This is a genomic window from Prevotella sp. P2-180 (assembly GCF_002251435.1).
GTDB lineage: Bacteria > Bacteroidota > Bacteroidia > Bacteroidales > Bacteroidaceae > Prevotella.
Genome location: NZ_NPJI01000076.1, coordinates 57,672 through 115,342, shown reverse-complemented (window position 1 = coordinate 115,342; position 57,671 = coordinate 57,672). Strand labels below are relative to the sequence as shown.

Genomic DNA, 57,671 nt, shown 5'->3' with positions numbered 1-57,671 from the left:
AATAGACACTGTAAAACTCTCAAAAATGGCAGAGGTGTCACGAACAACCTTGCTTGCCTATCTGCAACATCTTGATGCAGCCAAGATAATACGTCTTCTCTATTCCGATAATCACAGTGTGAAGCGGATGCAGAAACCCGACAAGGTTTATCTTGAGAACACCAATATGCAGTATGCGCTTGGTGGAATGGAAGTGAACATGGGGAATATCCGCGAGACATTCTTTGCTAACCAATTGTCGCATGCCCATACAGTGGAATACAGCAGTACGGCTGCCGACTTCCTTATTGACGGCAAATACACCTTTGAAGTAGGTGGAAGTGCCAAGGATGGACGGCAAACTGCCGAAGTGTCAAATGCTTGGATAGCTGCCGATGATGTAGAGCATGCCATTGGTAACAAACTCCCTCTGTGGCTTTTCGGTTTTTTATATTGATGGGCTTTCGACATTTAAATTTGTTTAAACAATGCTGTGTACTTAATTTTTCGATGTCCCTTTCTTCATGTATCGTTTGGCAACAGTTTTTGGTTAGCGTCCGTACGCTCTCTCCACAGGGTTTGTCGGTTGCGCCGAATTGATATAAAGGGTTCCCGGTAGCGAGGATGTCAAGCAGCCCGGGATTTGTCTTAGAGGCTAAGTGGTTTTTCATTATGGCTTCATTAAGTCATTCAGTGTTATTTCGTATTGTACTATACCACTATACATATGTCTTGCCCACACGTCTCCTTCCATATATTGCAAGAAATTCCGCTCTCCCACTATCGTAGAGTTCGTTGATTTCTCTAATCTCTTCGTTTCTGCCTATTAATGTGTCCATACTTCTTTTATTGCAATTTCGTCACAAAGATACAAAAAAGAATTGATTTGGCGGAATATATATACTGAAAACCGCCAAATTATAACAATATTTACCATTTCTGGCGGAATATACATATTAAATTCCGCCAAAGGGGTATGAGCGATGTGCCTAAATTTTCCATTCCACCAAATAAAACTGTATTTATTTATCGATTTTCTTATAATTATTTGGAGATTATTTTTTTTTATAGTAATTTTGCGGCATTATGGCTCGATTGTTATATATCATAGCGGGATGTAATGGGGCAGGAAAGACCACGGCTTCCATGACGATACTACCAAAAGCTCTTTTGGTAAGGGAATTCGTGAATGCTGATGAAATCGCCAAAGGATTGTCGCCATTCAACCCTGAAGGAGTGGCAATAGAGGCTGGAAGACTTATGCTTGAAAGGATAGATTGTCTGATTAGAAGAGGAGAGTCTTTTTCCATCGAGACTACACTTGCCACACGCTCATATATCAATCTTGTAAGACGTGCTCATACCGAAGGATACCAAGTGCATCTTATTTACTTTTGGTTGAAATCCCCAGAACTGGCTATGCAGCGAGTGGCTGAGCGAGTTGCCCATGGTGGCCACAACATTCCTCAGGATGTCATTATCAGAAGATATTCCGCTGGTATCTCCAACCTTTTCAATCTGTTTATGAATGAGGTTGACAGTTGGATGATATACGACAATAGTGATAATGCCAGAGTGGAAATTGCTGTTGGTTCAAAGGATGTATCATATATTACAGATTTTGCAAAATTTGAAACGATTAAAAGCTATGTCAGAAAAAGAACTTGAGATATTCCGTAATAAAGTGAGGGCAGGCCTTCTTGAGGCCGAGCGCAATATGCTGCATGAAAAGGCGGCGAGGGGAGAGACGTGTGTCTATCAAGACGACAACGGAAGGATATATCATGTTGCGGCAAAAGATGTGATTGCCGCCAATCCCCGGTTTCAATAATCATGCCTGATACAAGAAAATGTTGACATCATCCACTGTCAGAAGGCGATGGAATATCTGCCTGAAGAAATGCAGAACGTTATTTTATCCACGAAATAATTTTGTCGAGCACTTCTTGTGATATGGTCTCCTCGATTTGGTGATATTCCACTATCGAGCCGGTAGTGCAGTGCTGGAACAGGTGGTTGAGATCATCGTATGCTATAGTCTCGTGAATACAGTTGGTGAGCCCGTTTTCTAACACTTCGAGATTCTGTTTGTATTCCACCTGTGTGTCCTTCTTGCCGTTGAGTGCGAGTACGGGGCATTTGATGTTCGGGAGTGAGCTCTGGATGTCTATTGTTATGAAATGACGTATATATGGCGATGTGAGCAGTTTTTTGGCCTGTTCAATTATGGGCTTGAAGTTCTCCATATTTTCAGCGCCTTTGAGATATTCGTCAATGTCTTGTCCTGCCGCCACTTTGTCGAATATGTCGCTTATCGCGTCGCTGTATTTTTTCACCGTTTCTTCCTGCATGCCAATAGAGCGTAGGGATGCTATGCTCTGATTCAATGATGTCTGTTTTCCCGAAATGGCCATTCCTGCCAACGACACAATAAAGTCGGCCTTGCCTTCACTGGCGAGCATAAGTGCAATGGTGCCGCCCTCGCTGTGCCCGATTACTCCAACCGACTTGAATTTCCTGCGCAGGAAGTCGATTCCTGCTGCGGCGTCCTGTTTGAAGTCATTTGTGGTGAAGTTGGTGAATGTTATTCCCTTGTTTCCCCAACCTCTGTCATCATATCTCAAAGAGGCTATGCCTTTGCGTGCCAATGCATCGGCTATCACTGCAAATGGCTTATGCTCGAAGAGTTCCTCATCGCGGTTTTGCTGTCCGCTGCCAGTAACCATCACCACCACTTTGGTGTTTTTATCCCATCCTTCGGGCAGAGTAAGTGTACCATTGAGCGTTATGTCTCCATTTGAGAATGTCACTTCTTCTGTAGTGTATGGAAATGGCGGCACTGGAGTTTGCGGACGATTATTCTTTTGCTTTCCAGGCTTGAGAGTTAGTGGAAATGACATGCCGTTTTGAGTGAATGTGCCAGTGATGGCTTGCTCTTCCATTGTGCCCTCAAAGGTTGCTCCAATCATTCCGACTGTCACTTTAAGCTTTCCCTCGGGCGTGATGCTTTTTTCAGCCTTTATTCCCTTTGCTCCTTGTGATGGAGAGTCGATGGTGCAACCCTTGTCGGTGAAGTTAAACACCAAAGGCAGTTTCATGCCTTGAATATTCAGTTCGCCCGACCAAGATCCGTTCTGTGCATTTGCCAAAGATGTTGTCAAACATATAAATGTAGAGATTAAAAGTTTTTTTATTTTCATAATTATTGTGTATATTATTAGATAATATTCCATTTGTCGCAAGCCGATAGCTAAGCTTTTCAGAAATCGCCGTAAAGGTAAGTATAATTTTCCATTCCACCCAATAAAACCGTATTTATTTATCGATTTTCTTATAATTATTTGGCGATTATATTATTTTATTGTAATCTTTCTTTACTTTTGCCCAATTTATGTTAAATCCTGCTACAGCTTATTCTCATATATAAATAAAATAGGTGGCCTTTGCAGCCTAATCGCATAAATACAACTGGATTTACGTTACTTAATTGTTTTGCAAATATAATCATTTTTTTTGGATTACCGATAATATATATACCTCACTTTTTTTGTTTTTTAATGTAATGTATCTATATATTTTAAACCCTATTAACACTCTCGCGCAAAAATAAGTGTATTTCCAAAATACGAAACATTTCCAAATGTTTATGTTACAAATGTTTTGTTGAGATAAGAGATATGTTTGTAACTTTGCACCCGAAAACTCTGAATATAATATCTAGCTAAAAAATTACAATGAATCGAAAACTATTATTAGTAACTATCAGCCTGTTCTGTGCCGTGATGGGCATACATTCACAGGACAATGCCAAGTCGGAGGATACTGGAAATTATGGCACAACAAGAAGTATGTCAGAAGGTATCAACCATGCCCTCGAGGTGACTACAGCCGAAGCCAAGGAAAATATATGGGACTGGCAGATGCACTACAAGCTCGATGCCCCGTTGACAGTTGGCAAGAAGTATGAACTCAAGGCACGTGTCAAGGGGTCTGGTAACGGTACTCTGGCACTGTGGCCTATCGACACAGCTTCTTCCAACACTAACCAGTGGGGTGGAAGCAACGACGTACAGTATGAGAAAGACTACAAATTCACCACTTCATGGAATACGTTCACTTGGAACTTCTCTGCACGCTTTCCGCTCAACGAACTTGACTTTGTATTCGGACAGTATGGCGGAAGCATCTTCTTTGACGACGTGACATTGAAAGAAGTGGGAAGTGACAAGGAGCTTATTGTAAATGGTGACTTCGAGAGCACACTTACCGCCAACTGGGAAAAAATCTCATGGCAAGGTGGAGTGAGCTTTAAGGTAGTGAGCACATCGTATAAGGGCGACCTCCTGCAGGCCATCAAGGACGCCAAGGCAACTCTTGAGGAAAGTGCCGATTTGAAACGTGAAGAGGCCGTTGCCGCTCGCGCAGAACTCGAGAAGGCCATTGCCGACGCTGAGGCTTTTGTGGCAGAGAACGATGAAGACTATATTGCAGAGACCGAGAAACTGAAAAAAGCGACAGCCAATCTCTCCCAATGGATTGGTGTACCAGAATCCGCCGACCCTAATTTCCAAATATATCTATGCTTCGGACAGTCAAACATGGAGGGTAACGCCACTCCTGAGGCTCAAGACTACGAAAATGTGTCCGAACGCTTTAAGATGATGGCTGCCGTGGACTTCAGCAATCCAGTGAGAAAGCGTGGCGAGTGGTATACCGCAATCCCGCCTCTTTGCCGTCAAGGCACAGGACTTACACCAGCCGACTATTTCGGACGCACCATGGTGGAGAAGCAGGCCGATAATATTACCGTGGGAGTCATCAACGTGGCAGTGGGTGGAACGAGTATCAAGGGATTCATGGAAGAGTATGTAGCCGACTATGTGGCTGGTGAGCCCGACTGGTTCAAGAACTATATGGCTAACTACGACAACAATCCTTTCCGCCGGCTTGTTGAGACAGCTAAACGTGCACAGAATTATGGCATCATACGCGGTATACTCATGCACCAGGGCGAGACTGACGGAGGCATGGGAAACTGGACTGAGAATGTGAAGAAGGTATACGAGCGTCTGCTCAGTGAACTCAATCTTTCAGCAGATAATGTGCCATTGCTTGCCGGTGAGACAGTACAGACCGACCAAGGCGGATATTGCGGCGGATTCAATTCTGTCATTGCCACACTGCCTAATGTGATACCGACAGCCCATGTCATTTCGTCGAAGGGATGTCCGCAGAAGGGTGACGGACTACACTTTACTGCCGAGGGCTATCGCACCATTGGAAAACGTTATGCCGAGTGCATGCTCAAGTTGCTGACCAGTACTGGTATCGACGATGCCACTGCCGAAAGCCACAAAGTGGCCAAGGAAGAGTGGTTTGACGCTACAGGCCGTAAGGTGGATGCCAAGGCTAAAGGACTGCTTCTCAAACGTCTTACTATGACGAATGGGGCGGTATTAGTAGAGAAAACCATTAAATGAGACTTTTATTAACTTACAATCCATAATATGCTACAAAAAATGCAAATACTGAAAAATGCTTGCCTCGCACTGTTTTTGACAGTGGGAGCTACTACTGCCCTTGCACAACCACGACACATTGGTAACGTGGAAGAACCTACGGGCTACAAAGACACGTATAAGGACTATTTTACCGTAGGTGTAGCCCTTAACTTCCGTAATATCGCCTCTTCAGAACAGATGGCGATGGTGAAGAAGAACTTTAATAGCGTAACGGCAGAGAACGCCATGAAGCCAGGTGAGATTCATCCTAAGGAGGATGTGTGGAACTGGGCTGGTGCCGACAGCATTGCCAACTGGTGTCGTAGAAATGGTGTGAAGATGCGCGGCCACTGCTTAGCATGGCATAGCCAATTTGCCAACTGGATGTTTACCGACAAGAAAGGAAAGCCTGTCAGCAAGGAGGTGTTCTATGAGCGTCTGCGAGACCATATACACCAGGTGGTAACCCGTTATAAGGACATAGTGTATGCCTGGGACGTGCTTAACGAGGCCATTGCCGACGGCGACGGACGTCGTGCGCCATGGATGAAGGAAGAACCGAGCCCTTACCGCAAGACGAAGATGATGGACCTTTGCGGCGAGGAGTTCATCGTCAAGGTGTTCCAGTTTGCCCGCGAGGCCGACCCTAACGTAAAGCTCTTCTACAACGACTACAATGCAGCCCAACCAGCCAAGCGCGACCGTATATATAATATGGTGAAGAAAATGAAGGAACAAGGCGCACCAATCGATGGTATCGGAATGCAGGGCCACTACAACATCTATGGCCCTTCGATGGAAGACTTCGAGGCAGCCATTAAGAAATATTCGCAGATAGTAGGCGAGATACACATCACCGAGCTCGACCTCCGCACTAACGAGGAGATGGGTGGTCAGCTGCAGTTCAGCCGAGGTAAGTCTTATGATGTTCCCGAATATATCAAGACCCTTCATCAGTCTCAGTATGAGAACCTATTCCGCGTGTTGCGTCGCAACAAGGATGTCATCACCAATGTAACTTTCTGGAACCTCTCCGACGCCGACTCTTGGATTGGTGCAAACAACTATCCTCTGCCTATCGACAAGAACCTTAAATATAAAAAGGTATATTATGCTCTGAAGAACTTCAATCCAGCTCTCGACAATGCCGTGGTGAAGGAAGACTTCCGGCCGTCGCCATTGAACCAGCCTGGCCAGCAATATCCAATGGTCAACTCTCAGGGTTATGCCCGCTTCCGGGTTGTGGCTCCCGATGCCAAGTCGGTCATCGTAAGCCTCGGCCTTGGTGGTTCTGGCGGTACTGTGCTTCATAAGGATAAGGAAGGAGTATGGACAGGCACCACCGAAGGCCCGATGGATCCTGGTTTCCACTACTATCACTTAACTATCGATGGTGGTGTGGTTAACGACCCAGGCGCAAAGAACTACTATGGTTCAATTCGTTGGGAGAGCGGCATCGAGATACCATGTGCCGACCAGGACTTCTTCGCATACAAGAATGTTCCTCATGGACAAGTGGTTGAAGTAAACTTCCCGTCAAAGAACACTCCTGCCGATAATGCTCATTGGATTGGCGAGGGCGGTCCACGCGCCTTTGTCTATCTGCCTCCAACATACGACGGCAAGAAGAAGTTCCCTGTGCTCTACCTGCAGCACGGCTGGGGAGAGGACGAGACTGCATGGATGAACCAGGGACGTGCCAACCTCATCATGGATAACATGATAGCCGAAGGCAAGTGCGAGCCGTTCATCGTAGTTTGCACATACGGCCTGACCAACGAGTGCAAATGGGGACACATGCACGAGTTCGACTGGACAGTGTTCCAGCGTGTGCTCGTAGAAGACCTCATCCCATATATCGACGCAAACTTCAAGACCAAGGCCGACAAGCGCTACCGTGCCATGGCAGGACTGTCGATGGGTGGCATGGAGACTAAGATGTGTACTCTGAAATATCCCGAGGTATTCGACTACTGGTGTCTGCTCTCCGGCGGTACTTACACTCCCGAGGACATCAAGGACAAGAGCCAGGTGAAGACCATCTTCATCAGCTGTGGCTCAAAGGAGAATCCTGAAGGCGTGACCAAGGCCGTCGAGGCTCTGAAGGCTGCTGGCATCAATGCTGTAAGCTACGTCTCAGAAGGCACTGCCCACGAGTTCCTCACCTGGCGTCGCTCACTGAGGGAAATGGCTCCACTGCTGTTTAAGTAACTAAACGAAAAATTGAGAATAATGAGGATTAGAAACATGCTTTTGGCTGGCTTGACAGCTGCCACTGCCACTGTCCAAGCACAGAATCCGGTTGTGCAGACGTGGTTTACTTCAGATCCAGCACCAATGGTAGATGGTGACAGGATGTATATGTACACCGGACACGACGAGGACAATGCCGACTTCTTCTGGATGTACGAATGGCGTTGCTACTCCACGGCTGACATGGTGAACTGGACCGACCACGGCGGACTGATGTCGCTGGACACTTTCTCTTGGGCTGACGACCGCGCATGGGCTGCCCAGACCATCAAGCGCAACGGAAAATACTACTGGTACATCTGCGCCCACTCGAAAATCACCAACGGCATGGCTATCGGCGTTGCCGTTGCCGACTCGCCAACAGGTCCTTTCAAGGATGCCTTAGGGAAACCTCTCTTCGACAATGGTTCGTGGGACAATATAGACCCGACGGTGATGATAGATGATGACGGACAGGCATACATCTACTGGGGTAATCCACAATTATATTTTGCCAAGCTGAACAACGACATGGTATCGTTCAACGGCGAAGTGAAAAAGATACCGATGACTGAAGAAGGCTTTGGCGCTCCTTCAATGAAAGAAAGGGAGAAGGGCAAGAAATACAAGGACTGCTACACCGAAGGTCCGTGGATAACAAAACGCAACGGCAAGTACTGGCTGCTTTATGCTGCTGGCGGAGTGCCCGAGCATATCGCATATTCTGTGAGTGACAAACCCGAAGGGCCATGGAAATATATGGGGCCGATAATGCCTCTCGAAGACACAAAGTCGTTTACCAACCACTGCGGTGTGGCAGACTTCAAGGGACATAGCTACTTCTTCTACCATACAGGAAAATTGCCTCGCGGTGGAGGCTTCGGCCGCAGTTGTGCAGTCGAAGAGTTTAAGTACAATGCCGATGGTACATTCCCTATTATCCATCACACCGACAAAGGCGTTGACCCTATAGGAAAACTCTGTCCATTCCAGCGTGTGGAGGCTGAGACCATGGCCTTTTCACGTGGTGTGAAGTCTGAGCAGAACGCTGCCGATGGTGTATATATCACCGAAATCCACAATGACGATTATATAAAGGTACGCGAGGTGGACTTTAACAAGCAGCCCCGATTCTTCTCTGCTTCTCTGGCAAGTGGTATGCGCGGTGGAGTGATGGAACTTCATCTCGACAGTATCAAGGGCGAGAAGATTGCTGAGATAAAGATAGGTAATACAGGAGGATGGGAGAACTGGACATCTGTGAAGATTGAGATAGAGAAGACTGTCAGCGGCACCCGCGACCTCTACTTCGTGTTCAAGGGAGAAAAAGGCGTAAAGCTGATGAACTTCAACTGGTGGCAGTTTACCGATGGCTCTGAGATGAAATCTAACAAGGCAGGATTAATCCCATCAGAAACCAATCTCCCCGGTTGCTCTTCACCATCTCTCGATATGGAAAATCGTGCCCATTTCTCCATCTTTGCGCCAAAGACCAGCAGAATTGTCGTAGACGTGTGCGGAAAGAAATATCCGATGGAGAAAGATGCCAACGGACTGTGGACCTGTACTACTGACCCATTGGTGGTGGGCAATCACTATTATTTCCTCGAAGTCGATGGCTATAGGGTTTCCGACCCGAACACCTATACCATTTTCGGTTGCAGTCGCATGGCAAGCCAGATAGAAGTGGCAGAAGGAGAGGAAGGTGACTACTATCGTCCGCAGCAGGGTGTGGCAAAAGGTCAGGTGCGTTCTGTGGAGTATTTTTCTGAGACACAGAAGAAATGGCGTCGTGCCATGGTTTACACTCCTGCCGACTACGACAAGTCGAAGAAGAAGTATCCTGTGCTTTATCTTCAGCATGGCATGGCAGAAGACGAGACAGGATGGAGCACCCAAGGCCGCATGAACCATATCATGGACAACCTGATTGCTTCTGGTGAGTGCGAACCGATGATAGTCGTAATGGAGAGTGGCGATATCGAGGTAGGGTTTGCTCCACGTATGGGTGCAGGCAACCCAGAAGAGCAGCGCATGCAGTATGGAGCCTCTTTCTATACAGTACTCTTGGAAGACCTCATACCGATGGTAGAGCGCACCTTCCGTTGCAAGACCGGTAGAGAGAATCGTGCCATGGCAGGGCTCTCATGGGGAGGCTTTCAGACCTTCAATGTAGTCTTGCCTCATCTCGACAAGTTTGCCTATCTCGGTACATTCAGTGGGGCTCTCTTTGGTATTGACGTGAAGACCTGTTTTGATGGAGTGTTTGCCGATGCCGACAAATTCAACTCCCAGGTGAAGTATTTCTTCATGGGCTGTGGCAGTGAGGAGAACTTCGGAACTGAACAGATGACCACCCAGTTGAAGCAGATGGGAATAAATGTGGACTTCTATGTTTCTCCCGGCACTCATCACGAGTGGCTCACCTGGCGACGCTGTCTCAAACAATATCTACCTCATCTTTTTAGAAAAAATTGATTTATTATTATTCTTATAAACAGTCGGGAATCTATGATTTTCGACTGTTTTCATGTATCATATATGCTATTTTTTGTTGTTTTTGTATCTTTTTTGTTATATTTGATACATACGGTAAAGTATATGTTACAAATGCGTATATGAAATACAAATGAAAAGAATTACCTTTGCACCGATTTTTCTAATGAAAAGTTACAAACCTATTTATTAATAATTTTGCTACAATCTATGAGAATTGTGAAAAAGTTACAAAAGCCACTAATGCTATTGTTCTTGTTCTGTTTGCTTCCTTTAGGAGCATTGGCTCAGAGCTTAATCAAGGGAACAGTAAATGATGAAAATGGCGAACCAGTCATTGGTGCTACCATTAGAGTGCTTGGTTCAAATGCCAGTACAGTCACTGACTTGGACGGTCGTTTTCAAGTAAATGCAGCCCCCGATGCACAATTGTCCATATCCTATATAGGATTTGGAACACAGACTGTGAATGTTAAGGGGCAAAAGGACCTTACCGTAGTCATGAAGTCTGAAGACACGACTCTCAATGATGTCGTTGTCATCGGTTACGGTACAATGAAGAAAAAGCTCGTTACAGGTGCTACAGTACAGGTAAAGGGTGACGACATTGCAAAGCTCAACACAACCAACGCGCTTGAGGCAATGGCATCTTCATCTCCCGGTGTCCAGATCACACAGTCATCTTCACAGCCTGGTAAGGGATTCAGCGTTACTATCCGTGGTAAGGGTACTATCGGCAACTCTGCACCTCTTTATGTAATAGATGGTGTTCCCGGTGGTAACCTTGACGGAATCAACCCCGCCGACATCGAGAGCATCGACGTACTTAAGGATGCTGCTTCTGCTGCTATCTACGGTGCCCGTGGTGCTAACGGTGTTATCCTTGTTACAACAAAGCAGGGTAAGGTTGGTAAGATTGAACTTTCCTACAACGGTTCTATGGGTTGGTCAAATGCCTACAAGCGTCCGCAGCTTCTGAATGCCCAGCAGTATATGACAATCATGGACTAGTATAGCTTCAACACCTCTGGTCAGAAGTGTGATTTCTCTGCTTATATTCCGCAGAACGTTCTCGACAAGGTAGCCGAAGGTTGGACAGGTACCGACTGGTGGGGTGCATTTGAGAATGAGAATGCTATTCAGCAGAATCATTCCGTAACCCTTACTGGAGGTTCAGACCGCTCTAAGTTCGCTTTGTCTTACACCTACACCAGCAACGAAGGTATCATGGGTGCAGACGTAGCTTCATACTACAAGCGTAACACTATCCGTATCAATAGCGACCACGTTCTCCTTAAGGCTAAGGATTTCGATGTAATCACTATCGGTGAGAATATATCTATTGGTTACGACAGAAGCCATGACTTGGCCGAGGGTGGTATGTATTGGAGCTATATCCACAGCTTGCTTCAGACCAACCCGCTCGTTCCAATGTATGCCAACGTGGTAGATCCAAATGCAGCTCCCGGTGAATTGTACAACCATGAAAAATATGGTGCCGGTTGGAACGACTTTTGGTTCAACAACCCCTACGAAGGTCTCTCAAAGGGAGGTTTCAACTCTATGGCAGAGAGCCGCAACCTTAATGTAAATGCCACTGGTTTCGTTACCATCCAGCCTATCAAGGGTTTGAAGTGGCGCACACAGTTAAACTATAACTGGAATACTAGTGCTTACCGTAGCTTTGCAGAGCCTCGCTCTCCTTCATCTGGTTCAGGTACAGTTACTTCTTACAATGTTAGCCAAAGCTCAAACATGAGCACCAACTGGTCTGTTGAGAATACTCTGACATATAAGCTTCCTACAATAAATGAACACAATATTACTGTAATGGCAGGTCAGTCATTCCAAAGCACAGCTTGGGGCGCAAATCTCAGTGGCTCTAACTCTGTTAACTTCGGCTCACAGTTTGCTACTCTCAAGGGTTGGAATTCTGCATACCTGTCAAACTTCAGCACCGACCTTGCTAACGCCACACTTAGTGGAAGCCCTAATGATGAAGAGTATCTGGCTTCTTGGTTTGGTCGTATCTCTTGGGACTACAAGGAGAAGTATATGGCTACCGTGACAATGCGTTACGATGGTTCTTCTATCTTCAACAAGGGTAAGCGTTGGGGTTCGTTCCCATCTGTATCTGCAGGTTGGGTAATCTCTAACGAGAAATTCATGGAAAGCACCCAGAGCTGGTTGGACTTCTTGAAGATTCGTGCTTCTTGGGGTCAGAATGGTAACAACTCTATTGCAAAGTATCAGTATCTCGCTACAATCGCCCAGTCTGGTTCTGCTGGTGATAGCGGTTACAAGTTCAGCGACGACTATAGTTTCACCTTCACCGGTAAACCAAATGTTGGTGCTTACGCAAACATCGTACCAAATCCTGATGTAACATGGGAGACTTCAGAGCAGCTCGACCTCGGTTTCGACGCCCGCTTCCTCAACAGCCGCCTTGCTCTTAGCTTCGACTGGTATAAGAAGACCACAAAGGATTGGCTCATCGTTGCCCCACGTATTGCCATCGAGGGTACTAACCCTGCATACATCAACGGTGGTGACGTTCAGAACACCGGTGTTGAAATCGGTCTCTCTTGGAACGACAGAGTAGGCAAGGACTTCTCTTACAATGCAAGTGTAAATATCGCTACTAATAAGAATGAGGTAACACGTATTGCCAACGAGAACGGTTATATCAATGGTACAGGTGGCGTTCTCTCACAGGGAACAGAGTATATCTACCGTGCTCAAGTAGGTAAGCCAATCGGTTACTTCTTCGGTATGTCTTACAGTGGAATCTGGCAGAACCAGGAGCAGATCGACGCTGCACGCGCAGCAGGCAAGGCTGTTCTCGACAACGCCCAGCCTGGTGACTGCATTTGGGATGACTACAATGGTGATGGCGTTATCCAATATGCAGAAGGTGCTGCTTGCGACCGTCATGAGATAGGTAATCCAAACCCAGACGTAACTCTCGGTATCAACCTTGGTTTCAACTGGAAGGGACTTGACTTCTCAGTAAACGGAGCAGGAGCATTTGGTCAGCAGGTTATGCGTTCTTATCGTTCGTTCGCCGACTCTTGGTGGCACAACTACGACACCACTATCTTTGATCGTTGGCATGGCGAGGGCACATCAAACACTCAGCCACGTATCTCTGGTACAGGTCATAACAATACAGTATGGGTATCTACCCGCTATATGGAGAATGCCGACTACTTCAAGATTAAGGCAGTAACTCTCGGTTACGACTTTACTAAGGTATGGAAGAGCAGCCCATTCCAGCAGCTCCGTCTTTATGTACAGGCTCAGAACCTCTACACATTCACAGGCTACACTGGTCTCGATCCTGAGGTAGGTTCTGCAGGTGGTGCCGATGGTTGGGCTTCAGGTATTGACCTCGGTCTTTATCCTCCATCGCGTACATATCTCGTAGGTGTTAACATTAAATTTTAATACGTATAAAAGGTTATGAAGAAATATATTTTATCAGCATTAGCTGTTTGTTCAGCTGCAATATTTACATCCTGCGATGACATGTTGGACACCGATCCGCGTGTTACCGACGCTACTTCGGCTACCTTCCCGGGTAAGATCGCGGATGTTGAGGCTTTGAATACTGCCACCTATAGTATTATGAACACAATGGGCGGTGGTGACGCCGATACACAGAACCCATTCTATTGGTGGGAGCTTATGTCCGACAACTGCTTTGGCTCTGGAGGTCTGCAGGACAATAAGGTTAAGTCGTTGCATCATCTTGTTCAGATGAATTCCAACCAGTATGAGCAGCCATTTGTCCTCCTTTATGGTGGTATCAACCGTGCCAACAACCAGATTGAGACAATCGACAACGTTGACTGGACAGGTAATGAGGCAAAGCGCAACCAGCTTCTTGGTGAGGGTTACTTCATGCGTGGTCTCTACACACTTTGGCTCACACAGCTCTATGGCGATGTGCCATTGATCACTGCAACCTTGATTACTGAGGAGATGAAGGCTCAGGTAAGTGCAGAGGAAGTTATCTATCCTCAGATTCTCTCTGACTTCGTGTCTGCTCAGAATCTTATGAGTACTGAGAAGAGCTCTGGTCACGCCAACAAGTATGTTGCTGAGGCTTTCATGGCTCGTGCATATATGTTCTGGGCAGGTTTCTATAAGAAGGTTGCTGACCTTTCTACAGGTTCAGCTCCTGCTATCAACCTCGTTGAGCAGGAGGGTTGTACTGCAGCTTCTCTTTCTCAGGCCGACGTAGTTAATGCCCTTAGAGACGTGGTAAATTCAGGCGCTTACGAGCTTCTTGAAGACTATCGCTCACTCTGGCAGTACTCTAACAGCTATGTATGGGACGAGACTCAGAAGGCTATTGAGACAGGAACAGGTCATGCTTACAAGTTCATTGCCGACATGAAGCGTGAGCACTGTTTCGACCAGCCGGGCATGGGTAATGGCAACAAGGAGGAACTCTTCCAGATTCAGTTCATGAATGCTTCTAATTGGAATCTTGATCAAAAGGGTCCATACTCTTGTGCTCGTATGTATTGCAACTACCTCTCTGTATTCTGGGCTCTCCGCGTTAACGGACATAACGGTGACCGCGATCATACATATCCATTTACTCAGGGTTGGGGACAGGGTACTCCTTCAAACAATATCTGGGATGACTGGACAGTTGCCGAGAACGAAGGTGGCTACACCGACATCCGTAAGCTTGGTTCTTTGATTGATGGTGTTACCGAGAACAAGGAAATCGACTATGAGTTCGTTAAGGACTGCTGCGAGGCTTCCGGTTTTGGTGTAAAGAAGTACAATGGCGTTACTCTTGATGCTTTAACTGGTGATACACCTTGGTGGGACTTTGCAGGAGGTGAAAACTTCAAGGGTACACTTGAAAACCCGATGCAGGGTGACCATTTTGAGGACTTCTACCTCATGCGCTATGCTGACGTTCTCCTGATGCTCTCTGAGATGACAGGTGATGCCCAGTATATGAACCAGGTTCAGAAGCGTGCAGGTGTTCCTGAGACACCATATTCTCTGAAAGAACTCCAGAACCAGCGTCGTTGGGAGTTTGCATTCGAGGGTCTCCGCTTCAACGATATGCGTCGTTGGTCTGGTATTGATGGTGGTGAGTCATGCTATGCAGCCAAGGCTCTCCAGGCACAGGCTGGCAAGCAGATGGTTGTTAAGGGTAATGTAGCCAACAAGACTGCCATGAAGCACATGACTTGCTCTTGGTCAAAGCGTTATGCTGACACTAATGGTTTCTTGGCTAAGCCACAGTCACAGATTACTCTTATGAATGGTAACCTCATCCAGAACCCAGGTTGGGATGAAAACACCCCAGAAACAGAGAAACAGTATGTCGATCTCTATAATTAATTAAAATAAGAATTCAGAATATGAAAAAGATATTTTTGTTTTTTGCAGCAGTAAGCCTACTTTTCGCTTGCGATCCTACATCTGAGGATATAAGCAATGGCGGAAACATCACTGCAGAACAGCTTAAGGCTATGTCAACGGTAACAGTTGACAAGGATGCCAACGGCCAAAATGGAAATGTAATCACTTGCAACACCACTGCTCCTGTGAATGCGAAGTGGACTATTAGTGGTAAGGATTTCTTTAATAACTACGCCACTAAGAAGGTGAAGCTTGGTGAGCATACTGTCACTCTGACAGGACTCTGTGCCGACGGTACTGTTGTTACAGCTGACTTCCCAGTACAGTGTAATGTAATTACCAACCCGCTCGAAAGATTCTATATCTATGGTGCTCCGGGCAGTGGCCAGGAGCCATTCCAGCCAGGTGCATGGGATGCTGCAGCCATGCGTTTCAGTGACAATGAGGGTAAGCACCTTCCTTTCCTCTCCGACGAGGTGTATTGGGGCTTCAAGACCCTTATCTTCGACCTCTCTGACGTGAGTGAGGATTGCGCTGGACGTATCATGAATGGTTGGTGGAGTGCCCGCTATGATGGTGATACAGATGTTCATTGGACAAATGGTCTGTGGGAACTTCCTCTCACCGAGGCTATTGCCAAGGACTGTGCACGCGGTAATGGTGGCGCTGGTAGGGACCTCGACATCATGGTTACTTCCGGTAGCATGACTGTAAACGCTATCTACTATGAGGAATAATCATTCCTTGATGAAATAACTAAAAAAGGTTGGCTCATTTTTTGGGCCAACCATTTTTCATTGTATGAACAATTTGTATTATCTGAATGGTAAAGGACGTTTCTATGGCAAGTAAGAAAACAATAAATAAGGTATCTCTCTATGGAAGTGTTTTGGCTTTCATCGTATTTGTTGTATATATACTAAGTGTTAATCAGGATGTATTATATACGGCACACGACCATTCCGAATTTCTCTATGGCGATACATTCTTCAACCGCTTAATGTCACAACCATTCGGAGCAATACAATATGTAGGAGCTTGGCTGACACAGTTTTTCTATTACCCGGCTTTAGGTTCGGCAATGTTGGGAGCTATCTGGATACTTTTCTTTATTGTCGGCAAAAAAGCATTCCAACTGCAAGGAGGTTCCTGGGCATTGATGCTCTTGCCAGTGGCATGCCTTCTTACATCGGTAGTTGATTTAGGCTATTGGATTTATTTCCTTACAATACGAGGCTACTGGTTTTCACAGTCAGTAGGACTTCTCCTAATGTTGCTGTTGTTGTGGGCAGCACGTTCTACCACACCCCGTAAATGGCATTTCATCTGGTATCTTTCAGGTTTCTTCCTCTATCCCGTGTTAGGATGGTTTGCCTTGCTTTTCGTGCTCTGTTTGGCTTTGGCAGAAAAACCGTCATGGCGCGAGGTTATTTGTTTTCTCGTGCTTGTTTTTTCAGCAAGCATCTGGCATAATCTTGTATATTCAAATGTCAAGGCAGAGGACGTTATTATGGCAGGATTTCCCCGTTTTGCCACCCCGTCGGATGTAAGCACACGTCTATCCATTCCTTTCTGGATAATGGCAGTTGTCATTGTTATTATCCCAATTATTAAAACATATCTTGACAAATGGTTTGTTCCTGTCTTATGTATTGTTGCCTGCATTATCATTACGACATCATTAATGTTCAGCGACAAGAACTATATCAACGAGATGCGTATGACTCGCAGTGCCGAGGCTAATGATTGGAAGGAGGTTGTGGCTATAGCTGAAAAGACCCAGCGTCCTACCATTTCAATGCTTATGCTCAAGAACGTAGCACTTATGCACGAAGGCACATTGCTCGAACGTTCTTTCCCAATGGGCAACGAGGCTTTCAATAAATACGATCCCGACTCCGTTCATGTCAGTTTCCTTGAAATAGCGGCACCGGTGACATATTATAACTATGGTATGCTTAACGAGGCGTTCCGTCTCAGTTTTGAATGTGCTGTTCAGGCAGGCTTTTCCCCTGCCTATCTCAAGATGCTGGCACGCTGCGCCCATGCCAATGGCGAGGATAATCTTGCCAATCGTTATATCCTGCAGCTTCATCGTCATCCGTTTTATAAAGACTGGCAGCCAGAAAAAGTGTCGGATAAGATTCATGAACTGCATAAAGCCTATCCTGATGAAATCACGGGTGTGGAGAGTAGTGATGGATATATTGTCACCAGCATCAGTCTATGGTATGATTCAGACAGTAAGTTGGCATCCGAGCAGGCTTTGTTTTATTCCATGATGCGTAGGGATTCAAAGCGTTTCTGGGCTTCATTCCGCAAGTTCATAAAGACCCACATGGGTGAGGCATTCCCTGTGCCTGTTGCCGAGGCATATATCATGTATATGGACAAGGCACCGGAAAAGAAAAGGGTGATGATCCCTATTAACGAAGACCTATATGAACGATATAAGCAATTCTGGTCTTCTCTCGAAAATTATGCAAAGTCGGGATTGGGTCGTGATGCCATTGCTGAGAAGATGCGCCTCCAATATGGCGATACCTATTGGTATTACAACATCTTCAGTCGAAGAGTATATTAAATAAATACAAAATATATTTATGAATAGACATATCCTTTCCTGTTGTAAGATATTGGCAGCTGCCGTGCTTTTGTTGTCGTCGTGTGTAAGTCACCCCGATGTGCCTGCGGAAAGCAAGAAAACCGATAGCCTGCCTGCCATCTATCCAGACTATTGCGATGTTACCATACCATGTAATATCGCACCGCTCAACTTTATGCTCCCCGATGTGGAGTATGACAAGTGTGTCGCCCGTATCACTACCCCTGATGGCAAACAACAGACCTATGGTGATGGAGTGAAGGTGCTGATTCCGGAGGACGAATGGCAAACTATGCTAACAGCCTCCAAGGGCAAGACTATGAAGGTTGAGGTATGGGGCGAGAAAGACAACAGGTGGACTGCGTTCAAACCTTTTGAGATAAAGGTAGCCGAAGAGCCTATAGATGAATACATCTCCTATCGTCTTATCGAACCTACATACGTGGCGTGGAGCTATATGTCTATCTCTCAGCGTAACGTATCTTCTTTTGAAGAAAATGAGATTTTCAATAACGAGGTTACCTCTATCGACAGAAAGAAAGGGCAGTGCATCAACTGCCATAGTTATCAGAATTACAAGACCGACAATATGCTCTTTCATGTGCGTCTGTCCAATGGCGCTACCGTTATTGTAAACGACGGCAAGGTATCGAAGGTAAATCTCAAGCGCGACTATACCATCTCTGCAGGAGTCTATCCTTCATGGCATCCTAAAGCCAAACTTGTAGCGTTCTCTACAAACACCACCCGACAGGCTTTCCATACTCAGAATCATAATAAGATTGAAGTTTATGACGAAGCCAGCGACCTTATCCTGTATGATGTGGAGAAAGATTCTGTAAGTGTCATCTGTGCCGACTCCACACTCTTGGAGGTATATCCCACATGGTCGCCCGATGGCAATCAGCTCTACTACTGCAAGACTGTCCCACTGCCAGAAGAGATGAAAGGCCAGGATATCAGAGCGACCTATCCCAAAGTGCAATACAACCTTTATCGTCGCTCGTTTGACGTGAAGACCCATACATTCGGTGAGGAGCAACTTGTTTATGATGCCGTTTCGCAGGATAAGAGTGCCACATTGCCGCGCATCAGTCCTGACGGCAAGTATCTGATGTTTGCCGAGGGACGATACGGATGTTTCCATAGCCGCCACGAGGAGGCCGACATCGTATGTATTCCTTTGCGACAGGACAGTGCCCTCGTTGAGAAATCATCAGCCCTTGACTTGTCACTTGTCAACAGCAAAGGTTACTCAGAGAGCTACCCGACATGGTCCAGCAACGGGCATTGGATAATGATTGCCAGTCGTAGGTATGATGGCAACTACAGTCGTGTGTATTTCGCCTATTTCAAAGACGGGAAAGTGGCGAAAGCCTTCCTTCTGCCTCAAGCCGACCCAGAAGAAAACACCCTGCGCCTAAAGAGCTACAATCGTCCAGAGTTTATGGTAGAGCCTGTGCGCACCACTGTAAAAGAATTCAGCAGAGTGTTTGATAAGTAACTCCATAACAATATGAAATATATACATTATATATACACCCTCCTCTTTGGTGTGTCTGTCCTCCTTTTCTTCGGGTTGGCATATCCGCACCATCTGCATTATCAGGAGCAGTATCAGCTTTTCCTTTTCGAAATCTCCTATATATTGGATGTCGTTGCATTGCCCGGAGGTGTGGCCGATTTGCTGGGACGCTTCTCTACGCAATTCTTCCTCTATGCATGGGTAGGAGCTGCTATCATTGCTGTCCTGCTCTCGGTGGTTCAGTTGTTGACACTACGCTTGGCAAATTGGGGGCGATTCTATGGACTAAGTTATGTGCCAGCTTTCCTGCTTTGGATATTCTTGCTTGATGAGAACGCATTGTTGGGTGGTGTATGGGCAGTAGTCCTGACATTATCTGCTTCTTTGGCTATCGACAAGATGGCAGACGGATGGACACGTCGCATACTTACAGCAATGCTTATTCCCTTTCTCTTTTGGATTGCCGGACCTGTGAGTATAGTGTTCTGTCTACTTCAGATACGTCGCGCAAACCATATTATATGGAACATTGCGACAGTGCTGGTCTTTGTCTTGATGCCTCTCGTCCTTGCCCACTGCCTCCAGGTACTTGATGGCAGTCTGTGGCGAGGCATACACTATCATCGCTATCCAACAGTGATCCCTACAATGCTATGGGTGGCGGTTTCCATTTTAGTTATTATATGGGGAGTTAAGGAAGTTAAAGAAGTTAAGGAAGTTAAAGAAGTTAAGGAAGTTAAAGACGAATGTACATGCCGAGATAGATCTCATAATAAAAACGATATAATATTGTCATTGGTTTCTTTTGTCGTGGTTGCTGTTGCTATGGGCGTCATGGTATGGAAAAACAGCAATTTCAAAGCCGAGAAGACTATGAAATATGACTTCATGGCATGCCATCAGCAATGGAACCGCATACTCGATACCATCGATGAAGAGAAACCCAACAACCAGATAGGAGTGACTGTGCAAAACCTTGCCTTGGCTAAGCGCGGCATACTACTCAACAAGATGCTTGAATACAACCAAAACGGCATGTTAGGTCTTTTGCCTGAAGTTCAGACAGATGCCATCAGTCCGATGCCTACAGCCGAGGCATACTATCATTTAGGATTGACCTATATTGCCCAGCGAACAGTGTTTGAGGCTCAGGAAGCCATTCTCGACTTCCAAAAGAGTGCCCGTTGCTATAAACGTCTTGCACAGACAAACCTAATCAACGGCGACTACGAGGTGGCACGCAAATATCTTATGGCACTAAAGAAAACACTCTTCTATAGCGACTGGGCAAACGAGACAATCACTCTGCTTGGCAACGAGAAGGCAATAGCCAAGCATCCCGAGTATGGCACTCTGCGCACATTTGCAATCAAAAAAGACTTTTATTTTAGCGACAATGCCACTCCCGCGATGCTTGAGAGTCTTTACCTCAACAATAAGGACAACCTGCTCGCATACCAGTATATGATGGCATCATTCATACTGACCGGCGATCAGGACAGTTTTTATAAATACGCACAAAATCATTAACCGATGAAAAATATACTCTATACCCTTTTCACCCTCTTTCTGATATCGTCATGCACAACGGAGACAGTACGTGATGCAAAGCAGGAGACATCACATCCAAAGATATATCCCGACTATGTGGATGTCACTATACCAGTGAACATTGCCCCTCTCAATTTCTGCATGGCAGACGAGAAAGCCTTGCTCATAGATGCTGTTGTTGCTGATAATCAAGGAAACAGTCTTCATAGCCAAGGCGATGAAGCTTTGGACTTCGATATTGACGACTGGCATCAAATCCTGGATAATAACAGAGGTAAAAAACTTACTGTTACTGTTTCCGCAAAATATGAAGACGGTTGGCACACCTATCGTCCTTTCTCCATCCTCGTCAGCAATGACAGTATCGACTATGGCATCTGTTACCGCCTTATAGAGCCAGGCTACGAGGTGTGGAGCAAGATGGGTATCTACGAGCGCGACTTGTCTTCCTTCGACGAACGTGCCTTGATAGAGAACACGCAGTTTGAAGGATGTGTCAACTGCCATAGTTTCAATCGTGGCAACTCAGCCGACATGAGCATTCACGTACGTGGTCCTCATGGAGCTACATTGCTGCGCAGCAATGGCGGCGACTTCACCGCCTATAACACAAAGACAGCTGAGACCCTCGGGCTATGCGTCTATCCTTATTGGCATCCTTCGGGCAGGTATATAGCATATTCAACCAATGCTACAAGTCAGGTGTTTCATGGCTCAGACCGCAATCGAGTTGAAGTCTTTGACACAGCGTCCGACCTTCAGGTGTATGACGTAGAGAAGAACACATTGCTTCTTTCGCCACATCTTCGTAACGACTCCATCTACGAGACCTATCCCGCATTCTCTGTCGATGGACGCTCACTTTATTTTTGTGCAGCACGAGCTATACCAGAGAACAGTTTGAAGCTCGACTCCATTCGTTACAACCTCTGTCGCATCGATTTCGACCCCTCCACAGGCAGTTTCGGAAACCGAATAGACACCATTGTATATGCAGAAGGCAAAAACAAGTCAATATCTTTTCCCCGCCCCTCCTATGATGGTCGTTTCTTGTGCTACACACTCTCCGACTATGGACAGTTTAGCATCTGGCATCATGAGGCTGACCTCTATCTGCTCAATATGTCTACAGGAGAAAGCAAGCCTATGACTGGAGCAAACTCAGATGATACGGAATCGTTTCATAACTGGAGCACAAACTCCCGTTGGCTTGTTTTTAGCTCACGCCGCGACGATGGTCTCTTCACCCGCCCCTATTTCTGTCATGTCGATGCCAAAGGCGCTGTCAGCAAGGCGTTTATGTTGCCTCAACGTAATCCGCGACGTTTCTATAGCGAGCGTTTCTTATCGTTTAACGTACCCGATTTCGTTATAGCCCCTATCCAGTTCAACACCCACAAGGCATGTCGCATCATTAACAATGAAACCCGCAAACGCTTTGAAAAAGTCGATAAAGGCATTTGAAAGATAATATCCCGACAATCGGCAGCGTGGAAGGCGATACTTTAGGGCTGAAATTTATAGAAAAATCGTAAAAATATGCACGCGTTTCATTTTAAATATGTATCTTTGCAGCGATAACTATAAACTATCATAATATTAAAAAATGAAAAACTGCTATAAAACTATTGTTGCCGCCATGCTTGCGATGGTGGGCATCTGTAATGCCACGGCACAGTCGTGGACTGCTGACAATGGGAATGGAACCTACACCAATCCACTGTTTTACGATGAATTCAGCGACCCCGACATAATCAGGGTGGGGGATGACTACTATCTTGCCGGAACCACCATGCACTGTTTGCCAGGAGTAGTGATACTTCATTCCAAGGACTTGGTCAACTGGCGTTTCTGCAGTTACACGATGCAGGATTTCTTCGGTTTGGGAGATGAGTTCAAACTCCAAAACGGCAAGGAGGCCTATGGACAAGGTATATGGGCTCCGTGTATCCGATACCATAACGGAAAATTCTATGTGTTCTCAAATATCAATGGACACGGAATGCAGGTGTTTATTTCTGACAAGGCTGAGGGCCCATGGAAGCACATCAACCTCAAGGGCGACATCTACGACCTGTCTGTCCTCTTTGACGACGACGGCAAGGTATATGCCATCCATAAGTACGGGGCAGTGCGTTGCACTGAGATTAAGCCGGACTTCACAGGTTTCGTCGAGGGTAGCGACCGCGAGATTATCCCCGATGGTTCCGCCATGGGCGAGGGACATCATGCCTATAAGATAAATGGCAAGTATTACATCATCTCCACCGACTACTCGCCTATGGGCCGCCAGCAGTGCGCCGTGGCAGATAATATATGGGGACCTTACGAAACACGCACCATCAACATGATGGAGACCCTTGGAACGAAGATTGCAAAGTCTGTGCGCAATGTAGGTCTTGGTTCTATTGTTCCCGAACCAGGATTCAATTTCGACGTTTCTGATGGCTCTGGCAACTTTATGGGGTGCGCCACTATCCACCAAGGAGGAATCGTGCAGACTCAGAGTGGGGAATGGTGGGCTGTATCCATGCTCGATTTCAATGCAGTGGGACGCACGGTATGTCTCGTGCCTGTCACATGGAAGGACGATTATCCTTATTTCGGAATTCCGGGAAATCTCGGACGTGGACCGCGCACATGGTTTAAGCCTAACGTAAAACCTTCCTCTGCCGCAGAAGCCCCCACCGCGAGCAAAGGCTTTGCTCCCTACGACCGCTGCGATGACTTTAGCGGGAAGACGCTGAAACCGATATGGCAATGGAACCACGAGCCGATTTCCGGCAAGTGGTCACTAAAGGGTGGAAGACTCAACATTACCGCCATGCCTGCCGAAGACTACTTGTGGGCACGCAATACACTCACACAACGCGCCATTGGACCAGTGTCCACCACCACTGTCACCCTCGACGCTTCCAAACTCAAGGATGGAGACATTGCAGGTCTTGCCATACTCAATATGCCATATGCCCTTATTGGAGTGGAAAAGACAGGTAAGTCGTTGAGGCTAAAATGGTATGACCAGAACAGCAACAAGACAGAAACTTCCTGCATTACCACAAGCAAGGTGTATCTGCGTATGACAGGCGATTTCGACAATTCTACAGGTACATTGTTATATAGTATTGACGGAAAGGAATTCAAGCTGATGGGCAGTGAGATAGTAATGCCCTATCAGCTTAAGACATTCCAGGGAGCTCGTCTCACTCTATTTGCCTATAACACCAAAGGGAAACAAGGAGGAGTGGCATCCTTTGATGATTGGCGTGTAGACGAACCGATGGCTGACCGCAGTGGCAATCTGCCGATAGGTAAGGTTATCCGTCTGTGTAATCTCAACGACGGTTCTTATGCCTTCGTCCACAAACAGGGGATGCTCCACATGTGCGGCAAGGGTTCAAGAGAGTATAACAGTGGTGCCAGCCAGTTTCGTGTTCACGATCGTGGTAAGGGTCGTGTAGTACTTGAGGCAATGAACGGAGCTGGTTTCCTTACAGTTGTAGGAGAGGGCCTATCTGCCGATGTCCGTTTTATGAAGAAGGAAAGCGAGGGAAGTCTTATTCTTTGGCAGGACATGCTTCGCTCTGAGTGTATGCTTCTCTCTTTGCACACCAATCGTATGATAGGACTCTATCCTGGAACAGGCGCTCCTTATGGAGCAGATGTGCGTGGTGCCGACCCCGACCGCCGGAATGGTCCTGTCTTCCGATGGGAGGAGGTAAGTGAGGAAATGAAATCCGGCCAACAGAGGAAATAAAAATCAGCCAACTGAGGAAATGAAATCCGGCCAACAGAGGAAATTGTAGGGTTTTTGTTTGTATATTCGGAATATTTTTGCTACCTTTGCACCCGACAAAACTCATTGGATATGAAGAAGTACAAGCAAAGAATCGCAGACAGGATGCTCCAGAGAAGACTTTCAGGAGTGGGAGCTGTGCTGATTGAAGGTCCGAAATGGTGTGGAAAGACAACTACGGCATCACAACAAGCCAATACAATTCTGTATCTTGACGACCCTACCGCAATGTCGCAATATCTCAGGATGGCAGATATTAATCCCAAGGCATTGCTTCAAGGAAATATCCCTCTGCTTATCGACGAATGGCAATTGGCACCCAAACTATGGGACACGATACGTTACGAGGTTGACAGGCGAGGTGAGCCTGGACAGTTCGTTTTGACTGGTTCTGCCGTTCCTGCCCAAACCGACGATATCCACCATTCGGGCGCAGGACGATTCGCTTGGCTTACCATGCGTCCTATGAGTCTATATGAATCAGGAGAATCATCAGGGGAAGTAAGCCTTGGCCATCTTTTCACTTCTCCTGACAATATCATGGGGATAAATCAACTGTCACTTGAAGACGTTGCTTTTTTGATATGCCGTGGCGGTTGGCCAAGTGCTACTTTGCTTAATGATAAAGCCGCACTTGACACAGTAAGATACTATTATGATGCTGTCACACGTTCTGATGTATCGAGGGTTGACGGCATCAGTCGCAATGCGGAACTAACAAAGCGGCTGATGCGGTCATACTCTCGTCATCAAGGAGCGCAAGCCACAATATCCACTTTAGTGGAAGACATAAGGGCGTTTGACGAGTCGGCGGCTGATGCAAAGACCATTTCTTCATATATCAATGCGTTGAAGAAGATTTTCATCATAGAAGACTCATTGGCGTGGAATCCCAACCTGCGCTCAAAAACTGCCATACGCACCTCCGACACTCGTTATTTCATAGACCCGTCGATTGCCACTGCCGCTCTTGGACTTGGTCCTGCCGACCTTATAGCCGACCTTAACACCATGGGACTTTTGTTTGAGACGATGTGCGTAAGAGACCTGCGTGTCTTTGCAGATGCCATTGACGGTCAGGTGTATCACTACCGTGACAAAAACGGATTGGAATGTGATGCCGTTGTTCACCTTCGCAACGGCAATTACGGACTTGTCGAGATAAAATTAGGAGGTGACAAACTAATAGAGGAGGGAGCCTCAACCCTTCTTTCCTTGTCAAGCAAGATTGACACAGTAAAGATGAAGTCCCCATCTTTCCTGATGATTCTCACCGCCACAGGCCGGTTCGCCTATCGTCGTGAAGACGGAGTATATATCGTGCCGATAGGATGTCTGAGGGAATAAGAGATAGCTAAATTTTGGGATTAGGATCAACTTTAAGGTAAATCTGTCGAATTTCATCGTTTATTGCGAATAATATATAAAGAGGAAATCACATTTTCGGCACGACTTATTACGTCAATGAAACAAAAACTATAATATATGGTACGTTTTTGAATCTGTTTATGAAATAAATAGTGTAATTTTGCACTCAAGAAACGTAATTTTTTATATTGACCAAAAACAATGAATAGAAATCTGATTTTTTCAGGACTTGTATGCCTGATGATGCCATATACAACAATGGCGCAAGACAAACTCTACAACGATGAATTCCCGCTGGGTGACATCACTCTGCTTGATGGTCCGCTGAAACACGCTCGCGACCTGAATGTGGAAAACCTACTGAAGTACGACTGCGACCGAATGCTTGCGCCTTATCGCAAGGAAGCGGGACTGACGCCACGCAAACCTACTTACCCCAACTGGGACGGACTCGACGGACACGTGGGAGGACACTATCTCTCGGCACTTGCCATCAATGCAGCTACTGGCAGCGAGGAGTGTCGTAGGCGCATGGAATATATGATTGCAGAACTGAAACTTTGTGCAGAAGCCAATGACAAGTGTGGAGAGGCTTGGGCAAAAAACTATGTGGGCGGTTTCCCACAGAGTGAAAAGCTTTGGTCTACATTCCGCAAGGGTGACTTCGGCAAATATTTCGGTTCGTGGGCTCCTTTCTATAATCTACACAAAATGTTTGCCGGACTGCGCGACGCATGGCTTTATTGCGGCAACGAAGATGCACGCCTGCTCTTCCTGAAGTTCTGCGACTGGGCTGTGGATATCACATCTGAACTTAGCGACGAACAGATGGAACGCATGCTCGGCAATGAGCATGGCGGCATGGATGAGGTGATAGCAGATGCATACGCCATGACCGGAGACCGACGTTATCTCGACTGCGCCCGCCGCTTTGCCCACCGACAGTTGCTCATCCCGATGGAGAACCATAAGGACTGTCTCGACAATATGCATGCCAACACACAGATACCGAAGGTTATTGGTTTTCAACGTATAGCCGAACTGGACGGCGACACCAAATGGCATGAGGCTAGCCAATACTTCTGGGATCTTGTTACAAAGGAACGCTCGCTTGCCATCGGAGGAAACAGCCGACGCGAACACTTCCCTACGAAGGAAACATGCATCGACTATGTGAACGACATCGACGGACCTGAGTCGTGCAACACATACAATATGCTCAAACTCACCGAGTTCCTCAACCGTGCCAATCCCAATGCCGCCTATGGCGACTTCTATGAGCGCGCGATGTTCAATCATATCCTATCCACCCAACATCCCGAGCACGGAGGATATGTATATTTCACATCGGCTCGTCCACGCCACTACCGCAACTACTCCGCACCCAACATGGCGATGTGGTGCTGCGTGGGAACGGGTATGGAAAACCACGGCAAGTATGGCCAGTGGACATGGACTCGAAAGAAGGGAGTAAAAGCATCTGATGACGCTATTTACATAAATCTCTTTGTTGCCTCGGAACTCAACTGGCGCGAGCGAGGCATCATCTTAAGACAAGAGACAGCCTTCCCTTATGGCGAGACATCGGAGATAGCTGTGACAAAGGGAAAGGGAGTCTTTACCATGAAGATAAGGAAACCAGCATGGTGCGACAAGTTTGAGGTGAAAGGCATTGGATTCGATGCAAAACAATATGAGGAGAATGGATTTGTCTGCATTAACAGGAAATGGAAGAAGGGCGACCGCATCGCCATCTCCATGCCTATGCACGGCAGTGTTGAGCGGATGCCCAACGTACCTCAGTATGTAGCAATTATGTATGGTCCTATCGTTCTTGGTATGAAGACTGGCACAGAAGACCTGCGTTCACTCATTGCTGATGACAGCCGTTTCGGACAATATGCCGGTGGCAAAAAAATGCCTCTCGACAAAGCCCCTATCCTCTTGCCAAAGGAAATCAGCGATATTGCCAAGGACCTTCGACCTGTGGCAGGCAAACCGCTACACTTCACCCTCGCCACACGCACGGAGAACGCTATACCTGGCGGGGAACTGCAACCTTTCTTCGAGATTCACGACTCACGCTATATGATGTATTGGCTTGCCTTGAGCGATGCCGACTATAAGGCATATACCCAAAGACTCGCCGATGAGGAGAAAGCTCGTCAGGCTCTTGAGGCTGCCACTGTGGATAAGGTGATGCCTGGAGAGCAGCAGCCCGAAACCGACCACCGCATGGAGACTGACAACTCAGAGAAGGGCAGTACCGAAGGAGTGTTCTATCGCGATGCCCGCGACGGTCACTATTTCTCTTACCTCATGCAGACAAAGGGAGAGTCAGCTCTCACGCTGCAGCTCACCTTCTGGGGTCAGGACGAATGGCGCTCATCGGAGTTTGACATCTATATCGATGACACTTTGCTGACAAGTGTCAACAATACCCACCGCTGGCGTACCACCCAGTTCAAGACCGTCGATTACCCCATTCCCGCCTCAATGCTTGAAGGCAAAACGGAAGTGAGAGTGAAGTTTGTGGCTCACAAGGGACGTCAGGTAGGACAGATTTACGGAGTAAGACTAAAGAAATAACAAATGAAATTCAGACAACCGAAGAAATAGTTGAGGTCTAATTTGTTTGTTCCGGTTCATAGGGACAGGTACGTTGGTTCGTTAGTTTATCGAGAATCATTGGTACCTGTCCCTATTATTTTTATTGTTCTACTGAAATGACAAACGAATAGTGGTGGGACTGGTTGCCGTCGATGGTGTATTCGGGCAATGTGCGCTTGCCCCATGTGTCGGCACCTCCCACACCGTGAATGTTGAGGTCGATGTTGAGGTTGACAAAATCTCCTCGCTTCAATTCATGGGGATGCCTCACGTTAAGATTCTCCTCACCATAGTCCCACGCACGGATGCAGAGCGGTTGACCTCCGTCGATGCGCATTGAACAACCATCTGAAGACAGTGTCAACCAACGCACATCACAGCGGTTGCCGTTGTCCTGCGGACGCACGTAATCAACTTGAAAATCGGCGAGCGGCATGGTGTAATGACCAATGTCATATCCCAGTTTGCGGTCAGGATAATTCTCCCAAGGACCGCGACCGTAATACTCCACCTTGTCGAAATCGGATGTCAAGCGCATTCTCATACCAAACTTAGGTATCAGCGGAATATCTGCTTGCGTTGGACGATAGTCGGCTTCAACCTTTATATCTCCTACAGAGTTGATGCTATAACAAAGTTCGTAATCAGCACCTACTGGTAATGTATATGCACATTTTATAAAAGTGATGCCTTTGGAAGAGGAAACCTTGATAGATTTCAGTTGTCGGTTCTCTCCAACCTTCTCCCATGGAGCCACACGTTTGGCAAAGCCTGCCTTCTCTTGGTTGTCATTTTCTGGCTTCCAGAAATACGGTTCGAGAGGAGTTTTGAGGATATTGCGTCCATTGACGTTTATCTCGGTAATAGCCCCCTTGTCATCAATCACCACAGAGCCTTTCTCTGTCAACACCTCATAGTCTTCCCTTTTCTTCACCTTCGGGGCTTTGCGCGATGTTGCAGCAAACACAGGGAAAGAATATGGTTCGACAACGAACTGCTCTGATGCCACCACAAAACCTTTCTTTGCCCATGGCGTATCGTCCTTCAACATAGCCTTCACAATGATGGTCTTCTCATTAGATACAATAGTAGTATCGGTAGCATAGTCGAAATCCTCTACATCAACCGTCGGGTCCATGCTCTTCTTAATTATCTTGCCGTCAATCATAGAGAAATGTATGGGCTGATAGACATGTTTCACCACATAGTAATGGGGATGAGGAGTGCGGTCGGAAGCCACGAGTCCGTTGATGCAGAAATTGCCGTCATTGGGTCTGTCGCCAAAGTCGCCGCCGTATGCCCAAAACTCATCATCCATGAGTTCAAGACTGCTTGACAGGCGCATCTTACCGCCATCCTTAGGTTTTGCAAGTCCTTGATCTACCCAATCCCAGATGGCAGCACCCGCTATTGATGAGTCTGCATAGATAACATCCCAGTATTCTTTGAAGTTGCCCATCGAGTTACCCATGGCATGGGCATATTCCCGGGCGATATATGGTTTGTCTTTCACCTTTGCTGCATTCTCCTTTATCATTTTTGGTGTGGGATAGCCCTCGTCGTATAGCGAGGAATAACGAGGATGGCAGTCGTAGAATGGCAGGAACGACGAGTCGAAACTCTTCACCTTGTCATACATTGCCTGGATGTTCGGTCCTATGCCTCCCTCGTTGCCAAGGCTCCAGAGTATTACACACGGATGGTTTTTGTCGCGCTCCACGAGCGATGTCGCCCTGTCAACATGTGCCTCTTTCCATGCTGGGTCTTCACCCATATCCTTGTTGGCATATCCGTAGCCATGACTCTCTTGGTTTGCCTCGTCCATGACATACATGCCATATCGGTCGCAGAGTTCATACAGATACTCACGGTCGGGATAGTGACTGGTACGCAGGAAGTTGATGTTTGCCTGCTTCATCAGTGCAATGTCTTTCTCATATGTAGCGTCATCCACATATCGTCCTGTTCGGGGGTGATGGTCGTGACGGTTCACTCCGCGCAGTTTCACGTTCTTGCCGTTCACCTTAAACACCTCTCCAACACATTCCACTCGCTTCACCCCGAGATGATAGTCAAAGTGTTCCGATACATTGCCCTTATTGTCAATAAGTTCTATGCTAAAGGGATAGAGATTCGGTTTGGCAGCTGACCACAGACGTGGATTGTCGATGGTGTATTCAAGCGAAGCGGAGATGGTGTCGCCAATAGCGATATCCTTAACTCTGCCCTCAATGTTCTTTCCGTCGATGTTCAGTCGGATGCGCATGTCTTTCGATGTTTTGCCTCCCATGTTGCATATCTTCATATAGGCAGTCACCGAAGCCTTGGAATAATCTGCATTAGGCTCTGCCTTCACCCTATAGTCGGCAATGTGCACAAGCGGGCGCACCCACAGCTGCACCGAACGGAAGATGCCGCTCAGTCGCCACATGTCCTGGTCTTCGAGATAGCTGCCGTCGCTCCAACGATATACCTCCACTGCAAGTCGGTTCTCGCCTTTATGCAAATATTTCGTAATGTCAAACTCGGCAGGCGACATGGAGTTCTGACTATATCCCACCTTTTTGCCGTTGACCCACACATACATAGCCGACTTAACACCGCCGAAATGCAGAATGACGTTTTGCGAAAGCATCTCGTCGGTGGCATTGAAGAAGGTAACGTAAGATCCCACGGGGTTTCTCCTTGCGTATGCTGTCCAGTCGCGAGGCGGTTCTTGAGTGACATAAGGACGATTGCGCACGAAAGGATAGTTTATATTTATATATATAGGTGTACCGTAGCCTTGTGTCTGCCAGTTGCCCGGCACTGCAATCTTATCCCACTGGCTCACGTCGTAGTCTGCCGCCTCGAAGCCTTTAGGACGTTCATTGGGATTAGGCGACCAACAGAAATGCCACTGTCCGTCGAGCGACACAATCTCCTTGCACTCCTTCTCGAGCGAAGGCAGTTGGAGGGTGGAGTGATAAGGCAGTTTGTTGATACCAAGCACAGCCGGATTCTCCCAGTCGTGCTCTACCTTCTTCTCACTTAGAATCTCGATGTCTCCAAACTTAATCCTCTCGCCACTTGCCAACTTATCGGCATCCAGGCGAAGTACCTTGGCATCAAAAGGAGCGTAATTTTGGGTCTGCCATCGCAGTTGGTCAGCCGACGGGACAGGCATTCCAGCCTTGATGGTTTGTGTGCCTGACAGTAAACAGGATGTCAGCGACAATAGTGCAAAAAACATTTTCTTCATATCATAAGATGCTATATATAACCTTAGAGATTGTTTTACTTATCAGATATGTATCATACACATAATCTGCGCCACAAAAATACACAAAATATCTCAGATAAACATCATAATTCTCAGATAATTATTCAATATTCTGACAATTTATTAAATTTTCACGCCATTCCTTTGCACAGAATTTGTAACATAATCTCATTTTATTTGTTTTTACCTTATAATATTTATCTGGATCTCGCGTTTGAATTTATTAGACTTTCTTATAGTTTTCTGCCTAATACGTTGTTTCTTTTCGTTCCACTCATACTTTGTGATGGAATAGTCGCCTTGCTCAAAGGCATAACCGTCGCCAGAATCCTGATAGAGCGAAAACGTAGTGTTGGCGCCAGGATAGACATTCAGGGTGATAGGTTTATCGGCTTGGGCAGCGGAATATTCCACAACTTCTGATATGGGGATAATGCTACCAGCCTTGACATATAGAGGAAGACGGTCGATAGCGACAGGCACCTCTATCCACTGCCCTCCGTCGTATGACTCATTTGTCCAAAAGTCATACCATCGGTTGCCTTTGGGCAGATAAACCTTTCGGCTCTTTGCCTCAGCAAGCGGGCAAGTGACAGGACATACGAGGATATTGCCAAAGAGATACTCGTCTTTGAGGTCATAGACAACCTCATCGTCGGGATAATCAAAGGCAAGTGGGCGCGCCATGGTGTAGCCTGAGAAATACTGTGCCGCCGCCATACTATATATATAAGGTAGAAGCGTGTAGCGCAGGTTGATCATCTTCAGGATGGCATCGTAATAAGGAGTTCCCACCTCGCCAAAGCGCCATATCTCGCGAGGAGTGTCGGAACCATGACTGCGGAGCATAGGCAGGAACGTAGCCCATTGGAACATACGGGTATAGTACTCTCGATAAGACTCATCATTAACGCCATCTTGGAACTCACCCGTATAGAACCATCTGCGTCCGTCGTTCTTGACGAAGAAAGACCCAACGTCAACGGTCCAATAAGGATTGCCCGTAGCCATATAGTTCAGACCAGCCGGTATCTGTTGGCGATATGACTCCCACGAGGCATGAGTATCACCATTCCACACCACAGTGGCATATCTCTGCTGCCCTGCATAGCTGCTTCGTGTGAGGTTGAGGACACGCTTGACGTCGGTCGTGGCACGCTGGTTTTCATATAATCCCATCGAGTGATAGAGTGAATACAGACTGCTTCGCTCTGCACCTAAGGCATCGCTGAGTATATCCTTGTTGAGCTGCCAGCGGCGCTTATGGTCGTTCCATCCGTATGGCTTATCGCCTAATGATTCTGGTATTTTGTTCCAGTCGCCGTCAAGTGGTTCACTACTATCACACCACCAAGCATCAAAACCATTAGAGAAAAACTCGTCGTTGGCATATTTCCAGTAGTGGCGGCGAGCATTGGCATTGAAGACATCATACACCGAGTGTTCGAGCATAAAACCACGCTTGCGGAAATCCTTTTCCTCGGGACAATACTGCGGATTGGGCCAGATGCTCACCATCAGCCGGGCATTCATGGCATGTATGGAGTCGGCAAGAGCCTTTGGGTCGGGATAATACTTGCGGTTCATCTTCATATATCCCCAACCCTCAGGCCAATAGTTCCAGTCCTGCACAATCATATCCACAGGCACATGGCGACGGCGATATTCCCTCAGGGTATTGATGAGGTCGTCAGAAGAGACATAACGCTCCTTCGACTGGATATATCCGAAGGCATAGAGCGGAAGCAGTTGCACTCTGCCCGTGAGATAACGATACCCCTCGACAATATCCTCCATCCTGTCACCCTTAATAAAATAGTAGTCAATTTGTTTTGCTGCCTCCATCTGCATGGTAAAACCCTTGCCGTCTGACGAGTATTTCATGGCACATCCGGCATCGAAAAGCAAACCGTAGCCTTGTGGAGACATCAGCACTGGTATCATCACCTTTAGATTGTGCTGAGTGAGCCACATAGTCTTTCCCACAAGATTCATATAATCCTCCATATGGGCACCGAGACCATACAAAGCCTTGGTGTCGGGGCACGAGAAATGCGATATGTAGCGTGTGCTCTCGCCAATAGTGTCACGACGTATGATGTCCTTCACCGTCACCTTGCCGTTGGCGGTTTCCTCCATGCGGGCAGTGGCATCGTCATAAACGATACGTTCCTGCACCACTGGTTGTGACTCCCTGGCCACATCCCTCAAGAGTGTCTTGCCGGTCTTTCGGTCGATAAACGAGATGCAACCGCCCTCGTTCTTCACGACAATCTCCTCCGACTTCACCTTCTGCCTCTCATATACACACACGCCAGTGTTGTTGCCGGGCAACGAACCGTCAGCCGACCACTGCACTCTAATTATCTTAGGAGTGACAAACTCCACCTTTACATTTGGTGTTTTGTCTTGCGCATTGGCAATGACAGATATTGCCATTATCAAAAAAAATAAGTGAATTCTATTCCTCATACCTAACTCCTCATTCCTAATTTAATACATCACAATCACAAAGCCTCCCCTTGGTTGGCACGTAATCTTTGCAGGCACTTTGCCCTTGCCTTTCTTTATGCTCCAGGGGTCGGGATTATCGGCAGGCAGATCGCCTTTATATCTTGTCTTGTCAGTGAATAATATGTATTTACCCTTGGGCAGGAAGGATGTGTCGAAGGAGAGCGTTTGAGGTACGTCCTTACCATTGATACCGGCGATATACCATCTATTGCCATGGCGACGTGCCATCACCACCCATTCGCCAGGATAGCCACCAAGTAGTCGGGTTTCGTCCCATGTGGTGGGCAATGCCGACATGAAGTCCTTCACCTCCTTGGGCTGCATGAGATAGCTTTCCGGTTTGTCTGCCCAATGCAGTAACGGCGACTCAAAAAGCACTGGCAGTGCGAGTTCGTGGGCATGGGTAGTGATATGCTTATGCTGCGAGTCGGAGAAAGTACAGGGAGTATAGTCCATCGGTCCAATCACATTGCGTGTGAACGGCAACGTGGCATTGTGGGCAGCAGCCTTCGGAGTGAGGGTGGCGTTATTATTATACCACTCCGCGCCATATACAGCCTCTACACTTACGAGGTTGGGATATGTGCGTTGCCAACCTCTTGGAATTGTCGCGCCGTGGAAGTTGACCATCAGATGATGATGTGCGGCACATTCGAGAAGGTCGATACAATATTCCATCGTCTCCTGTTTGTCGCCAGCAAAGAAGTCGATTTTCACTCCTGCCACACCCATCTTCTCAAGCCATGCAAACTCACGCTCGCGGTTTTCGGGAGCATTGAGTCGCTCATGCGGTCCTGGTGCGCCCCATGCCTTTAGCCATGCTGTGGAAGAGTTATACCACAGTATGGGTTTGATTCCTTTTTCATGAGCGTAGCGTATGGCATCCTCTATGTTGCCGCCGTTTTTCATCTCGTCCCATTCCGCATCGATGAGTACGTAAGGCCAGCGCATCTCCACTGCCATGTCAACATATTGCCTTACTATTTGATAGTCATTTGAGCCATGGTTGTATGCCCAATATATCCACGACACAGAACCTGGTTTAATCCACGAAGTGTCCTCTATGCGGCAAGGTTCACTGACATCTGTAACGAGCGTGGAAGCCACCACATCTTTCAGTTCTCCAACTATAACGACTCTGTAGGGAGAACGCCATTTGCCTGTGGTGTTCTGCAGGGTCTCGTCCATCACAACCCTATATTCCTCCTTGTTGCGGTCGTTGAAGAGCGACGACGCACTATTGTATCTTTCTATTCCTGCCTCAGTAATAAGTGCGAAGACCTTGTCTGTAGGTTGAAGCAATGCAGGATAGCCCCAACGCTTGTTTTCACTCTCTCCTGTGGTGGATAGTGGGAAGAACTCCTCGTATGGTTCTGTCCATTTCTGCATCCATCGCTTTGTACCTTCGGCTATGCTAAAAATGGTCAGTTCCTCTGTAGGACGAGTATGTTGCAATGCGTCGAAGGCATATCGGAAAGCTATGCCATCGTTATAAGCCCTGACAATGAGTTGCTGCTCTCTTCCGATGTTGTCGATATAAAGATAAGTCACCTCATTAGCCTCGTTGGAACAGTCATGACGTTTGCCACCAATCATCGTGTAGGAGTCTTTTATCGTCTTCACAGGCATTTTTGCCTTGAGCGTCAAGTCCTTTCCGCCCCCGTCCTTAGTGAGCAATCCCACATTTGTTATGTCCAATACTTCACATTCGTTGTTGCCGTCGTGATACACCACGGCAAAGCCCTTACCTTTTTCCCGCCATTCCACCTTTCCGTTAGGCGATATCACTTGTGCCGAGGCAATGGTTGTTATGGTCATTGCCAATATAGTTGAAATAAACTTCATAATTATTTGAAAAACAATCAAAATATATTATTCTAACTCTTCATTTTTACCAATAAACCGACACTCCTATTGCCTATATCACTAAAAAGAAAAAGGAAGCAGCCGAACTCCTTCTCATAACCAGCGAAGACACCATCAAAATTGTGGCTATGAAACTGGGCTATTTCGACTGCTCCTATTTCAACAAGACCTTCAAGAAATTATTTAAATATTTTCTGGGCGAAGAAGTAAAGGCTCTCACGCCATACGGGCCATGTATGTCCACCAGGAGTCTCGTAATAGCTGTGCTTGATGCCCATCTGGTCGAAACGCTCGCGCATGGCCTTGCAGTTCTCATAGGCAATATCTTCCTGGCCACCCATAGTGATATAGAACTCGCGGAACTGCTTGTTGTAATAGTCGGGACGCTCCTTGAGTTTTGCATAATAGGGCTCGCCAGAACTGTTTGCCATAAACGGTTGGGGATTCTTAAACCAACCACTGCTGAATACACCTACATAACGGAACAACTCAGGATGCATGATAGATGTATTCAGAGTCTGTATGCCTCCCATCGACAGTCCTGCCAGTGCACGCCCGTCAGCAGTAGTGAGTGTGCGATAGCGGCTTTCAACGAGAGGAATGCCGTCGGTGAGCAACTCGGCGGCGAAATCCTGTGAGTTGCCGTCCATCATTGCTACAATCATTGGCTCAGCCTTTCCCTCTGCAATAAGGTTATCAAGAATGATATCAGTCAAACCCTGGTTGCTCCATCCGCGCTCGTCCTCGCCACCGCCATGCTGCAAGTAGAGCACAGGATAACGCTTGCCGCTTGTAGCATAGTCGGCAGGAGTATATACATAGATATTTTTCCACTCTCCATTAACCTTCGACTGATAGCGAACTCTACTTACCTCGCCATGCTTAACCTCAGCCTTTAGTTGATAGCGGTCGGCCTTCTCTGCGGGGTAGGGAATCTCAACACCACTCGTCATCATACTACAACCATAGAACGACTCGCTTGCAGGATCTGCCACCTTTACTCCATCGACCACGAGGAAATAATAGTGGAATCCTTCCGACTGCGGTTCAGTAGTACATGTCCACACACCATTGGCACCTTTCTTCATGTCATAGAGCTTGCCAAGTTCAATCTGCACTTTCTGGGCAGTAGGGGCTTTAACTCGAAACTCCACCCTGCCGTCTTGTAGCACTCGTGGATATTCCTGATTGCGGATGTTCAGAGCCGAGGGTTGTGGCAGTTTTGTCTCCTTCATGCCGGCCTGACGCTGGAAGAAGTTCACCATCCTCTGGAATGTATTGTCATTGAAGGTCACAGGACCATGGTTTCCGTTGGGCACGGTGATAAAGTCTTCAAGACGACCGGCGTCCTTCAGCGCCTTGGAGAAATACTCGCTCTGGCAATAAGGCACCACTGGGTCGGTATCGCCATGAATGACGAGGAACATCGGGTCTTTCTTGTCGATATACGACATGGGATTCATCGCGCGCACCATATCAGGATTCTCTGCCGACGGACCACCTATTATGACAGCCTCGGGCGAGTTGGCATCCTTATATGTCTCGCAACGCTCCATTCGGCTCATGTCGATAGGGCCAAACCAATCCACCACGGCGTTTACAGCACTGCTCTCCTTGGTGTATTGTCCGAGCTGTCCCTCTATATCCACCTTCACCTTGCCAAACTTACGCGTCTTCACACCATTGGTCGTTCCAGCCAATGAAGATAGATGACCGCCTGAAGAATATCCTGTGATACCTATAAAAGAGGTGTCGAGACCATACTTCGAGGCATTGCCGCGAACATAGCGGATGGCAGCCTTTACATCCTGTATCTGTGCCGGGAACTTGGCTTCGGTGCTGGCGCGGTGGTTTATGCTCACCACGGCAAAGCCTGCGTCGAGCAATTGTTGTCCATAAGATTTAAAGGCATCGCCTTTGGAATTGTTGCTAAACCAAGCACTGCCGTATATGAGCACTACGACCTTGTGAGTCGGCTGCCCGTCGTCGGGAGTATAGATGTCGAGTTTATGACCAGTCTGTCCGTCTCCAACATAGTCAACGTCCTTCCAATTGTTAGCCGTTGCAGCACCAGCCATAAGCAATGACATGGCAGCAGCTACGATTCTGTGAATAGTTGTTTTCATCTTTTATTTCGGTTTAATTAGTATTTTGGATTTCGTGGCAAAAGTACATAAAAAATTCGAGACTATGACAAAAAAGACACGCTATTTTTATGGGAAAGTTGAATAATTATTAATCATGTAACAAATTAATAACAAGAAGATACATTTGGATGAAAATTTGCTAAATAGACATAATAAAATAATAAAGGTATTGACAAGAGGCTGATTATTTATTATATTTGCAGCGTGAGAACGTGAGTGCGACGTTGCACTCCAAAAAGAAAGGAGACATTATGACAAAAATTAAGGAAATCTATCGTTGCCCCGTTTGTGGCAACATTGTGGAAGTGTTGAATGCTGGAGCAGGCGAATTGGTGTGTTGCGGCAAACCGATGATTCTGCTCAAAGAGAACACTACCGACGCTGCACAGGAGAAACATGTCCCTGTGGTTGAGAAAACATCCAATGGATACCACGTAAGGGTGGGAAGTGTGGAGCATCCGATGCTCGACGAGCACTATATCCAGTGGATCGAGTTGCTGACACCCAAATCGGTATTGAGGTGCGAACTGAAGCCCGGATGCAAGCCCGAGGCAACATTCTTCACCAACGAGGAGTGTCTGTGTGCCAGGGAGTACTGCAATCTTCACGGACTCTGGAAAGCATGACGATGTAAATCGAACTGCCTAATCTATCATAATCCCCCAAAACAACAACTAAAGAGTTGTTGTTTTGGGGGATTATACATCCAATTAAGCATAGATTCTTCACCGATTAAATAAGGTCAAAATAGACCGAAACAAACCTTAAACTGAATTATGTAAAACACTGTCTTACAATTACCCCCGTTTAACTAACCCTCCATTTCGTTGTGGATATGGTCGCCAACGTTCTGATCTTCTACGTCAGCAATGTGGTATTCCCCTGAGCCCTGGCTGTCTCAATTTTTCTATTGTTGGGGCGTTTTTTCAATCAAATCGGGCGAGGATGTGTTGTTTCCCATCCTCGCCCGTCTTGTATAATTGTATCTATTGCCATAGCGGTTCGCTCTCCGTATGTACTCCACACATATTCATATCTCGCATTACCATTTATGTAGGTTGCAGTTCTTCTTCCAGATAACTATATACATAGCCAGAGGACTGAAAGAAAAGTCCAGTCTTCGGATCATTCAATTTTTCAAACAAATGTGAGGTATAGACGACATCAAAGGCCTGCTCCATAGAAAGACCACGTTCGTCCATCAGTCGGGAGATAAGGTCTTTGACTATCTCCTCTTTCATGTTCTGAAATTCTGCCTGTGATACCTTCATCTGCTTGTTTGCTTTATCAGTTTGTCTATGGCTCTCTGTGTACAGAAAGCATACTGGAATGTGATGCCCTTGATATACTGAATGCGCTTCAGAAATTCCTCAAAGGAAATGTAACCTTGTTTGTAACGTGTAATCTGGGCACCTATTCGGTCGTTTGCTATCGGGCCATACACGATGTCGTAATCATGTAGAGTCCTGCCGTTGGGTTCCGTTCGATGGTCATAGACGAAGTGGGCCCACTCTTCAGTATAATCCTCAAACCGCTTGATTTGAAACTTCTCAAAAAGAGCCTCGTCAAACTCATACACATTGACGATGGGAGTAGTCTCCTCAAATTCTGCACGGAACTGTGCCATCTCCAATGCCTGCTGCTCGTCATCCGATAGATAGAAAGCCATGCCAAAATCCTTGTTGGGCTTAGACTTCGCTAAGTCAACATGAGGGATGTCAACAGTTGAGCCATGATAGAGTTTCATAGGTTTCCGCCCCTCCTTTGGCAGTATTCCCGCAAGGTCTGGATGTTCTCTTCTACAGATAGCGTGTGCATCACGTTGTAATGCTTGTCGCAAAGTGCCAAAGCGCCATACTGGTTGAGGTATCGGTAAGCTTTCGCTTCCGACACCCTGTTGTGAGCAGCGAACTCCGCCACCAACAACACAAGATACTCTATCTTGTCCATTACCTGCTTTGACATAAGTAAATCTCTTCCTTTTAGTCCGAACAAATACCGTGTGGCATGGCGCGGCTGATGTAACTTTGTATGCAAAGTTACTCATTTATTTCAAATACGCCAAGTTTTTACAATTTGAAGGCATCATTTTTAGTGATTTTTAAGAAATTACACCTTTTCTATTCATATTAGGATGATATTATTGCTAAAATGGCCGCCGAATTATTAACCTCTGTGTATATCAGCAATATACGCCAACAGAGATAATTCCTTGTTCAAAATTTGTACCGCTTTGAATTCGTTATTTTTAAGAAAGTACTGTAGCTCAGCGCATTAGGAGATATAAATAGGCTTCCACATGAACTATTTTACCAACGATTTTTACAGCATGTCAAGCAATGCGATGTTATAGGATTTGTTTTCGCAAAGCATCTTGAGGAATTCCTTCGTACTGCGCTTGGTATAACTGTCTTTGAGGATATGAAACGAACCTTCCATCTGCGTGTTTTGATGGTCGAGGGTAATGACCTTGATGCCAGGAATATGACTTACCGCTGCCTGGCTGATAACAGTAACAAGAAACTTCGACGACCTGACAAGGTCGATGATGACATTCACTTCATTAATTTCCAACCTTACATTAAACTGGCTTTCCGAGCCTCTTGTCAGAAGATCAAAAGCATTGCGGGCCTGAAGCCCTTTGGCTGGCATTACAAATGGGAAGCTCTTGAGGTCGGCAAACTTAACCTTTTCCGTGCCTGCTAAGGGATGATGCTCGGAAACCACGACAGCCAACTGATTGTCAAACAATATGTGCGACTCTATCTCAGGACTTATGCTTGTAGGTTTATAACTCAATGCCACATCAAGTTCACGGTCTTTCACCATGCGTATCAAGGTCTCCATATCATGACAATGAATATTAAGTTTAATGTCTGGATATTCTTTCATAAAAAGCAACACCGTATCCTTGAGCAGCGGAATAAAGGAAAAGGTAGAACCGATGTTAAGACAGCCTGCCTTCAAGCCTTTGATATCGTTCATCCTGTCTATACATACATCCGCGGCATGCAGTGTGCGTTTGGCCTCGGGAAGGAATGCCTCCCCAACATCTGTAAGACATACACGATGGGAAGAACGCTCAAAGAGCATTACTCCCAACTCATTCTCCAACTGTTTTATCTGCTGCGACAGTGTGCTTTGCGTGATGTTGAGCAATCGTGAAGCCTCACTGAAACTATTCGTCTCAGCCACGTTTACAAAGTATTTAAGTTGCCTTAATTCCATTCTAATCGTATCATTTATAAAAAACGCTGCAAAAGTACAACAAATAAATCATACGCACAATAGTCTGCTATAATTATTTTCGATAATATTATCGATTATGATTATTAATACCTATAGATAGCCATTATCGAAACAATCAATAGACAAATCTTCCTGCTTATTAATATATGCAGTAATTTTGCACCCGAAAAAAAACATTAAGTAATAGAGAATTATGGAATACATTATTGATGAAACTGCAGCAAGTCAATGCGCATGGCTCGTATGGGCGCTTGCATTGGGAACGGTGCTTCTGAAGCCGGCCATCAAAATCTTGGTTAAGGCTTGGAAAACAAACAAGCGATTACACATCATCTCGTATGGTGACAACAAAATATATGATTATGATGACGAATATGACTACTGAACCATCTGCCATACCAGCTGACGAGCATACAAGAATAAAGAATGTATGCAAGTTTATAGAGGAGTATGCCACGGCCATGTTGTCTGCCGGTGCCACCACTTCGCGTATAGAGCATTGTGTGGAACGCATATCCAAACGCTATGATATAATCTCCGACCTGTCGCTACTCCCCTCGCGCATATTACTGACAGTATGGGACACAAGTCACAGGCATAATTACAGTCTTGTAGGACATACCCATAAAAACGGTATAAACCTGCAGACTGTCACAGAGTTGAGCCGTCTGTCATTTCTCGACATTCCCCTTGAGACAGCTTGCGAACAGATGAGAATCATCACCTCGACACCACGCCTGAACAAATGGATTGTCATTCTGCTTACGGCATTGGCCAATCTCTCATTCTGCCGACTGTTTGATGGCGACTGGTATGCTATGGGAGTGGTGTTTGCCGCCACTGTCATCGGCAATGTATATAAGAACTATATGCTTGAAAGGCATTGGGACATAAGATTCACAACCATTGTGGCAGCATATATATCCGCCATTGTCGGATCGTCGTGTTTCATCTTTGATTTTGGAAGCACTCCACAGACAGCCTTGGGAACATCTGTGTTGTGGCTCGTACCGGGAATAAGATTTATTAATGCTATTAGCGACATGACCAACGGCCACTATGTCGTGTCGCAAAGCAGGATGACAGATGCTGTCATAACCACCATCTGTCTTTCGTTAGGCCTTTGTCTTGCATTACTCACATTAAATATACAATGGAAATAACAACACTATTCACCGATGGACTCTTTGCCTGTATGGCGGCAATAGGTTTTGGAAGCATCAACAACACCCCGCGCAGTTTGCTGCCTTGGTGCGGACTCATCGCTGCCATAGGTCATGCAACCCGCTTTGCCATGATGAATTCATCCTTTCATATCAACATCATTCTTGCCGGTTTTGCCGGAAGCATCTGCATAGGCATCATATCATCGTTTGCCTCACGCCATTATCGTTGTCCCTACGAGGTTTTGGCATTTCCTGCCCTATTGCCGATGATACCTGGAATGTACGCATACGGCACAATCCAGGCTCTCGTCAGCTACTTGCAGTTTAATTCTTCCGAAACACCGTCTGAACACTATCTCAACATCTTTGCCTACAATGCCATCATGACTATGCTCATCATCCTCTTTATGGTTGTAGGAGCCCTTGTCGGAATATTTGCATCCCGAATATTCAAGAACTTCAGTAGAAGAGAATGAAGTGCATCATTCCCAACTATGGTTTGCCGGAATATATTTGACGACATTCACTTTTATCTCACGATTATATTTCCTTGACTTTTTTTGCTTCCCACCAATCGAAGTTGAAGAGATTCTTCTTTTGCATTGAATTGCTTTTGAACACGAAATAAACATCATGCACACCCTCGCACTTTGTCAGTCGTGTACGGAATGTCTCATACTTGAACTTGGTGTTTGGTATGTCTATTTCGCCGGCCTTCCATCCGTCGGTAGCGTCGAGGCGAATCTCCATCCTGCCGCCAAACATCTGTGATGAACAGCTCGCCAAGAGTTCATTTGCGCCCTTGCCGAAGTCAACACCTTTTACCAGGATATATTCGCCGTCATCGATATCGGTGACGAAGAGCGTGGGATTCCACGGACCGGAAGGATTTTCGCGAGTGGTCTTCAGGCCATATCCCCATGCCATGGTTTCTGCTTCAACACGACGGTATGGATTGAATGTTCCCACCTGCTCGAGTTTGCAGTCCTGGAAATATGGCAATTCCTTTATCGTTCCGTCTGCGTTATATGTCATTTCCGCAGCCATACAACATCTGCGTTCTGCATGACGTGACGACTCAAGTCGGAACAGGTCGTAGGTAAGACCAAAGCAATACCACTTGCCCTTAAACTCGATTATTCCAGGGTGATTGCCTCGCGTCCTCGGCGTGTGGTCCATTATGTGTCCCTTGTGTTCCCATGGACCTGTTGGCGACTTGCTCATGGCGTAGCCTATTCCTTCGGGGCAGCATGTGGAGGCGAAGGCAAGATAATACCAGTCGCCGCGCTTCCATATCCATGGTCCCTCTTGGTAGTCTTCTATCTTGTCCATTGTCATAATATCTCCCTTGGTGGATATCATGTCCTCGTTGAGTTCCACGCAATAGGTGTGCGGATTGCCCCAATACATGTATGCCCTTCCATCGTTGTCAATCCACACCGAAGGGTCGATGTCACTCCAGTGTTCGGTGCGCCATACCAGAGGCTTCCCGATAGGGTCTTTGAACGGACCGAATGGCGAGTCGGCCACGAGCACACCGATGCCATTGCCGTGAATGGGACAATACATATACCATTTGCCGTTGCGCTCTACTACACATTCAGCCCATGCCCCGTTATCACCCTTATACCAAGGGAAGTCTTTTAATGAAGCCACCGCTCCGTGGTCCTGCCAGTTGACCATGTCGGTGGATGTATATAAAAGCCAGTCCTTCATCTTAAACCCTTCTGCATCGTCTTCATCGTGGGTTGTGTAAAGATAGATGGTGTCACCATGTACATAAGGTGCAGGGTCGGCGGTGTACTTTGTCTGTACAAGAGGCATGTTCATCGTTTGTGGCTTTTGAGCCATTGCATTAACAGAGATAAATGCCAATAGTAAAATGATAAAGTTTTTTTTCATAATTTTTTTATAATTTGAGTTCGCATGTAGATAACTTGAAATCGTTAATTGTTCTTAGTCAATAAAACAGATACGTTTCCAGAGTGCAAAATTACACAAAATATTCCGTAAACCTCCCTAAAAATGTTCCATATAATATAGATTTTGTTTCATAAAGCCCTAATACGCCCAAAATTTACTAAATAATGACGGGTGTTAACTATGCAAAATAGTTAATACCCGTTTTATATTATTGCAACAGCAGAGAAATTTAGAAGTACACATTGGCACCCATGCAGCTTGTCACTCCGAGAGTAGTAGCTATTGCCGACAGTGCGGCCACAATCAGCTGAAGAATCAGCTTCCAAGTATTCGTTTTATTAGTTGTACTCATAATCGTAAATTTTTAAAGTTAATAATTTTGGAGGGTGGGGAAGAGGGTTTTCTTTTTTTTACCAAAGAGTTTAAGAGTTTAAGAGTATTTGTATAATGATAGAGGTTAAAACTCTTTCCCTCTTTATCTCTTTGGTTTAAATAATACCCTTCGTAGGGAATTACCACTTCTTTAAGGTTTACCTTTTAATCTTTAAGGTTTTACCTTTTAAAGTTTACTGTCCGAGGTCGTCGCCACCGCCGCCGCTTCCGCCGGCACCGGCATCCTCACCTCCACTCGGATTCTCAGGGTCCTCTATCTCGCCAGAGTCACTGGAGTTAACGCGCTTCACCACCTTTCCGTTGCGGTCGTAGCAGGTGATGCTCACTGCAGTGGTCATCAGTTCCTTCTTCACGTCGATAGAAGGCACGAAGATAATCTTTCGGGTGGTGATGAGGCTCGACGCCACCATGTTCACGTCCTCCACACTCTTTGCGTTCAGACCGAATCGCATTGTTCCAAGTCCCGGCACCGGCACCGAATGGCCCTCAGTAGCCCAAGCCTTAATCACGTCGCCGCAAGCAGAGAACGCGGCTTGGAGAGCACCCTTTTGGATACCCGATCGAAGAGAAGCCTCCTCAATCATCTTGCTCTCAGAGAGAGATGAATACTTTTCTGCGGCCATCTGGTAGACATACTTACCAGCCTTAGGGCCGACCATGAGCTTACGCTCTTGCGCTTTTACTTTAATTGTCATAACACTCTAATTTTTAAATTAAACAATAAATTTTTCTAACACGCTGCAAAGATACTACAAAATTTTTAATCATGCAATAAATTGCATGATTAATTTTCGTGCATTATGTTTATTTAACATACACTTTCCTTTATACAATTTTTCCTACTGACTCGCAATTGCGCATCAATTTACCAACAAAATTTCTCCTACTGATACAACATGAGGAATGTTATGTTTTAAAAATCTAACTGTTTTCTGTTTTCTGTTTGTTCAACCTTACAACAAACAGAAAACAGAAAACAGTAAGGTTTTTGAACTACCCTTTTTCTCTGAAAAAATTTTATTATATAATATATATATATAATATATAATAATATAATTTTGGAAAATACATACCCCTCTAAAAACCAAACTGTTTTCTGTTTTCTGTTTGTTTCTTTTGACGGACACTGTGTCTTTTCCTGAATAAGGTGGCTCTTCTGCAATTTAGTTGAAAAGGATGTGTTCTATCACGAGTTTATTCTTTAGCAATTCGAGTCCAGCTTTACCATACATGCTCCTTTTCATTACTTTCAGCTTGTTGACAAATCCCTCTGTAATGCCGTTGGTAATATTGAGTCTGATAGTGTTCCTTACAGCTTGGAAATCTCTTTTGATGCCTATAATAAATGTCTTCAATGATGATATGGTGGTGTTCCAATACCTTTTCATCCATCTGACGAGTTCCACCGTTTCACAGCCCTTGATAACTTTGCAGAAACTTTTCAATGCCTCATACATCTCAGAGAACCATCCAAGGGACATCAGCGTGTCAAAAGTCATCTGTTGCGACTTGTCCATCTTCTTTCCCTTGAGTGCCATGTCGATAACGGATGCGATACTTTTTACCGGGAGCAGTTCTGACCTATTGTCCTTCGGCTTTTCCTTCTTTGAATCCGGTTTCCAATTCTTGGGCCTGTAACCTCTATGTCCGTCAGAGAGATATTTGTAGTGGTCATAGAATGGGGTTAAGCTACCTGAAAATCCCATTTGGCATATCTCTTGATGTATGGCACTGAGAGGCTTGCCATTTGCAGCCTCCTGCTCGACGTATGCGTCATATTTGTAATACTCATTCCGCAGCTTGCTGTTCCTCTCAGGCAGCGAATCCATATTGTGGTATTTTGTGGCAGTCTGCCTTGCGATTCCAAGTTTCTTGGCTATTGTCGTAGGTTTGAAGCCTTTTTGCTGTAGTTCTTTCACCTCCTTGAACACAACATCCCTTGAGTCTGGCCTTGTGGAAGGACGCTTTGTGACTAACGGGGCACTTGTTGATTCTGTTGTCTTGACAGGACCTTCCTCATTACTCCTTACGGCCTGCCTGTAGTCTGCGTAATTCTCGGCAACGAGTTTTGTCATCCGGTCCGTGATGTTTTTCACGAGATGGAATTTATCAGCGACCTCAGTAATCTGGCGCTCGGTAGATGCAATGGCTGAGCTATAGTCAGTTGATCTGTCACGGCTGACAGTATGTACCTTTTCATGTCGTTCAATCCACTCACGGAAACTCTCTGTCCCCCTGTCACCGAGAAGGTCTATCGGCCAGCCGTTTGTATAGTCAATGATGATACTTCCGTAGGTGACACCCTTTCGCCAAGCCCAGTCGTCAACGCCAATCTCCTCGACATCCTCATAGCTTGAGGGATGCATCCTGTGTATGTCACGCTTTAATTTTGCAGCGTGAATAATAGAGTATCCACGACTCTTAAAATATTTAACGTTCGATAAAGTCAAAAAAAAGAAAAAAATATGCTTAGATATACAGTTTTTTCTTACCTTTGTTGTAAAAAGAAGGATTAACCGCCAGAGGTCAACCTTGAAGTTGCGCCAGACGCAAAGTCTATAACTTGCTGCAGGCCCTCTGGATTTCAAGCTGCAAATGCCAAATAGGAAGGTAGGCTCGAAGCCTAATTAAAGTGATAGTCACAAACAGCTTTCCTTTTACAGTTAATCGCTTCCTGATATAAAATCAGTGCAAAGTTATGAAAAAAATCATTATCGGCATCGATGTTTCAAAAGAAAAATGCGATGCAACTGCAATTTTTGTAGGGAAAGGCCTCCTTGAGGTGGCCAAGTTGGACTATTTTGTCTTTGAGAACTGTCCTAAAGGCTTTAGAAGTATGTTGTCTTGGGCAAAGAAACTTATGTCTGACGTGTTACAGGAAGAGTTTCTCTTCATCTGTGAGACGACAGGTGCATATGATCGAGCCCTGTGCGATTATATATACTCCAAAGGGCTTGATATCTGGCGTGAGAGTGCCCTCCAGATTCTCATGAGCAGTGGAGTGCGTAGGGGCAAGGACGACAAGGCTGACTCGTTGATGATTGCGGAGTATGCAGCGCATCATATGGACAAGATGCACTTGTATGAGTCTCCTGACAACCGCATCCTTGAGATTAGGGCCTTATTCCTCTACAGGCATAAGCTGGAGCAGGAGAAGACCTCAAAACTTGTAAGAATCAAGGAACTCGAAGCCACGGCTGGCAAGAGTAAGACTCTGACATTTATTCTTAGAGATGCAAAGAAGAGTGTCCGTCAGCTTGAAAAGAGCATTAAGGTATGCGAAGAAAAAATCCGTGAGCTAATGAAAGAAGATGAAGCTTTGCAGAAGAGCTATGACCACCTTGACTCTGTAAAGGGACTTGGCATCGTGAATATCACCGCCCTGATTGTCTATACAAACAACTTCAAGGCATTCAGGACATCGCGGAAAATGGCTACATATTGGGGTGTAGCATCCTTCAGATCCAGGTCTGGAACCTCAGTTGACAAACGTGTAGATGTACGAAACCTGTCAAGCTCGATGCTCAAATCATATCTTACGCAAGCTGCATTGCATACTATAGCAAAGGGTGGTATCTACCATGACTACTATGAACGCAAAATAAGAGAAGGGAAAACCCACTCAATTGCACTCAATAATGCTAAGAACAAGCTTCTGCATCTTGCCATGTCACTGGTTACCCATGATATGGATTATGAGGAGAATCACGAGAATCTGCGAAGTCTAAGAAACGAAATGTAACAATATGTGCCATATTAAATTTTATTAACTAAATATGTTTTGAAAATTCTATAGGAAGCAAGATAGTGGATGAACTGACACATATACCAATGTCGGAAAGTAGACGACAGGCAGAATTGGATGATACGGATATACCATGACGGGCGACAACCCTCTCGCATCGACAGGTACGCCTGCGATAGCGGAACACCTCGTCTCCGGGCTGCTCGGCAAAGGTCTTCCTGCAGCAATCGTCGTTGTGGCAGAAGAACTTGCGAACATCAAGATGTAGGACTACCCGCTCACCAAGAATGGACAAGTCATATATCGTCCTGGAATACCTGCTGTGTACCTGACTGCTGACATGCCCGCAATAAGGACAGACGCCATAACCCAAGGAAGATGATGCGTATAGGTGAAATACGTTGCAGTCATGAACAACCTCGTGAATGATTAGCTCAGATGAGAGATAGAGTTGAGGGATTCCTTCATTGCAGAGCAAATTTATTTCATTTGCCTTGCATGATTCTGATTTTTTTGTTGTAACTTTGCATTCATTAGGATATTTTGGCATAATTTATTACTTTATGTTTGGCGATGTAAAGGTACAAAAAATATGTCAAATATCCTAATATTTTTATATTATAATATATTCTGTATCAGTTAATTAAACTAAATTGAAGTGTTGATGTTTTTTGATTAAATTTGAATAAATGAACTTACTTCTATGAATCTGTCTCTATAGATAAAAGAATCCTCACAGAACTACAGAAACTAATAGTATGCGTTCATCAAGTGAATTCTTTTCAACTAAATTGCAGAAGAGCCTAAAAAGTTTACTTTGTACTGAAAAACTTGACCATGAAAACACTAGCAAGTACACGGACAGGTCACTGTTCCGCAGAAATAGTCAAAAAAATAATCTCAAATGTTATAATATTATTGATGAGGAAGACACTGACCTGTCCCCTGTCCCGCTTTGTCCCCTGTCCCGCTTGAAATACTTACATGCCGAAAAATGACGAGAAAATCCGCCAAACATTTGGTGGAATGGAAATTTTGCACTATCTTTGTCCCCGAAAACATTAATAATATTACAATATGACGACAGCTATAATTGATAATGAAACCAGATATGCAATTCCTGACTATGACATTGATTTTTTCATTGCCATAGCCAATAAAATGGGATGGAAAAAAGTCAAGTCTTCATTTGCAAAGAAAGAATCATGGGTTGACCAGTTCGCAGGCAAATGGCAGGACAACCGTTCTACTGATGAAATCATCGCCGATATTCATAATGCCCGAACATCTAACGATGAAATATCATTATGAAAAGATATTTATTGGATACTGACATCGTAATTTTCCTCTTTAGGAACAATCGAAAAGTGTATAACCATATAAAAAACTTGTCACCTCATCAGATATACATATCAGATGTGACCGTGGCAGAACTTGAATATGGCAACCATTGCAGTGGAAGATACGAAGAAAACAGAGAGATGCTTGAAGATTTCCTTTCACAAGTCAACGTTATTCCCTTTTCTGACGCTATTCCACTTTATGCAAAAGAAAGATTCAGACTCAGACAACGTGGTTTGAGTATCATGGATTTTGATCTGATAATTGCTTGCACGTCAATTGTCAATAATATGATTATGGTAACGAATAATGCAAAGCATTTCAATCGGGTAGAAGGAATTACGATTGAAAACTGGATTGAAGAATAATACATTTCTTCCACATACCTCTCGTCCCGCAAGGCCCGTGCCCTGCGGGATTTTTGTTTCCCCTCATCTCCCTTTTTCCAATTTTTTCCCCGTCATTATTCATTTCGGCATAAACCCTCTTGGAATCACAGTGACAGGTTTTGATACCCGCCGCTGTAGGGTCTTTGCTTTATGTAAGACCGCATTATTAATATTAACCCACTGCCAACACCCGACCACGTGGCTGAAAAAATGTGTCGGGAAGAAATTATGAATAAAAGATTTACTGCATTAATCAAGTACAGGGGACAGGTCACTGTCCCGCAGGAATAGTCAAAAAAAAATAATCTCAAATGTTACAAAAAATGAGGAGGCAGGACACTGACCAGTCCGTGTGCCACGAGGCGCACATCTATATATAAAGGGTTGTCTACCTTCCATATAAGATGTAGCCGTAGCTGCCAATGAGATGAGAGAAGGTCTCTCGGTGTCGGTGTGCAGGCACAGGCATCAAACCCTCTGCAAGCTGCTGCAGTCGGAAACGTTGCGTTAATCTTGATTCAAGTCATGTCAAAAGTCAGTGTCGGACAGTTCTGGCGACAAGCAATGCAATAACCTGTCTATGGCATTGCGGCATGCGGCATAGAGGTGGCAGGACAGTAATGTTGAAGTGTCTGTAATGGACATGGAGCGAAGGAAGTGACACACTCAAGCAACTGGAATTATACAACTCTTAAACAAAGAGGAGGATATGATGAAAGAAGCATATGCACAAAGCATAGAGTGTGAAGAGCCGATTCTTTGTTAAAGCAGAGCAAACCTTATTAAGGCAAAGACAAAATTATGCAACAAATTTAGTATTTAAAGCATCATATTTTTATGGTATTATCGGATTTTTTTAGTAATTTTGCGCCCAAATTTATAAGAGTATTAATATTGGATGAAAAATCGTATTGCATTTGTGGATTATATCCGCGTGGTGGCTTGTCTGCTGTTCACCTGTATCACGTCGGCACCGCGTTGGATTACCAGTATCGCCCAACTCACTTTTGGCATGTATCTTATGCATCTGTTCTTCCTCCCGTTCGTTTCCGAGTGGATAATTGGAGGAGATATCAAGGTGCTCTCTCTGATTCCGGGAAGCAAGTATGTGATAGGCTAAGCGATATCTTTCTCCGCCATAGTCATAATAGTCTTCTCAAAATTAATATCGAGAGTAAAGTATTAGCAAATAAATAAAAGAAAAAGATGGAAGTAATAGCAAGTTTTCAAGTAGACCATACAGACCTTAAGCCTGGGATCTACATCTCCCGTCAGGACGCCTTTGGCGACTCCTGCTTCACCACTTACGACATTCGCATGACAGCCCCCAACCATGAGCCCGCCGTGAACTGCGCAGCACTTCACACTATTGAACACCTTGTGGCAACCTACCTTCGCAACAGAGAGGGATGGAAGCAAAACATCATCTACTGGGGACCGATGGGGTGTTTGACCGGCAACTACCTCATTGTGCGTGGAGCATATACCTGCGAAGAGATTCGCCAACTGATGATTGAGGCATTCACCTTTGTGAGCGAGTATGATGACGTAGTGCCAGGCACCACTGCCGCCACTTGTGGCAACTACCTCATGCACGACCTGCCAATGGCAAAATGGGAAGCCCGCCGCTATTTAGGACGTCTGAAAGACGAGTTCTGTTCTGAATATCCGGGAGTTGCCCGCCCTACACTCGATGGCGGCATGACCTTCTTCGACGCATAACCGATAAAAACAATGAGCCCTGCAATTCACACTTGCAGGGCTCATTTGCATTCTCGGCTGACGAGGCAGGACTCGCTACATCGTCACCGAAACAGAAGTGCCGTTGTAGTCGATGGTTTTCACTGCCTCTGTTCCAGCCACACGAACGTTAAACTTACGGCCTTGAAGCATGCCGGGGAATTGGCCTTTGCGCGATTCTACAGTGAGGGTGCGCTTGCGGTCGTTCCATTTCATTACGATGGTAGTGTAAGCGCCACGCTCATAGTTGTAGTTGTCGCCCTCGTCCTCGTACAGGGTGAAAGAGGCATCAGAGCCTGGATATACTACAATGTCGAGGTTGTCCCACTTCTTCTCTGTGGCATATTGCATCACAGGAGCGAGAGGCAGGATAGAGCCAGCCTTTACAAACATGGTAGTGAGGTCGAGACGAGTGGCAACGGTGACATCGCGTCCGCCACGGTAACGCTTCTCAGTGTTGAAGTCAAACCAGTCGGCACCCTTCGGCAAGTATTTTGTAACTGTCTTCCCGGAAGTGAAATCGCACTTTAATTCTTTAATTTTTTCATCTTTTAATTCCTTCTTCTCCCAACCGCTCATTGCGTCTTCCTTGAATATTTTCTCCTCGGTATATTGAGCGTGGAGCACCGGAGTGGCGAGAATGGAGCGGCCAAACATAAACTCGTCGGCCATGTCCCACGTGCGGCGGTCGGAAGCGAAGTCGTAGTGAAGGGCACGCAGATAGCTCTCGCCTGCAGATGTGACCTGCCATGCTGTGCTATATAAATAAGGTATAAGACGATAGCGCAGGCGTATGGTCTTTTCTATGGCGTCGTAAACAGGTTCTCCCTTCTTGCCAAACTGGTAGATCTCCCTCGGGGCGTCGGCACCGTGGCTGCGGAACACCGGACAGAACAGTCCATACTGCATCCAGCGCACATAGAGTTCCTGGTACTGCTTGTTGAGTGGGGCGGAGCCAGTGCCACGGGTGTTGTATGAACCGCAGAAGAATCCGCCAATGTCGGTATTGAAGTTTGGACAACCGGTCATGGTGTAGTTAAGTCCTGCGGGCACCTGCTTGCGGAGCATGTCCCATGTTGAAGCCACGTCGCCCGACCACAATCCCGAACCGTAGTGCTGCTGTCCTGCAAAGGCCGAACGTGTCATGATAAACACACGTTTTTCTTCAGACGCTTTGCGCTGCTTCTCGTATATACCCTTTACGGTGGCTAACGGGAAGAGGTTTCTCACGCTTCGCCATGAACCCATGGCTCCTTTCTGCTCATAGTTTTCTTTTGTAGCGTTAAAGAAGTCCGGGTCGGTGGAGTCCATCCACCATGCGTCTATTCCATAGTCGAACAGACGCTTCAGGTGATCCCAATAAATCTGTCGAGCCACGGGGCTGAAGGCATCGTAGACTTTCACTCCTGAAGGATAGTCCATGCGTGGAGGCCAGATGTGTGACAGACCGCTCTGTGGCCATGTCTCGAAGTCGTAGAGCAGTCCCTTCTCCTTTAGTTTTGCATACTGTTGGGTCTGAGGTCCGAAACTAGCCCAGATGGAAATCATGATATGGGCGTTTTGTTTGTGCACACTGTCTATCATCTGCTTTCCGTTGGGGAATGACTCAGCTATGAAGTCCATGGCATTCCATGTATAGTTGCTGCCCCAATACTGCCAGTCCTGAATGATGCCGTCGAGAGGTACTTGCAGCTTTCTGTATTTGTCAACGACTTCGAGCAGTTCCTGTTGTGACTTGTAGCGTTCGCGGCACTGCCAGAATCCGTATGTCCATAGAGGGAACATCGGCACGTCGCCAGAGAGCTGGCGCATGCAGCGGTTGACGCCATCTGCAGTCTTGCCATACATGAAATAGTAGTCGGCTTGGTCGCCCACCTCTGCGCGGAAAGTCATTGCCTGTGCATTGTCCTCAAAATGGGCACGGCTATAGTTGTCCCAGTATATGCCCCAGCCCTTGACCGACTGGATGACGTTTTGGAAGTCTTCAAGGTTTGACTGTTCAATGGTCTTTGTCAGTCCGCGCCGGTTGAGTTTCCCGTCCTGCACTGTGCCCAGTCCGTATATAGCCTCGTCTTTGTCCAAGAGATATGAGTGAGTCACTACATATCTTCCCTTGTCGCTTCCCTCGTTGCGCATTTCAAAGTTTATGTCCTTTTCTTTCAGCAGTTGTTTTCCGCTGGTCGACGCGAAGGAGACGAGTCCTGTGCGGCGGTCGACAGTCACTACAAGGTCTTTTGATTTCATACGTATGGATGACGTGCCAGACTGGATGTCCACGTTGAAATCGTCTTTTGGAACCATTGTAACCACCTCGCTTTTTTTGCCTTTGGCAGTAGAGCCTTCAGGTGTTTTGGTCACTCTTACGATGTCGGGCGAGAAGAAGGCAACACAGATGTCCTTGTCGTTCGCCTTAATTTTCATTTGTTTCCCATTAGTGTCGTTGTCGGCATAAGAAGCTGTGGAAAGCAGTGCAAATGCCGTAATCACTAAAGCTTTTAATCTTTTCATAAGCAATGTCTTTTGTATAAATATGTGTTATTTTACGAATGTCTATAAGTTGGTAATTTCAGATAGAATCTTGCCCCTTTTTTGTAGTCAGGGTCGATGCCCACTTCTCCATTCAGCATTTTTGCTATTACGGTGCAAATATGCAATCCGAGTCCTGTGCCCTGATGGAAGGAGTCGAGCTTTGCGAAACGTTCAAATATCTCAGCATGTTTTCCTTCGGGTATTCCCACTCCAGTGTCGGCCACCGCCAAAATCACCTTTCCTTCAGCATCGTTGTTTTGGCACTGGAGGGTGATGCTCCCTTGTTCTGTATATTTTATTGCGTTAGTCAGGAAGTTGATAAGAACTTCCAGCACCCTATGGGCATCTGTACATATCATGAAGTCATCATCAACGTTGGTATCGAAAACAAGCGGCACGTCGGGGTGGGCCTTGTGTCTCACTGTCTCTAACGCTTGTTGGCAGAGTTTGTTCAGCTCATGGTTGGCCAGATTTGCCACATATTGACCACTGCCCAGTTCTGACAGGGAAGTGACATCGTGTACGAGATGTTGCAGCAATTCTGAATTATTTTTTACAATGTTCACAAATTCCATCTTTTCCTTTTCCGAGAGTTCGTCACCCTGTGCCGATATCAGTTGTGTGAATCCCACTATGGCGTTTAGCGGTGTTCTTATTTCATGGCTCATGTTTTGTATGAACATCGTCTTTGTCTTTTCCGACCGTTCCACCTCTTTCAGCGCCCTGTCCAATTCAATATTTTTTGCGCGCAGTTTCTTCTTGTGTATATTAGAATGATAGAAATAAGACATGATGATAATGACGACAAAAGCCAGGAGAACGGCCGTGGTTATGGCTCCCCATCGGTTCAGTTTTGTTTGCTGGCGATGCATCTCCATAACCTTTCTGTCTCTTGCTGCTTTAGTGTTGCCCAGCCTTGCCTCAGCTTTCATCTTGTTGAGCAGTAAAGTGTTGCTTTCGGTCACGAGCTGTTGTTTGGTAAGTAACGACTTTGCGAGTTCCGCTTCACGGCTCACCTGTTCTGCAAGCATGTTTGACGATGCGGTTTTCATTCTCATGTTTTCCGATTCGAGTTTTCTGTTTCCCGCAATCTCACTCATTTCCCGCCTGTCGTTTTTTAAAATATCCTCAATGTTTCTTCTGTGCATCACCACTTCTTCTTGAAACACCCTGCAAGCATCTTCCCATTTTCCCTGTTTAACATAGCTTATCTCCTCATGCCTGAGTCGTTCAGCCGGAGTCATGACAGCGAATAATTCTTTTGGAATGTCCTTTCCTAAAGTCTCGAAGTCCAGTTTAGCCTTTTCCCTGCCGATGGCCTGCTTATGTTGCCTTCGCATGTCGAAAGCCTCAGCATTGTCTAAGTATTTCCTGGCATTGCCATATTCCTTATGCATGCGGCAAATGCGAGCCAGGTTAACAAACAACAATGTCGGGTCAATGTCGTATGTCGCTCCGCTTAGCAATAAAGCTGCCGCCTCTTCATATTCATCCTGTGCCCTTTTATAATAATGTCTTTGCAGAAACACGTTGCCAGCCATACGACATGCCACAAACAATCTTCTTTTGTCATTCACAGCCGATGCCTCTTTCTTTTCCTGCATCACCATTCTCAAGGCTGTGAGTGTATGCCCTTTTTCAAGAGCGTCTCTTGTCTCTTTCTCTATACTATAGCCAAATGCCGGCAAGAACGACGATACAAGTGTCAGCGTCAGTAAAATGGTCTTTGCTGTATGTCGCACGCTGTCGTCCAATGCGTTTTTCAGCAATCCATTGAGCATAGTTGTAAGAGACTCTGCAGTAGTGGTCATTTCACCACATAGTCTATCCTTATCCTTGGCGTTGAGTGCTTCCTTGGCGTCAATAAGGCTTTTGGATATTTCCAACACCTTGTTCATGGGTTCAGTCACCTTGTGTCCGAAGGAGTCGACAAAAGCGGTCTTCACTCTTTCCGCCTCTTGTGCCTTGTTGAGTGCAGAGGCGAGTTGGGCCTGTTTCCCCTCGAGCATGTCAATGGCAAATTTGTTTCTCTTTCTGACAAATGCCGCATATACTATTATGATGAAGAAGAAAATGGCGGCAGAATACATTATCAGTTTGTTCTGCTTGTTTTCCGCGGCAAGTCTCACCATCTCGGCCTCATGCATTTCTGTCTCTGCCGAACGCAAAAGACTGTCGGTTCTCATCTTGGCAATGGCATTTGAGTCGTTGGCCAGTTTCATTGCCATGTTTTCCTGCATCTGTAACTGTATCTCGTTTTCCTCTTCGGCCTTGGTTATTCTCTGCTTTGCGAGTTCATACTCCAGTGTTGCCTTGGAGAGTTGCAGTTCGTTGGTTTCAAGCCATGCGT

43 protein-coding genes (2 of these 43 cut by a window edge) are annotated in these 57,671 nt (G+C 46.0%); 26 read left to right on the top strand and 17 right to left on the bottom strand.

Going from position 1 to position 57,671, the window contains the following annotated elements; translation table 11 throughout:
* On the top strand, positions 1-436 hold the end of the coding sequence (locus CIK98_RS11160) for an ATP-binding protein (protein ID WP_094384307.1). 767 nt of this gene lie to the left of the window's left edge; only the last 436 of its 1,203 coding nucleotides appear in the window; its start codon lies beyond the left edge, outside the window; its stop codon occupies positions 434-436.
* Between the two features lie 262 nt (positions 437-698).
* Here the strand turns inward: CIK98_RS11160 and CIK98_RS18530 are convergent, their stop codons facing one another.
* The gene (locus tag CIK98_RS18530) at positions 699-818 is read right to left on the bottom strand and encodes an ATP-binding protein (RefSeq protein WP_216358971.1); all 120 of its coding nucleotides are present in this window, start codon (positions 816-818) and stop codon (positions 699-701) included.
* Positions 819-1,065: 247 nt separating this feature from the next.
* On the opposite strand from CIK98_RS18530, the gene CIK98_RS11155 reads away from it, so the two are divergent.
* Entirely contained in the window at positions 1,066-1,647 is a 582-nt protein-coding gene (locus CIK98_RS11155) for a zeta toxin family protein (protein WP_094384306.1), read from the top strand.
* Positions 1,628-1,810, top strand: a complete 183-nt coding sequence (locus CIK98_RS11150) for a hypothetical protein (protein WP_094384305.1) — start codon at positions 1,628-1,630, stop codon at positions 1,808-1,810. The genes CIK98_RS11155 and CIK98_RS11150 overlap by 20 nt, the downstream gene beginning before the upstream one ends.
* Before the next feature lie 79 nt (positions 1,811-1,889).
* Here the strand turns inward: CIK98_RS11150 and CIK98_RS11145 are convergent, their stop codons facing one another.
* Entirely contained in the window at positions 1,890-3,179 is a 1,290-nt protein-coding gene (locus CIK98_RS11145; RefSeq protein WP_094384317.1) for a S9 family peptidase, read from the bottom strand.
* Between the two features lie 534 nt (positions 3,180-3,713).
* On the opposite strand from CIK98_RS11145, the gene CIK98_RS11140 reads away from it, so the two are divergent.
* The 14 genes from CIK98_RS11140 to CIK98_RS11080 all read left to right on the top strand — a co-directional run bounded on the left by CIK98_RS11140 (position 3,714) and on the right by CIK98_RS11080 (position 29,036).
* The gene (locus CIK98_RS11140) at positions 3,714-5,459 is read left to right on the top strand and encodes a sialate O-acetylesterase (RefSeq protein ID WP_253249705.1); all 1,746 of its coding nucleotides are present in this window, start codon (positions 3,714-3,716) and stop codon (positions 5,457-5,459) included.
* Positions 5,460-5,498: 39 nt separating this feature from the next.
* Complete coding sequence (gene xyn10D/fae1 / locus CIK98_RS11135; protein WP_094384304.1) at positions 5,499-7,691, top strand: bifunctional endo-1,4-beta-xylanase/feruloyl esterase; 2,193 nt, start codon at positions 5,499-5,501, stop codon at positions 7,689-7,691.
* A 21-nt stretch (positions 7,692-7,712) separates the two neighbouring features.
* Entirely contained in the window at positions 7,713-10,190 is a 2,478-nt protein-coding gene (locus CIK98_RS11130; protein WP_094384303.1) for a family 43 glycosylhydrolase, read from the top strand.
* Positions 10,191-10,427: 237 nt separating this feature from the next.
* Positions 10,428-11,219 carry a TonB-dependent receptor plug domain-containing protein gene (locus CIK98_RS18525; RefSeq protein ID WP_216358970.1) on the top strand — a complete coding sequence of 264 codons (792 nt, stop codon included), beginning with the start codon at positions 10,428-10,430 and terminating at the stop codon, positions 11,217-11,219.
* A gap of 45 nt (positions 11,220-11,264) precedes the next feature.
* A complete protein-coding gene (locus CIK98_RS11125; RefSeq protein ID WP_216358972.1) occupies positions 11,265-13,655 on the top strand; it encodes a SusC/RagA family TonB-linked outer membrane protein in 2,391 nt (796 codons plus the stop codon).
* A gap of 15 nt (positions 13,656-13,670) precedes the next feature.
* On the top strand, positions 13,671-15,581 hold the full coding sequence (locus CIK98_RS11120; RefSeq protein WP_094384302.1) for a RagB/SusD family nutrient uptake outer membrane protein: 1,911 nt from the start codon (positions 13,671-13,673) through the stop codon (positions 15,579-15,581).
* Positions 15,582-15,601: 20 nt separating this feature from the next.
* A complete protein-coding gene (locus CIK98_RS11115) occupies positions 15,602-16,339 on the top strand; it encodes a hypothetical protein (protein ID WP_094384301.1) in 738 nt (245 codons plus the stop codon).
* Positions 16,340-16,443: 104 nt separating this feature from the next.
* Positions 16,444-18,186: a DUF6057 family protein gene (locus CIK98_RS11110; RefSeq protein WP_141210517.1), complete on the top strand. Its 1,743-nt coding sequence runs from the start codon at positions 16,444-16,446 to the stop codon at positions 18,184-18,186.
* A gap of 19 nt (positions 18,187-18,205) precedes the next feature.
* On the top strand, positions 18,206-19,711 hold the full coding sequence (locus CIK98_RS11105; RefSeq protein WP_094384299.1) for a PD40 domain-containing protein: 1,506 nt from the start codon (positions 18,206-18,208) through the stop codon (positions 19,709-19,711).
* Positions 19,712-19,723: 12 nt separating this feature from the next.
* Positions 19,724-21,262 carry a DUF6057 family protein gene (locus tag CIK98_RS11100; protein ID WP_094384298.1) on the top strand — a complete coding sequence of 513 codons (1,539 nt, stop codon included), beginning with the start codon at positions 19,724-19,726 and terminating at the stop codon, positions 21,260-21,262.
* A gap of 3 nt (positions 21,263-21,265) precedes the next feature.
* Positions 21,266-22,747, top strand: coding sequence for a PD40 domain-containing protein (locus CIK98_RS11095; RefSeq protein WP_094384297.1), 1,482 nt, complete (start codon positions 21,266-21,268; stop codon positions 22,745-22,747).
* Positions 22,748-22,889: 142 nt separating this feature from the next.
* Complete coding sequence (locus tag CIK98_RS11090; protein WP_094384296.1) at positions 22,890-25,040, top strand: glycoside hydrolase 43 family protein; 2,151 nt, start codon at positions 22,890-22,892, stop codon at positions 25,038-25,040.
* A 111-nt stretch (positions 25,041-25,151) separates the two neighbouring features.
* The gene (locus tag CIK98_RS11085) at positions 25,152-26,426 is read left to right on the top strand and encodes an ATP-binding protein (RefSeq protein WP_094384295.1); all 1,275 of its coding nucleotides are present in this window, start codon (positions 25,152-25,154) and stop codon (positions 26,424-26,426) included.
* Between the two features lie 222 nt (positions 26,427-26,648).
* A complete protein-coding gene (locus CIK98_RS11080; protein ID WP_094384294.1) occupies positions 26,649-29,036 on the top strand; it encodes a beta-L-arabinofuranosidase domain-containing protein in 2,388 nt (795 codons plus the stop codon).
* 121 nt (positions 29,037-29,157) lie between these two features.
* Here CIK98_RS11080 and CIK98_RS11075 read toward each other — a convergent pair whose 3' ends face one another.
* From CIK98_RS11075 to CIK98_RS18735, 4 genes are all read right to left on the bottom strand, one after another.
* Positions 29,158-32,298: a glycoside hydrolase family 2 TIM barrel-domain containing protein gene (locus tag CIK98_RS11075; RefSeq protein ID WP_253249704.1), complete on the bottom strand. Its 3,141-nt coding sequence runs from the start codon at positions 32,296-32,298 to the stop codon at positions 29,158-29,160.
* 204 nt (positions 32,299-32,502) lie between these two features.
* Positions 32,503-34,758: a TIM-barrel domain-containing protein gene (locus CIK98_RS11070; protein WP_172409913.1), complete on the bottom strand. Its 2,256-nt coding sequence runs from the start codon at positions 34,756-34,758 to the stop codon at positions 32,503-32,505.
* A gap of 54 nt (positions 34,759-34,812) precedes the next feature.
* Positions 34,813-36,678: a glycoside hydrolase family 97 protein gene (locus CIK98_RS11065; RefSeq protein WP_094384292.1), complete on the bottom strand. Its 1,866-nt coding sequence runs from the start codon at positions 36,676-36,678 to the stop codon at positions 34,813-34,815.
* 200 nt (positions 36,679-36,878) lie between these two features.
* Positions 36,879-38,825 (bottom strand): alpha/beta hydrolase-fold protein, encoded by a 1,947-nt coding sequence (locus CIK98_RS18735; RefSeq protein WP_253249703.1) that lies wholly within the window; start codon positions 38,823-38,825, stop codon positions 36,879-36,881.
* A gap of 272 nt (positions 38,826-39,097) precedes the next feature.
* On the opposite strand from CIK98_RS18735, the gene CIK98_RS11055 reads away from it, so the two are divergent.
* Positions 39,098-39,472, top strand: coding sequence for a desulfoferrodoxin (locus CIK98_RS11055; RefSeq protein WP_094384313.1), 375 nt, complete (start codon positions 39,098-39,100; stop codon positions 39,470-39,472).
* Between the two features lie 423 nt (positions 39,473-39,895).
* Here CIK98_RS11055 and CIK98_RS11050 read toward each other — a convergent pair whose 3' ends face one another.
* From CIK98_RS11050 to CIK98_RS11035, 4 genes are all read right to left on the bottom strand, one after another.
* On the bottom strand, positions 39,896-40,117 hold the full coding sequence (locus CIK98_RS11050) for a hypothetical protein (protein ID WP_253249702.1): 222 nt from the start codon (positions 40,115-40,117) through the stop codon (positions 39,896-39,898).
* A complete protein-coding gene (locus CIK98_RS11045) occupies positions 40,114-40,593 on the bottom strand; it encodes a DUF3990 domain-containing protein (protein ID WP_094382256.1) in 480 nt (159 codons plus the stop codon). The genes CIK98_RS11050 and CIK98_RS11045 overlap by 4 nt, the downstream gene beginning before the upstream one ends.
* Positions 40,590-40,811 (bottom strand): DUF3791 domain-containing protein, encoded by a 222-nt coding sequence (locus CIK98_RS11040; protein WP_094384291.1) that lies wholly within the window; start codon positions 40,809-40,811, stop codon positions 40,590-40,592. The genes CIK98_RS11045 and CIK98_RS11040 overlap by 4 nt, the downstream gene beginning before the upstream one ends.
* Positions 40,812-41,168: 357 nt before the next feature.
* Positions 41,169-42,074 carry a LysR family transcriptional regulator gene (locus CIK98_RS11035; protein WP_094384290.1) on the bottom strand — a complete coding sequence of 302 codons (906 nt, stop codon included), beginning with the start codon at positions 42,072-42,074 and terminating at the stop codon, positions 41,169-41,171.
* Positions 42,075-42,288: 214 nt separating this feature from the next.
* On the opposite strand from CIK98_RS11035, the gene CIK98_RS11030 reads away from it, so the two are divergent.
* From CIK98_RS11030 to CIK98_RS11020, 3 genes are read left to right on the top strand one after another with little or no spacing between them, the layout of a single operon-like run.
* Entirely contained in the window at positions 42,289-42,480 is a 192-nt protein-coding gene (locus CIK98_RS11030; protein ID WP_094384289.1) for a hypothetical protein, read from the top strand.
* Positions 42,458-43,258, top strand: a complete 801-nt coding sequence (locus tag CIK98_RS11025) for a threonine/serine exporter ThrE family protein (protein ID WP_172409912.1) — start codon at positions 42,458-42,460, stop codon at positions 43,256-43,258. Before CIK98_RS11030 ends, CIK98_RS11025 begins: the two co-directional genes overlap by 23 nt.
* Positions 43,249-43,737 (top strand): threonine/serine exporter family protein, encoded by a 489-nt coding sequence (locus tag CIK98_RS11020; RefSeq protein ID WP_094384287.1) that lies wholly within the window; start codon positions 43,249-43,251, stop codon positions 43,735-43,737. The genes CIK98_RS11025 and CIK98_RS11020 overlap by 10 nt, the downstream gene beginning before the upstream one ends.
* A gap of 64 nt (positions 43,738-43,801) precedes the next feature.
* Here the strand turns inward: CIK98_RS11020 and CIK98_RS11015 are convergent, their stop codons facing one another.
* The 4 genes from CIK98_RS11015 to CIK98_RS11000 all read right to left on the bottom strand — a co-directional run bounded on the left by CIK98_RS11015 (position 43,802) and on the right by CIK98_RS11000 (position 47,943).
* Positions 43,802-45,163 (bottom strand): glycoside hydrolase family 43 protein, encoded by a 1,362-nt coding sequence (locus CIK98_RS11015; RefSeq protein WP_371683263.1) that lies wholly within the window; start codon positions 45,161-45,163, stop codon positions 43,802-43,804.
* Between the two features lie 250 nt (positions 45,164-45,413).
* Positions 45,414-45,536, bottom strand: a complete 123-nt coding sequence (locus CIK98_RS18205; protein ID WP_172409793.1) for a smalltalk protein — start codon at positions 45,534-45,536, stop codon at positions 45,414-45,416.
* Positions 45,537-45,750: 214 nt separating this feature from the next.
* Positions 45,751-46,272, bottom strand: coding sequence for a DNA-binding protein (locus CIK98_RS11010; protein WP_094384286.1), 522 nt, complete (start codon positions 46,270-46,272; stop codon positions 45,751-45,753).
* Between the two features lie 468 nt (positions 46,273-46,740).
* Positions 46,741-47,943, bottom strand: coding sequence for a transposase (locus tag CIK98_RS11000; protein WP_094384284.1), 1,203 nt, complete (start codon positions 47,941-47,943; stop codon positions 46,741-46,743).
* A 332-nt stretch (positions 47,944-48,275) separates the two neighbouring features.
* Here CIK98_RS11000 and CIK98_RS10995 point away from each other — a divergent pair, with 332 nt between their 5' ends.
* Positions 48,276-49,319 (top strand): transposase, encoded by a 1,044-nt coding sequence (locus CIK98_RS10995; RefSeq protein ID WP_094384283.1) that lies wholly within the window; start codon positions 48,276-48,278, stop codon positions 49,317-49,319.
* A gap of 28 nt (positions 49,320-49,347) precedes the next feature.
* Here the strand turns inward: CIK98_RS10995 and CIK98_RS10990 are convergent, their stop codons facing one another.
* Positions 49,348-49,800 (bottom strand): transposase family protein, encoded by a 453-nt coding sequence (locus tag CIK98_RS10990; RefSeq protein WP_172409911.1) that lies wholly within the window; start codon positions 49,798-49,800, stop codon positions 49,348-49,350.
* 599 nt (positions 49,801-50,399) lie between these two features.
* On the opposite strand from CIK98_RS10990, the gene CIK98_RS10985 reads away from it, so the two are divergent.
* The 4 genes from CIK98_RS10985 to CIK98_RS10970 all read left to right on the top strand — a co-directional run bounded on the left by CIK98_RS10985 (position 50,400) and on the right by CIK98_RS10970 (position 52,774).
* A complete protein-coding gene (locus CIK98_RS10985) occupies positions 50,400-50,633 on the top strand; it encodes a hypothetical protein (protein ID WP_094384281.1) in 234 nt (77 codons plus the stop codon).
* Entirely contained in the window at positions 50,630-51,031 is a 402-nt protein-coding gene (locus tag CIK98_RS10980; RefSeq protein ID WP_094384280.1) for a type II toxin-antitoxin system VapC family toxin, read from the top strand. Before CIK98_RS10985 ends, CIK98_RS10980 begins: the two co-directional genes overlap by 4 nt.
* A gap of 919 nt (positions 51,032-51,950) precedes the next feature.
* Positions 51,951-52,172, top strand: coding sequence for a hypothetical protein (locus CIK98_RS10975; RefSeq protein ID WP_094384279.1), 222 nt, complete (start codon positions 51,951-51,953; stop codon positions 52,170-52,172).
* Positions 52,173-52,258: 86 nt separating this feature from the next.
* The gene (locus CIK98_RS10970; RefSeq protein ID WP_094384278.1) at positions 52,259-52,774 is read left to right on the top strand and encodes an S-ribosylhomocysteine lyase; all 516 of its coding nucleotides are present in this window, start codon (positions 52,259-52,261) and stop codon (positions 52,772-52,774) included.
* Positions 52,775-52,849: 75 nt separating this feature from the next.
* On the opposite strand, the gene CIK98_RS10965 is transcribed toward CIK98_RS10970, so the two are convergent.
* Entirely contained in the window at positions 52,850-55,300 is a 2,451-nt protein-coding gene (locus CIK98_RS10965; RefSeq protein WP_094384277.1) for a TIM-barrel domain-containing protein, read from the bottom strand.
* Positions 55,301-55,332: 32 nt separating this feature from the next.
* Positions 55,333-57,671, bottom strand: partial view of an ATP-binding protein gene (locus tag CIK98_RS10960; RefSeq protein WP_094384276.1) — the 3' portion only. Its footprint extends 1,054 nt past the window's final position; 2,339 of the gene's 3,393 nt are visible here — the last part of the coding sequence; the start codon falls outside the window, past its right edge; the stop codon is at positions 55,333-55,335.

What these genes read in the sequence shown, in the direction of transcription:
- CIK98_RS11070 (WP_172409913.1), bottom strand. Translation starts at nt 34,758, where the DNA reads ATGGCAATATCTGTCATTGCCAATGCGCAAGACAAAACACCAAATGTA.
- CIK98_RS11120 (WP_094384302.1), top strand. Translation starts at nt 13,671, where the DNA reads ATGAAGAAATATATTTTATCAGCATTAGCTGTTTGTTCAGCTGCAATA.
- CIK98_RS10980 (WP_094384280.1), top strand. Translation starts at nt 50,630, where the DNA reads ATGAAAAGATATTTATTGGATACTGACATCGTAATTTTCCTCTTTAGG.
- CIK98_RS11130 (WP_094384303.1), top strand. Translation starts at nt 7,713, where the DNA reads ATGAGGATTAGAAACATGCTTTTGGCTGGCTTGACAGCTGCCACTGCC.
- CIK98_RS11155 (WP_094384306.1), top strand. Translation starts at nt 1,066, where the DNA reads ATGGCTCGATTGTTATATATCATAGCGGGATGTAATGGGGCAGGAAAG.
- CIK98_RS11015 (WP_371683263.1), bottom strand. Translation starts at nt 45,163, where the DNA reads ATGAAAAAAAACTTTATCATTTTACTATTGGCATTTATCTCTGTTAAT.
- CIK98_RS18735 (WP_253249703.1), bottom strand. Translation starts at nt 38,825, where the DNA reads ATGAAAACAACTATTCACAGAATCGTAGCTGCTGCCATGTCATTGCTT.
- CIK98_RS11035 (WP_094384290.1), bottom strand. Translation starts at nt 42,074, where the DNA reads ATGGAATTAAGGCAACTTAAATACTTTGTAAACGTGGCTGAGACGAAT.
- CIK98_RS11055 (WP_094384313.1), top strand. Translation starts at nt 39,098, where the DNA reads ATGACAAAAATTAAGGAAATCTATCGTTGCCCCGTTTGTGGCAACATT.
- CIK98_RS11020 (WP_094384287.1), top strand. Translation starts at nt 43,249, where the DNA reads ATGGAAATAACAACACTATTCACCGATGGACTCTTTGCCTGTATGGCG.
- CIK98_RS11105 (WP_094384299.1), top strand. Translation starts at nt 18,206, where the DNA reads ATGAATAGACATATCCTTTCCTGTTGTAAGATATTGGCAGCTGCCGTG.
- CIK98_RS10975 (WP_094384279.1), top strand. Translation starts at nt 51,951, where the DNA reads ATGAAAAATCGTATTGCATTTGTGGATTATATCCGCGTGGTGGCTTGT.
- CIK98_RS11010 (WP_094384286.1), bottom strand. Translation starts at nt 46,272, where the DNA reads ATGACAATTAAAGTAAAAGCGCAAGAGCGTAAGCTCATGGTCGGCCCT.
- CIK98_RS11115 (WP_094384301.1), top strand. Translation starts at nt 15,602, where the DNA reads ATGAAAAAGATATTTTTGTTTTTTGCAGCAGTAAGCCTACTTTTCGCT.
- CIK98_RS10985 (WP_094384281.1), top strand. Translation starts at nt 50,400, where the DNA reads ATGACGACAGCTATAATTGATAATGAAACCAGATATGCAATTCCTGAC.
- CIK98_RS11110 (WP_141210517.1), top strand. Translation starts at nt 16,444, where the DNA reads ATGGCAAGTAAGAAAACAATAAATAAGGTATCTCTCTATGGAAGTGTT.
- CIK98_RS11080 (WP_094384294.1), top strand. Translation starts at nt 26,649, where the DNA reads ATGAATAGAAATCTGATTTTTTCAGGACTTGTATGCCTGATGATGCCA.
- CIK98_RS11095 (WP_094384297.1), top strand. Translation starts at nt 21,266, where the DNA reads ATGAAAAATATACTCTATACCCTTTTCACCCTCTTTCTGATATCGTCA.
- CIK98_RS11025 (WP_172409912.1), top strand. Translation starts at nt 42,458, where the DNA reads ATGATGACGAATATGACTACTGAACCATCTGCCATACCAGCTGACGAG.
- CIK98_RS11085 (WP_094384295.1), top strand. Translation starts at nt 25,152, where the DNA reads ATGAAGAAGTACAAGCAAAGAATCGCAGACAGGATGCTCCAGAGAAGA.
- CIK98_RS10970 (WP_094384278.1), top strand. Translation starts at nt 52,259, where the DNA reads ATGGAAGTAATAGCAAGTTTTCAAGTAGACCATACAGACCTTAAGCCT.
- xyn10D/fae1 (WP_094384304.1), top strand. Translation starts at nt 5,499, where the DNA reads ATGCAAATACTGAAAAATGCTTGCCTCGCACTGTTTTTGACAGTGGGA.
- CIK98_RS11030 (WP_094384289.1), top strand. Translation starts at nt 42,289, where the DNA reads ATGGAATACATTATTGATGAAACTGCAGCAAGTCAATGCGCATGGCTC.
- CIK98_RS11090 (WP_094384296.1), top strand. Translation starts at nt 22,890, where the DNA reads ATGAAAAACTGCTATAAAACTATTGTTGCCGCCATGCTTGCGATGGTG.
- CIK98_RS11065 (WP_094384292.1), bottom strand. Translation starts at nt 36,678, where the DNA reads ATGAAGTTTATTTCAACTATATTGGCAATGACCATAACAACCATTGCC.
- CIK98_RS11145 (WP_094384317.1), bottom strand. Translation starts at nt 3,179, where the DNA reads ATGAAAATAAAAAAACTTTTAATCTCTACATTTATATGTTTGACAACA.
- CIK98_RS18205 (WP_172409793.1), bottom strand. Translation starts at nt 45,536, where the DNA reads ATGAGTACAACTAATAAAACGAATACTTGGAAGCTGATTCTTCAGCTG.
- CIK98_RS18530 (WP_216358971.1), bottom strand. Translation starts at nt 818, where the DNA reads ATGGACACATTAATAGGCAGAAACGAAGAGATTAGAGAAATCAACGAA.
- CIK98_RS11040 (WP_094384291.1), bottom strand. Translation starts at nt 40,811, where the DNA reads ATGTCAAAGCAGGTAATGGACAAGATAGAGTATCTTGTGTTGTTGGTG.
- CIK98_RS11100 (WP_094384298.1), top strand. Translation starts at nt 19,724, where the DNA reads ATGAAATATATACATTATATATACACCCTCCTCTTTGGTGTGTCTGTC.
- CIK98_RS11140 (WP_253249705.1), top strand. Translation starts at nt 3,714, where the DNA reads ATGAATCGAAAACTATTATTAGTAACTATCAGCCTGTTCTGTGCCGTG.
- CIK98_RS11045 (WP_094382256.1), bottom strand. Translation starts at nt 40,593, where the DNA reads ATGAAACTCTATCATGGCTCAACTGTTGACATCCCTCATGTTGACTTA.
- CIK98_RS10995 (WP_094384283.1), top strand. Translation starts at nt 48,276, where the DNA reads ATGAAAAAAATCATTATCGGCATCGATGTTTCAAAAGAAAAATGCGAT.
- CIK98_RS11075 (WP_253249704.1), bottom strand. Translation starts at nt 32,298, where the DNA reads ATGAAGAAAATGTTTTTTGCACTATTGTCGCTGACATCCTGTTTACTG.
- CIK98_RS11050 (WP_253249702.1), bottom strand. Translation starts at nt 40,117, where the DNA reads ATGAAGGTATCACAGGCAGAATTTCAGAACATGAAAGAGGAGATAGTC.
- CIK98_RS10965 (WP_094384277.1), bottom strand. Translation starts at nt 55,300, where the DNA reads ATGAAAAGATTAAAAGCTTTAGTGATTACGGCATTTGCACTGCTTTCC.
- CIK98_RS11000 (WP_094384284.1), bottom strand. Translation starts at nt 47,943, where the DNA reads ATGCATCCCTCAAGCTATGAGGATGTCGAGGAGATTGGCGTTGACGAC.
- CIK98_RS11150 (WP_094384305.1), top strand. Translation starts at nt 1,628, where the DNA reads ATGTCAGAAAAAGAACTTGAGATATTCCGTAATAAAGTGAGGGCAGGC.